Genomic DNA, 57,671 nt, shown 5'->3' on the forward strand with positions numbered 1-57,671 from the left:
GGGGGGGGGGGGGGGGGGGGGGGGGGGGGGGGGGGGGGGGGGGGGGGGGGGGGGGGGGGGGGGGGGGGGGGGGGGGCCCCGCCCCCCCCCCCCCCCCCCCCCCCCCCCCCCCCCCCCGCCCCTCTGCCGTGTGGGGTCGCCGCCTCACTCGTTCAGCGGGACGAGGCGGTGGCCCGTCCTGGTCACGGCCGGTTGCCTGAGGCGGGTGCCGGGCAGGCGGCCAGGACACAGGGTTGAGTAACAGCCTACGTGCTCGATGCCTACTCGCCCGCCGTTGGACGGATGAGGAGGAGGCCCGCGCTGTAGGAGCGGGCACGGCCGATGCCGGTGGTGAGGGCGTCGGTGAAGGCGGGTGGGTCGGTGATGGTGAGGGTGCCCTTGATCTCGGCGCGGCCGATCTTGGCGTCCCGGTGTTTGGCAGTCAGGCCGAGTTTGGGGAGCATACGGATCGCCATGGTGTCAGGGTCGCCGTAGGCGCCGATTCGGCGGACGCCGGCCGGGCCGGTGCGGTCGGCGCCGGTGGGTTGGAGGCGGGCGGCGAACCAGTCCTTGACGTGGCGGGGGGTGGTGTCGGAGAGGCGTTTGCGGATGAGGACGCCATCGCCGGTGCGGGTCTGGCGATCACGGGTCGGGTTGACGACAATACGGAAGCCGTAGGTGTCGCCAGTGCGGACGGTGGTGTCGACCTGGAGGAGAGCGATCCGGTCGGCCAGCGCGGTCCGGGGGATCGAGGACCAGTCGGGCTGGACGCGCGACTGGACGATGACCACCAGGCTGTTGTTCCGGAGGTCGAGCGTCCAGGTGTTGAGGATGCCCATCTGGGCGCGCGGGTCCGCTTCGCCGGGCTCGGTCCAGCCATAGAAACCGGACATGACCAGCCGGTGCATGACGTGCGGGTCGAGGATCGCCTTCTGCGCCAGGGCGTGAGTGGCGTCCAGGTGCAGGATGCTATGGCAGGCCACGAAGCGGACGCTGTCGGTGGAGGCAGTGGTCATAGCAGGTGGTCCCATCCGATGGACGCGCCGGGTTCGATGCGTACGCGCTGTTCCCAGCGGGGTGCGTAGGAGCGGTGCACGGTGTGGAAGCTGATCGGGTGGTCGGTGACGGAGGAGGCTCCGGTGGTGCCAGCGGGGACCTCGATCCACGCCCAGGGGCGGGGCGTGCAGTCCTGCGTGAGGAGTCTGGTGGCGGCGAGGACGTTTTCGAGGGTCCCGGGGTGGACGCCGCCGGAGATCTCGCCGGCGGGCGGGCAGTTCTTGCGGCCGAGCCAGAGCAGGCGTCGGGGTTGTTCGAGGGCAGCGGCCAGATCCTCCAGCAGGCCCTTGTCCGGGTGTTCGACGGCGGCGACGAACTTGGCGTCGGCGAGGTAGCTGCGGCTGGTGATCATTGGGGCGCGGCCGACCTTGCGGGACAGCAGCGGGCCGCCGTCCGGGTCGGGGGCGATCCCCTTGGGTGCCCCGTACCAGTCGATGACGGCCCGGGCGGGCGGGGTGCCGAACACCGGCCCGGTGGCCGCGTCGAGGGCTGTGGCGGCCTGCTGGGCGCGGCGGTGGTCGGTGATCAGGTCGCGCGGGCGTAGCGGGTACCGACCGCCGCCGACGGTGTGGTAGTCGCGGACGGGGGTGCCGGGGCGGTCGGCGCGGACGGCGAAGCGGAGTTCGTCGAGCGGTTCCAGCGGTTCGTCGCGGGAGTGGCCAGCGGCGGCCGCGAGGAGGCCGAGGAAGCCGGACTTGGTAGGCCTGAGGTGGGTGTCGCGCCGGTCGAAGCGGGAGACCAGGCCCCAGGCCTGGAGCGGGCCGGCGAGCCGGGCCAGGAGGACGTACGGCCGGGTCACGCGGCGGTCAGCTCCTCGGTGGAGTCGGCTTCGGCGGCGGCCAGGGCGCCGCCGGCGGAGAGTTCGTCGAGGAGGTCCTGGATGCCGAGGTCATAGGTGAGGACGTGGCCGCCGGTGATGTCGGAGCGCTTGCGGGTGACCAGCCGGTGGTGCTTGAGGAGTCGCTCGGCGGCAGCGCGGCTGGCGGCGCCGTCGGCCTGCTCGTCGATGGGCTCCTCGAAGACGGCGGAGTAGTTGAAGGGGCGCTTGCCGTCGAAGGCGAGGACCAGCTTGGGCAGGGAGCCGGTGGAGGCGGTGGTGTTCTTCTTGGCGGCGGGCATGGCGTCGATGAACGCCTCCACGAACTGGCGCTCGGCGGCGGTGGCGGCCCGGTCCGCGTCCTCGGCGCTCATGCCGCCGGCCATCAGGTTGACGCGCAGCTGGACGCGGTCGAGGGCGGCGTGCCGGTAGAAGGTGCCGGAGATGAGGGATTGGTAGCCGGTCATGCCGGCACCGGCGCCGTCGGCGGCGTCGAGGTAGTCCAGGGCGTTGGCCTTGCGGCGGATCTTGGAGTCGTCGGCGGCGCTGTAGAAATCGTCGATTTGGGCGGCGGCGTGGACGGTGAAGGCGGGGCCGGTCATCACGGCGCCGTCCACGTTCGGGGAGTCGGCGATCTCGGCGAGGAAGCGGCCGTAGAGGGCGATGTCGATGGCGTCCCGGGGGGCGAGGGCGGCCAGGACGGCTGCGCGGACGGCCCGGGGAAGGGCGGGGACGCCGGTCTCGGCGGCCTCCTCGACCTCGGCGGGCAGGAGGTCCTCGTCGGTCCTCGTCGCGCGTCGCCGGCTCCTGGCCTTGGTGGTCTCGGCGATCCTGCGGGCCTCCTCGAACCCGGCGGCCCAGGAGACGACCTCGTCCCGGTGGGCGTGGAGATACTCGGCGAGCTTGGCCCCGGCGTCCTCGGGGGCGAAGAGCAGCACCTTGGTCAGGTTGCGGGTGCGCTCCTTGTCGCCGAACTTGAGGCCCACGCCCTCCAGTACGGCCTTGGCGACGGGCAGCGCGTCCCGCTCCTCCCAGCCCAGATCGCGCAGCGCCTCCGCGGTGAGCAGCGCCCACTCGCGGGTGCGGACGCCCATGGTGTAGCCGGCCAGGGCGCCTTCGCCCGCGTTGGCCTTCTCTCGGCCGAGGGTGCGCTCGGCGCGGCGGCGGGACTGGGAGGTGATCAGGTTCCTGGTCTCGCCGCCGAACGGGATGGTCTTCGCCATGCCGTTCTCGTCGCGGACGGGCAGGACGGCTACCAGGCTCTCGAGGGCGTGTAGGGAGAGGAACTGGTGGCTGTCCAGCCGCTCGGCGACGGCGCTGGTGCGGAGGATCGTCATGGTGTCAGCCGTTCTTCTTCGCGGGGTACTCGGGGGTGTAGAAGTCACGGGCCCAGCCGTACGGGGTGGCCCGGCCGGGGGCCTTCCACGCGGACAGGTCGGCGGCGAGCCGGGCCCAGGACGGCGGTGCGGTCTCGCAGGCGCGGGCGCGCTCGACGGCGTGCTGCAGGTGGCGTACGGGCAGTTCGCGGGAGGCCACCAGGCGGTCGAGGAGGCGCCTGGCGCCCGGGTCGTCCCTGCCCCGGGCGGCGGGGGAGCCGATGCGGCGCAGAGCGGCGCCCGTCGATCCGTAGCCGGCCTGCGGCACGCTCCGGCCGGCGTGGTAGCGGGCGAAGAGGAAGGCGACCCGTTCGAAGACCGGCCGGTCGTCCTCCTCGGGACTGAAGGAGGCCGCCCGCAGCCTCGGCTCGGAGAGGGCCTCGGGGCGGCGCAGATCGGCGAGGCGGCCGTAGTCGTGGGTCCACACCAGGCTGCACAGCCAGCTGGTGAGGCGCCGACCGGGGGTTCGTTCGGCGGCGGGTTCGTCATGGGGCGCGGCGTCGGAAGCGGCGACCGGCCTGAAGACCTCGCTCAGGTCCACCGACAGCTGTTCGTCAATCACGCGGGGGCTCCTTCAGGTACGGCGGACAGGACGGGCCCGCCAGCATCCTCTTCACCTTCTGTTCGGCCTTGGCCCGGGCGTTCATCCCCCGTCCGCCGGGTGGCAGCGAGGTGAGGCGGGCCCGGAGGACCTGCCGGGTCAGTGCGTGGATCTCCCGGCCGAACTCCGCCAGGGGGCCGTCGCCGGCATCGGTGCCGGCGCTCACCTCCGCGATCAGGTAGGAGAAGTGGTCGGCCGCGCCCGCCCACAGGTCCGGTTCGGCGTGGAAGCGCTTGAACAGGGAGGTCTTGTCGGCCGGTTTCGGGTTCGGGTAGGCCTCGTCGCGGGCCACCGTCGCCGCGGCGTACAGGGCCTTGGCGGCGTACTCGCAGATCTTCGACCCCTCGTCGGCGGCCCAGCTGAGCTGCTCCTCCCGGCCGGGTACGTAGGGGAAGGTGTCCGAGACCCAGGCCGTGGCGGTCGCCTGCCGGGAGATCAGGCCGACGGCGGTCAGGTCCACCCGTCGGTCGTGCAGGCCCGCGAGGCGGTCGTACAGATCGGTGCCCTTGGCCAGGTTCGGATCGGCCCGGTGCGTGGCCGCGTACACCGCGTGGGACTCCCGCCACAGCGCGCGGTCCTCGCTCGGCCGCAGGGGCTCCGGCTCACCGTCCTTCCGGCGCGGGGCCAGGACGGCGTCCTGGAGGTGGACGGGCGCCAGCGGGTCCAGGATCTCGCCGGCGGCGCGCAGGACCCGGTCGACCATGACCTCGCCGTCGACCAGGACGGGCCGCAGCAGGATCGACCGGCCCAGGAAGGAGTGGAGGTCGGCCGGCCCGTCGGGCAGCCGCGACACCTTCCGGCCGTGGAAGGTGCGGCGCCCGGTGCGGCCGTCGGTCCAGGAGTAGTTGAAGGTCCCGATGTCGGCGGGCTTGCACGGCATGATGTTCAGCCGCAGCGTGTCGCCCAGCGTCCGCCCCCGGGCCAGCACACGGATCCGGGCACCGAGCCGTCCCACCGCCTGGTAGGTCAGCTGCGGGCCGAGCCAGTCGGCCTTGGCCATGGCGCGGCCGCCGAGGCCGTACGCGTGCTGGGTCAGCATGGCGCGGAACGCGGCGTCGGAGGGTAGTGGCTCGGGGTCGTGCAGGTGCACCTTGTCGAAGAACTGGTTGTAGTCGCCGGTGCGTTCGATGACGAGCTGCGCCGGACCGACGCCGTTCGCGGCCATGAACGGGGCGAGCAACGCGTTCTGACCCAGGGGGCGTTGGGGGTGGAACAAGTCCCAGTGGTCGGCTGGTTCGTCCCCCAGCCAGTCCGCCGCCTTCTCCAACGAGTGCGCGGTATCCACCCAGTGGTGCCAATCGGTGGGCGTGGGCGGTACGCACTTGGCCGCGTACATGATCGCCATCAGGTACTCGAGGACGGCGACCTCCTCGCCGGGGGTCGAGCTGACCAGCGCGGTGAACTCGTCGGCGCTCCGGAGGAGTTCGGTCAGGCCGACCCGCCGGACCTCGGCGGGACGTACAGTCGGGTCCCCTCCCTCCGCAGGCCGGCCCGGGCCAGGACGTGTCAGTACCGGCTGGCATGCTTCCGTCCGAGGGTCCCAACTCGGCTGTGCATCCTGTGAGTGCGGCAGACCTCGGGACATCCTTGATGTTTGACGGTGCGTCACGGGAGTGGACCCTACTGAGCTCGGGAGCGACCGAACGATGAAACCTCTGGGAATCACCCGTGCGGGTGTCACGGTCTGGGGCAAGACCGACCAGTTCAAGATCAGTGAGAGGCGCGGCGGCCCGTCCTGGAACCCGCTCCTGGCCCACCTGCTCGACACCGCCGCGTGCGCCGGGGAGTTGTGGGACCACTACCTCGCGGTGCCAGTCCGCGACCGCCTCGCCGAGACTCTGGGCGCCGGGGACGTCGCCGTCGCCCGGCGGAACGCGATGTTCTACGCTGGCCTGCACGACCTGGGGAAGGCCTCGGCCGGCTTCCAGGCGCGGTTCCTCGACACGGACCGGGGCCACCTGCGCAGAGCTGCCAGGGAGTGGCTCGCGCAGGCCCGTGCGAACGGGGTGCCGCTCCCCGCCGACCTCCGCGCGGCCCGCAGGCTGCGGCACGAGCTCGTCACCGCGCACTGCCTGCCCCGGCTTCTCGGCTGCGGCTGCGTGGACTGCGGCGGCACGGGCACCCCGCACCTCGGCCTCCACCGGGTGGCCCTCCTCCTCGGTGGGCACCACGGCCACATCCCCGGCCCCGACCTCCTCGGGCGGGCGTCGACGGCGGCCCCGCCGGAGGACTGGGACGCCGTCCAGCGGTTTCTCATCGGGGCCGTGGCGTCGTTCCTGGACGTCGACCTGGACCGGCTGCCGGAGCAGACCACCTTCTCGCGCCCGGCGTCCCGCCCCCTCTTCGCAGGACTGGTCGTGACCGCCGACTGGATCGCCTCCGACGCCAACCGCTTCGAGTACCGCGACGGCGGGAGCGTCCAGCAGTGGTGGCACGACGCGAAGAAGCAGGCGCACATCGCCGTGCACGACCTCCGGCTCCGCGGCTGGGAACCGAAGCCCGGGACTTGGGCGGAGCTCTTCCCCGACACCCCGGAGCCCCGCCCGTTCCAGGCGGCTGCCATGAACGCCGCGCCGGAGGCAGGGCCGGCCCTGGTCATCGTCGAGGCCGGCACCGGGGCGGGCAAGACCTCCCTGGCCCTCTGGTACGCCCACCACCTCGCCCGCACCAACGGCTACCACGGCTTCTACACGGCGATGCCCACCCGGGCCGCCACCGATCAGGCCGCTGTGGAGCACATCGGGTTCCTCGGCCGGGCCTTCGGTCGGCCCGGCGACGCCAACCTCGCCATCGTCCACGGGGCGGCCGAGGCGACGGACACCGCGCACCGGCTCCTCGACGCGGGCGAGGACGCCCGGCCGGACGACCTCACCGACCTCATTCCCTTCGTCGAATCCACCATCTGCGGCCGCCACGACCGGGACGCGACCACCAGCGTGGTCCTCGACCCCTGGTACCTTCGCCGCTGCCTCGGCCTGCTCTCCACCTTCGGCGTCGGCACTGTCGATCAGGTCGCCCTCGCCTCGCAGCGTTCTGCGCACTGGTTCCTGCGCCTCTTCGGCCTCGCCAACAAGACCGTCGTCATCGACGAGGCCCACGCCTACCAGCTGTTCCAGGAACGGTTGTTGGGTGCTGCCGTCGCCTGGCTCGCCGATGCGGGAGCGTCCGTCGTGGTCCTCTCGGCGACCCTCCCGGCCGCCACCCGCGAGGCGCTGGTCGCCGCGTGGTGCCGCGGCCATCGCACCGCCGTAGGAGACGCCGCAGTACGGGGCACTGCCACCCGGCCCGCCGCTGCGAAGGGCCCGGTCACCGTCGTCGACCGGCACGGCCGCATCACCCGCGCGGCCCCCGACGAACCGTCGGCCGAACTCCACACCCGGCTCGACCTGTTGCCCGATCCGGGCTCGGCGGCGCTCGCCGACCGCCTCCTCCGGGAGGCCTCCGCCGGGGGCGTCACCACCGTCATCCGCAACCGGGTCGGCGCCGCCCACGACCTCTACATCCACCTCCTCGATCAGGCCGGGAGCCACGGCTGGCGCCGTGACGAGATCCTGCTCCTGCACGGCAGGCTCGCGCCCCGTGACCGGCTGCCCCGGGAGGCCGGGATCCGTGCGCTGATCGGCCCGGGGGAGGACCGGCGGGCGCCCAACCCCCGGCGCCCGCATCGGCTGCTCGTCGTCTCCACCCAGGTGATCGAACAGTCGCTGGACCTCGACAGCGACCGCCTCTACACCGACCTAGCCCCCGTCGACCTGCTCATCCAGCGGCGCGGACGCCTCCACCGGCACGCCGTCAACGACGGTGCCGGTACCCGCCCGCCCGGCTTTCGGACCCCCCGGATGACCGTCCTGTGGCAGCCGGACCGGGCGCACCTGCCGCTCGTCCAGCCGCCGACCGGCCGCACCGTGGGCAACCGCGACGCCCTCGTGTACGCGCCCTACGCGCTCGCCGCGACCTACCACCAGCTCGCGGAGCGCACCGTTTCGGCGGCCTGTCCGGACTGTGAGGACGCCCGGCGGGCCGGCCCGGCCGCGCGCATCGCCTGCCTGTCCACCCCCCGTGACACCGTGGGCCTGATCGAATCCGTCTACGCGCCGGGCCGCTTCCCCGAGACCCCGATGGGGGCTCTGCTGGCCACGACCTGGGAGAGCTGGAGCGCCGATCTCGCGAGGCACGCGAACGCGGCCAAGGCCTACGCCCTGGAGCCCTACCACCCCGGCGACGGCACTCCCGGTGACATCCACCTCCTGGAGAGCGGGGGTGCGAACGGCCGTGGCGCCGACGGCACTCCGGGCCTGGCGGCGCGGTCACGCCTCGCCGAGCGGTCCGTCGAGGCGATCCTGCTGTTCCACCACCCCTCGGAGGGCGAGCACCCCAGCGGGCACTACAGCTACGACCCGCAGGGCCGGATCAGGGCGGACCTCAAGCAGTATGGCCTCCGGGGAGCGGACCGTGCCGCCCGGCGGGCGCAACAGCAGAACCTGCTTCTCAACACGGTCTCTGTGCAGGCCAGTTGGTTTGCCCACCTGCCGCCCGTCGAGTACTGGGAGAACCCGGGTATCGGGGTCCTCCGGCACCGGCGCGTCATCGTCCTGAAGCCGGACGGCACCGGCCCGGAGGGGGGCGCACTCCAGTGGCTCCGCTACGACTCGGCCCGGGGTTTGCACCTGGCGTTCCGGCGGTGAGGCGGTACTCTGCCCATCCTTGCTCCCGGTGTCAGCGGGGATGGGCCTGATGTTCCGAGCTCTCTGAATCCATGTTCCCCGCGCCGGCGGGGGAGGGGCGGCGCGCGGCGGGGTTGGCGGTGTGCCCGGTCGCCCACGAACCGCGCGGGCGGTAGCGTCACCCTTGGTCGCCAGGGCGTTACGGTGTGCGCCCGGTGGAGGGTGCCGGCCGGGCCCTGGGGCAGGCCCGCCGTCCCTTCCGTCGACCCGACAGGAGTCGCCCCCATGGCCGTCCCCACCGACTTCGACCAGCACGCCACCGGCTACAGCCTCCCGCACGCGTACTGGCTGGCCAAGGCCGCCGAACTCGCCTACCAGGACGAGGCCGCGATCGAGGAGCAGGCCCGCGCCTGGGGCTTCGACACCGTGCGCCACCACCAGACGCGCTTCACCCCGCCGTTCCCGCTGCAGGACACCCAGGCCTACACCATGGCCGGCGACAACATGATCGTCACCGCGTTCCGCGGCACCGAGCCCGCGCAGATCCGCGACTGGCTCTCCGACTCCACCACCCCGCCCTGGCCGGGCCCCGCCCGGACGGGCTACGTCCACTACGGCTTCGCCGAGGCCCTCGAATCCGTCTACCCGGACGTCGCCAAGGCCGTCTCCGACCTGCGGACCGGCGACCAGACCGTGTGGTTCACCGGCCACAGCCTCGGCGGCGCCCTCGCCATGCTCGCCGCCGCCCGGCTCGACCTGGAGGAGCCGAGCCTGGCGGCCGACGGCGTCTACACCTACGGCCAGCCCCGGACCTGCGACCGGCTGCTCGCCGCCGCGTACGACAAGGGCCTGCGCGGGCGCACCTACCGCTTCGTGCACGGCAACGACATCGTCCCCGAGCTGCCCCCGGAGCCCGCCTTCACCCACGTCGAGGCGCTGCGCCACATCGACTCCGCGGGCCGCGTCCAGGAGAAGGTCCCGCTGGTCTCCGCGCTGACCGACCGGGCCAAGGGCCTGGGCGCCGCGGCGTTCTCCCCGGACGGCGAGGGCATCCGCGACCACCTGATGCGCAGTTACCTCGCCGCGCTGGAGAAGGCCCTGGCCTGACCGGCGCGGGCTGGGGGGCTTGCGCCGGGGCGGGGGCGCACGGGACGGGCGCGGGCCCGGTGATCTTGGACGGATAGGCTGCCGTGAACTCAGGTCCTCGCGGTGAGGACGGAACTGATGAGGATCGGTGGTGTACGGACATGATGGGACCGGCGCATTCGCTGTCGGGTGCGGCCGCTTGGCTGGGGGTGGGCGCGGCGGCGGCCGGGATGGGGGAGCCGATGCCCTGGCCGGTCCTGCTCGCGGGGGCGCTGATCTGTGCGGGCGCGGCCCTGGCGCCGGACCTGGACCACAAGGCGGCGACGATATCCAGGGCGTTCGGGCCGGTGTCCCGGGCGCTCTGCGAGGTGATCGACAACCTCTCGTACGCGGTGTACAAGGCCACCCGCGGCAAGGGCGACCCGCGGCGCTCGGGCGGCCACCGGACGCTGACGCACACCTGGCTCTGGGCGGTGCTGTGCGGGGCGGGCGCGGCGGCGGTGGCCGTGTACGGCGGCCGCTGGGGCGTGCTGGTGGTGCTGTTCGTGCACATGGTGCTGGCGATCGAGGGACTGCTGTGGCGGCACGCCCGGGTCTCCAGCGACGTCCTGGTGTGGCTGCTGGGGGCGACCAGCGCGTGGATGCTCGCGGAGGTCCTCGACAAGCCCGGCAACGGCTCGCAGTGGCTGTTCGAGGAGCCCGGGCAGCAGTACCTCTGGATCGGCCTGCCGATCGCGCTCGGCGCGCTGGTGCACTGCCTGGGCGACGCGCTGACCGTCTCGGGCTGCCCGGTGCTGTGGCCGATCCCGATCGGGCGCCGGCGCTGGTACCCGATCGGGCCGCCGAAGGGCATGCGGTTCCGGGCCGGCAGCTGGGTGGAGATCAAGGTGCTGACCCCGGTGTTCATGGGGGTCGGCGGGGTGTGCGGGGCGGGGGCGCTCGGCTTCTTCGGCAACGGCTGAGGTCGATGGCCGGGGTCGACTGCCGAGGTCAACGGCTGGTGTCAACGGCTGAGGTCGGAGGTCGTCCGGCCGGGTGAGAGTCGGGGTGCCCTCGGCTGGGTAGGCATGGCCGGTGCGGGAGGCTGGGCCTCCGGCGCCGGGGGCGTGTCCGGTACTTCTCGCAGCCGTGGGAGCGTGACAGATGACGTCCGTACCGGGTGAGGTGGCGATCGTCACCGGTGCCGCGAGCGGGATCGGCCGGGCGGCGGCGCTGCGGCTGGCCCGGGCGGGCTGGGCGGTCGCGGCGGTCGACGTCGACGCGGCCGGTCTGGACGCGTTGGTGGAGCAGGCCCCGGGGGTGCGCCCGTGCGTCTGCGACGTCACGGACTACGCGGCGGTCTCCGCCGTGGTCCGTGACGTCGGCCGCGAACTTGGCCCGCCCCGCCGCCTGGTGCACTGCGCGGCCGTCGGCGTGATGGGTCGGCTGCTCGATCGGGACCCGGCGGACACCCTGCGCCTGACGGACGTCGTGTACGGCGGCACGCTCCGTACGGTCCGGGCGGTGGTGCCGGTGATGGCGGCGCGGGGCGGGGGTCAGGTCGTGCTCTTCGGGTCCATCGCCGGCTGGGTCCCGGCGCCGATGGGCGGGGCGTACGGTGCGGCCAAGGCGGCGGTCCACTTCCTCGCCGAGACCGTCGCGGCCGAGCACCGGAAGGACCGGATCCAGGTCGTGTGCGTCTGCCCGCCCGCGGTGGAGACGCCGATGCTGGCGCGCCTTCGGACGGATACCCCCGAACTGATCGGTCAGCGCCGGGGGTTGAGCCCGGAGGAGGTGCTGGACTCGATGGACCGCGCCCTCGCGCGGGGGCGACTGTGGGCCTTCCCCGGGCGTGGCACCCACGCGATCTGGACCGCCCGGCGGCTGGCGCCCCGCGTGGTCAGCGGCATCCTGGGCCGGGTCCTGGTCGGGAAGTAGCCGGGGCGCCGGTCAGGGGGTGACCGGGTAGCGGCCGCTCAGCGGGCCGCGAGCAGGCCGTCCACCAGGGCGTCGAGGCCGTCCCGGTAGGTGTCCTGGGCGGTGAGCGGCGCCCAGCGGTCCGCGAGCCCGGCCAGGCGGGGGAGTTGCTCCGGGTCGAGGTCGGCGAAGACCTGCTGACGGTGGGTCGGGCGGTCGTCGGCGGGCCGGCGGCGGGCCGTCGACGTGCGGACCATGATCTCGCCGGCCGTGTAGTACCAGATGGCGCGGTAGCCCTGGACGGCCCGTTCCGGCGACAGGCCGCAGGCCACCAGGCCGTCGACGATCTGCTCAACGAACCAGAGCGAGTGGGCGGACATCAGGCTGTCCCCGGTCAGCACCTCCACGATCCACGGGCAGGCGGCGAGTGCCTCGTGGATGGCGGCCGCCGCGGCGACGACCCGTGCGCGCGGCTCGGCCGGGAGCGCCGTCGGTCGCAGTGTCCGCGCGGCGTAGTCGTCCAGCAGCAGGACGAGCAGCTCCTCCTTGTCGCGGACGTGGTGGTAGAGCGCCATCGGTGTGCTGCCGACCTCGGCGGCCAGGCGGCGCATGGTCAGCCGCTCGACGCCCTCCTCGTCCACGATCCGGCGGGCCGCCGTGACGACCTCCTCCCGGGAGATCCGGGGAGGCCGACCGGTGGCCTTGCGCCGCGCGGCGGGCTGCGCCGCGGCGGGCCGCGCTCCGGCCGACTGGGGGGTGGCGGACGGCGGGGTGGAGGGCTGCTGCATGCCCCCATCATCACCCGGGACTCGACAGTGGGGATCGCCCGGGGTTACTTTCTATACATGTACAAAAACTCACGAGGGCGCCCCGGCCGGGTGCTGGCGGCGGTGGCCGTCGCCCAGTTCGTCTTCGCCCTGGACATGTCGGTGGTCAACGTCGCCCTGCCCGCGATCCGGACCGACCTGGGATTCGCCCCGCTCGACCTCTCCTGGGTCGTGCACGTCTACGCGCTCACCTTCGGCGGGCTCCTGCTGCTCGGCGGCCGCGCGAGCGACCTGTACGGACGGCGCCGGCTGCTCCTGCTCGGCCTGGCCGTCTTCGGCCTCTGCTCGCTCGGCGGCGGGCTGGCCCAGGAGCCCTGGCAGCTGGTCGCCGCCCGCGCCGGGCAGGGTGTGGGCGCCGCGGCGGCCGCCCCGGCCGCGCTCGCGATGCTCACCACCACGTTCACCGAAGGGCCCGGGCGGGTGCGCGCGCTCGGCGTGTGGAGCGCGACGAACGCCGCCGGCGGAGCCCTGGGGGTGCTGGCGGGCGGGCTGCTGACCGAGTACGCGAGCTGGCGCTGGGTCATGCTGGTCAACCTGCCCGTCGTGGCGACGGCGCTCGCCCTGCTGCCCGCCGAGGCGCGGCCCGCGCGGTCCGTACGGCCGGTGAGGCGGGAGCGGCCGGACGTGCTCGGCGCCGTCCTCGCGACCGCCGGCATCGGGCTGCTGGTGTTCGGCGTGGTCCGCACCGACGTCCGGGGGTGGGGCTCCCCGGCCACCCTGGGGACGCTCGCCGCCGCCGGCGCCCTGCTGGCCGCCTTCGCTGTCACCGAGGCCAGGACCGCCGCGCCGCTGCTCCGCCTCGGCCTGCTGCGCAGCCGCTGGGTGGCCGGTGCCAACGTGCTGGTGTTCCTGGCCGCCGCCGGGCAGTTCACCGCCTTCTACTTCGTCTCGCTCTACCTCCAGCAGGTCCTGGGCCTGGGCGCCGCCGCCACCGGCCTCGCCTTCCTGCCCTTCTCGGCCGGACTGGTCGCGGGCACCGTGTTCGCCACGCGCGTCGTCGCGCGCCGCACTCCGCGGGCCGCCCTGGTGCCCGGGGCCGTGCTGGCCGCCGTAGGCCTGGCCTGGTTCGCGCTGATCAGCCCGGACGGCGGCTTCCTCACCGACGTCCTCGGCCCGTCGCTGGTCACCAGCATCGGCACCGGACTGGTCCTGGCCCCGGTCGCCGCCGCCGGGACCACCGGTGTGGCCGCCCGCGAGGCCGGAATGGCCTCCGGCCTGCTCAACAGCTCGCGCCAGCTCGGCGGCTGCGTCGGCCTGGCGGCCCTGGCCACCGTCGCCGCGCACCGCACCGGCGGCGCCACCGACCCCGTCGCCCTCAACGACGGCTACGCCACCGGACTGGCCGTCACCGCCGGGCTCTTCGTCCTCGCCGCGGTGGTGGCGGTCGCCGTGCTGCCCCGGCGGCGGCCGGAGGCGCCGGGCCTCCCCGACCCGCTCACCCCCGTAGCGGAGGGCCCGGCAGAAAGCTCCGCGCGGAACCGCGCGGAGAACCGACTGGAAGGAACCCGCTCATGACGACCACGCCGATCGAGGCCGTGGACCTGTTCGCCTCGGCCCTGCACATCCACCCCGACGGCGACGTCCGGGCCACCGGGCGGCGGATGACCGGCGGCGACGCCGGGGCCTGGCAGATCGCGACCTTCCACGTGGAGAGCGACACCGAGGTCCACGCCGACCACTGGGAGATGCACCCCGAGGCCGAGGAGGCGGTCTGCTGCCTGGCCGGCGGCGTCCGGCTCTTCCTCCGCCCGGTCGAGCCAGGTGAGCCCGGCGAGGCCGGCGAGGCCGAGTCGGTGGTACGGCTGACGGCGGGCACCGCCGCGATCGTGCCCCGGGGCCGCTGGCACCGGTTGGAACTCGACGCCCCCAGCGACCTGATGTCGATCACCCTCCGGACGGGTACCCGGCTGGAGCCGCGCACCGAGGCCGGCTGACCGGCGAGGGCCGTGGCGGGGTGGTCCGGCACGCGCCGGACCACCCTGGCGTGTCCGCCAACACCCCTTGTCGACAAGGGGATTGACGTCAGGCCGAGGGTGTGGCGGAGCCGGCGATCCGGGCCAGCAGGGCGGCGAGCTCCCCGGGCATGGACAGGAACGGGGAGTGGCTGCTGGGCAGCCGGTGGACGGTGTCGGCGCGGGCGGCGAGCCGGTGCTGCTGGGACAGGTCGAGGGCCTGGTCCTGGTCGCAGACGACGTAGCTGGAGGGCACTGTGCGCCAGCCCGCCGTGGTCACCGGCTCGGTGAAGGACCGGACGCTCTGCGGGCTCAGTCGGGCCACCGCGCGGTCGGCGACGTCGGCGGGCACGTCGGCGTAGTACTCCTGGCGGGCGTGGGCGACGTCCGGCGGGGTGTGGCCCGTGTCGTCCTCCGGTGAGGGAATCCCCAGGAAGGAGAACGTGCTCTCGCCCACGTCCAGTTGGAAGGCGGAGACGTACACCGCCCGCACCACGTTGGCGGCGCCCGCGACGGCCTCGGTGGCGGGGGCGCCGCCGTAGGAGTGGGCGACCGTCACCACCGGGCCGTCGATCCGCCGCAGGTGGTCGCGGATCACGGCGGCGTCCTCCAGCAGGCCCGCCGACCGGGTGCCCTCGGGGTGGGCGGCGGAGCTCGGCAGGTCCACGGCGTGGGAGCGCCAGCCGTCGGCGGCGAGGGCGGCGCGCAGGGGGTCCCAGCACCAGGCGCCGTGCCAGGCGCCGTGGACCAGCAGGAAGGTGGGGCGGTCGGGGGCGGCGGTCACAGGCGGGTCCTCCGTCGTACGGGGCGCGGGCGGTGGGCCCGTCCGAGTATCCGTGGTGAACGTGACGGCGGTGTGACGCCGGGCGTGTCGCCGTTGCACCCGGGCCGGCCGTCAGCGGCCTCCGGTGGCGACGGCGGCGGCCGCCGGAGTCCCGGTGAGGCCGTGACGCTCCGCCAGCACACCCGCCTGGAAGCGGCTGTCCGCGCCCAGGGAGCTGTAGAGACCGGCGATGTGCCGTCGGCAGTTGCGCAGCGAGAGCCCGAGCCGGCGGGCGATGACCTCGTCCTTCAGGCCGTCGGCGAGCAGCCGCAGGATCGTCGTCCGGAGCTCGTCCGAGACGGCGCGGGCGGCGGCCGGGCCGCTGCGGAAGGCCTCGCCCTGGTGCCAGAGCGTCTCGAAGGAGTCGGCCAGGTGGGCCACCACCGACGGCTGGTCCACCAGGACGAGCCCGTCGGTCCGTCCCCGCTCCGGCAGGAAGGCGCTCTCCCGGTCGACGACCAGCAGCGGGCCGCAGCTCTCCCCGGTGGTCCGCACCTCGGCGCCGGCCCGTTCCGCGGCCCGGGCCTGGCGCTGGGTGGGCAGGTGGAAGCGCGCGGGGTGCTGGTGGACGATCCGGACCCGCAGCGCGGGGTCGGTGCGCGGCAGTTCGGCCACGACCAGGTCGGCCAGCGCCGCCGCCGTCGGGTCGCCGCCGGGGCAGCAGAGGACGACCTCCCGGCGGGCCCGCAGCAGCCGGTCGCCGACGATCGCGTGTACGGCGCCGTGGCCCGGCGGCACCTCCTCCGGCCGTACGGCGGGTGCGCCGGTCTCCGGCCGCCCGTGGACCGCCTGCGCGGCCGTCCACGACGGCTCGGCCCGCCACGACTGCCCGGGCACGGGCCGGACCGGTGCGGGCCGGTCCCGGCGGACGGCCCAGGCGTAGAAGGCGACGGTGCCGTCGCCCGGCCCGGCGGCGGGGGTGGTGGGGGCCGGGACGGAGCCCAGTGGGGCTCCTGGTGCGTGTGGGGTGAACGCGATGTGGACGGTTCCACGTTCTCTCATGACAGCCCTCTTGACAGCTGGTGGCGGCCGACGGTCGACGGTCGCGTCCGGCGGTCGGTCGGCCCCGGAAGCGGTTGTTCGATCGTCGTCAACGTTCGCGGCGGCCGCCAGGGGGCGAGGGGGCCAGGAAGTTGTTGGCCGACTGAGGAGGGGTGGATGAATCCGGTGAAAACGGACGCGGTCCGGTCGTCGGGGCGGGAGGCCCTGCTCGATCGCGAGACGCGGCTGGTCTACGAGTGGGCGGTGCGGCACCGGCGGGTCGAGCCCGCCGACCTGGCGCGGATCTCCGCCGACCTCGGGCTCGGCGAGGCGCGCTGCCGGGCGGCCGTCGACCGGCTGGCGGCGCTGTGCCTGCTGGTGCGGCGGCCGGGAGCCGGGCCGGGCTGCTTCGCGGCAGTCGGCCCGGAGGCGGCCGCCGCGCGGCTGACCGGACGGGAGGAGGCGCGGCTGCGCATCGCGGAGGCCGAGCTGGGCCGCCGTCAGGCCGCGCTGGCCGGGCTGCGCGCCGAGGTGGCCTCGCTGGAGCCGGTGTACCGGGCGCAGGGCGGCGGCGTGGACGGCTCGGTCCGCCTGCTGGAGGACGCCCACGCGGCCGGTTCGGCGCTCGGCTCCGTGGTGGGCGCCGCCAAGGAGGAGGTGCTGACCGTCCAGCCGGGCGGCGGGCACCCGCAGGCGGACCTGACGGAGGCGCTGCCCCGGGACCTGGCCGCGCTGGGGCGGGGCGTCCGGCTGCGGAGCCTGTACCAGCACCCGGCCCGGTTCGACCCGCCCACCCGTTCCTACGCGGAGCTGGTCATCGCCGCGGGGGCGGAGGTCCGGACCCGCGCCGAGGTACCGGCCCGGCTGGTCGTGGTGGACCGGACCACGGCCTTCGTGCCGGCCCGGCTCGCCACCGGAGCGGCGCTGCTGGTCCGGGAGCCGTCCCTGGTGGCGTACTTCGTCGGGCTCTTCGAGCACGAGTGGAGCCAGGCGGTCCCGTACGACACCGCGCCGAGGGCCGCCCGTACGGTGTCCCGCGAGGTCGAGGACGTGATCGCGGTGCTGCTCGCCGCCGGGGAGAAGGACGACACGATCGCCCGGCGGCTGGGCATGTCGACCCGCACCTGCCGGCGCCACATCGCCGAGCTGCTGGCGCGTCTGGGTGCGCAGAGCCGGTTCCAGGCCGGGGCGTTGGCCGAGCGGGCCGGGCTCACCGTCCCGGCGGACGCCACCGGGCCCTGCTGAGGCCGGCCCCAACCCGGCGGGCACGGCCGACGAGGGCCCGGGTACGACGGACGGAGGCCCGCCGGGTGGTCCCGGCGGGCCTCCGTGTCGTCGGTCGGAGGATTACTCCGCAGCCTCGACCGGGGCGCCGAACGGCAGGTGCAGGTCGGTGCTCCAGTGGCTGAACGGGACGGCCGCGTCGTCCTGGGCGGCCTCGAGCGCCTGGAGGGAGAGGATCGTCGACATCAGAGACCGGCCTCCTCGGCGACGGGCGCCTCGGCGCGGAAGTGGGCGAAGCTGCTCCAGTGGCTGTTGGGCTCGACGGCACCGGTGCCGGTCTCGCTCTGGAGCCCCTGGAGGGCCAGGATCTGGGTCATGGTCGTTCCTTTCCGTGGTGGTGCCGGCCACCGGATGGTGGCCGTGGTGGTCCCCCGGGTCCCAGGGGCCTCGAAGCCTCAGGGCCGCGAAGCCTCAGGGCCGGGGAAGTCGGTGATGCCGGGCAGCGGCACCGGGCCGAGGACGGCCTCGTGCAGCGCGACCAGGACTCCGGCGGCGCCGGTGGCCAGGTCCGCCGACAGGCGCATTGAGCGCCGCCCCGGGAAGGCGAGGTGGCCGCGATGGTTCATCACGTGCCACTCCAGCAGCCGCAGGTGGCGGTCGGCCTCGGCCCCGCGTCCGCCGCGCAGCAGGTGCAGTACCAGGCCGGCCCGGCCCTCGAACAGGCCGGCCGCCGCGATCAGGTCGGGGAGGCAGGCGCGGTCGGCGGCGGCGGTCGCCTGGGCGAACCGGCCGGGCAGCCGGCCCGCGCCGTCGGGTCGGTCCGCCCCGCTGTGCCGCGCCAGCTCGGAGATCAGCCGGGCGGTGCCGACGCCGCCCGCGGCCAGGTACGGGAGCTTGCGGCGGTGGCGGTCCTCGACCAGGAAGAGCATCCCGTCGGTGACGTCCGCCTCGTCCAGTTCGCGGCCGAGCGCCGTCTCGGCCGCCGTCAGCCAGCGCCGCTCGCCGGTGTGCCCGTACAGCCGCAGGAACAGTGCGGCCTGCCCGCTCCAGCCGTCCAGCAGGCCGCGCAGCCGGGGTGCGGGTTCGTCCCGGGCCAGCCCGTGGCCGAGAGCCAGGGCCCGGTCGGCGAGCCGCTCGCGGCCGAGCACGTCGGCCAGGTCGAGCAGGCCGAGCGCGATGCCGGCCCGTCCGGAGCCGAGACCCGGATCGGCCGGGGCCTCGGTGGCGAGCAGCCGCTCGACCAGCGTGTCGGCCTCCCGGGTCGCCCCGAGCCGGGCCAGCGTCCAGGCGATGCCGGTCAGCCCGTCGTACAGGCCGGGCGGCAGGTCGGCCGCGGCGTCCGCGCGGGCCACCAGCCAGTCGGTGTGCTCGGGCGGGGCGGGGCGGCCGCAGGCCCGGAGCGCGTACAGGACGCCGGCCGCGCCGTAGGACAGTCCCAGGCCGCCGTGGCCCGGGCCGAACTGTTCGACGTCGCCGGGGAAGAGGCGGTCCGTCCGGTCCGGGGTGGCCATCGCCAGGATGCCCGCGGCCAGCGAGTCCAGCACCGGGCGCCAGGCCGCGGTGTCCGCCGAGGGCTCCTGGGGCCAGGCCGGACGAGCCGGCCCCGCGGCGCCGTCGGCGGCACCCGGAGCGCGTTCGGTGGCGCCCGCCGGCAGCTTCCCGCCGGCCGCCCGGTGCAGCGCCTCGGCCACCCCGGCCCCGAACCCGGCGGGCACGGGGTAGCGGCGGGAGATCTCCCGGCCGGCCAGCTCGGCCTTGCCCGAGTCCAGCCCGAGCTGGATGTTCAGCGGGAGGAAGAGGTAGAGCCGCAGCGCGGCCAGCGCGTACGCGTCCACGGCGGTTCCGCGCCGGGCCTTCGGCGAGACGAAGCCGGGCGCGCCCAGCGGGGGAGCGGCGGGGTCGTCGGCGGGGAAGGCGATCTCGAAGTCGACCAGCGCGCAGCGCCCGTCCGGCCGGACCATCACGTTGTTGGGGTGCAGGTCGCCGAAGACCAGCCCGCGCTCGTGCAGCGCCGCCAGCATGCCGCCGACCTGGTCGAGCACGTCGAGCGCCCAGTCGGTGTACGCGGCCAGCTCGGCCTCGTCCGGGTCGGGGTGGGTGAGCGGGCAGGTCCGGGTGAAGACGTCCTCCAGCCGCTCGCCCTCGATGTACTCCTCGACCAGGTAGTGGTGCTCCCAGACCTGCCGGTACTCGTACAGGGCGGGCACGAAGTCTACCCCGGCCAGCGCCTCCAGCACCCGGCGCTCGCTCAGCAGCCGCTGCACCGCGTCCCGGCCGGCGTAGTCGAGCCCGGCGTGCGGGCGGGCCTCGCGCAGCACCACCTGTCGGCCGTCGCGCCGGTCGGTGGCCTGGTAGATCCCGCCGCCGTTGGAGAAGTGCAGCGCCTTGACGACCTCGAACGGGAAGTCGGCCGGGGCCTCGGCCTCACGCGCGGCGTCGGCGGCGAGCTGGGCGGAGACGAGGTCCGGCACCGGTGCCCAGTCCGGCACGGTGAAGACGGTGCCCCGGGTGTCGGGCACCAGTGCGCCGTCCGGGCCGCGCATCGCCGGGACGCGCCGGCCCCGCTCGTCGGTGCAGTGGCGTTCGACGAAGGAGCCGTAGCGCAGGTAGAGCGGGCCCTCCCGGTAGCGCAGGTCGCTCAGGACGTAGGGGCCGGGGACGCCCTTCAGCAGGGTGGACAGGTCGTCCAGCACCCGGGCCAGCCGGGTGTCGTCCTCCGGGTAGAGCGTGATCAGCTTGCCGCTGGCGCGGCGGTCGGCGTACTTGCTGTTCAGGGCGAGCACGGTGGCCCGGCCGCGCAGGAACTTCCAGGTCAGCCCGTGCTCCAGGCAGTACGCCAGGACCTGGTCGACGACCTGCTCCGCCTCGTCCGGGGTGGCCGAGACGTGCACCTTCCAGCCCTGCTCGGGGAGTCGGGCGTGCGGCGGCCGCAGGCTGATCCAGGGGCCGTGCTCGTGGCGCTCCCAGCCCGGCGGCAGCGGGGCGGTGGCGGCGGCGAACCGGTCGTCGGCGTGCTCGGCGCGGGCGGGGTCGTCGTAGAACAGCGGGTCGGCGAAGCAGTGGCGCTCGTAGCGGTCGTCCATGGTGCCCGCCTCAGCCCGCGGTCCGCGGCCGGCACCCGGACGCGCCCGCTCCGGTGGCCGGCCGGCCGTCGGATGTCGTCGTCATGGGAGCCCCCCGGGTGCAGTCGATCCCGCTGGTTGCGGGCTGCTTCCGACCCTGCCAGCCGGGGTGGGCGGGGTCGACGGGTCCGACCCGCCACCTTCGTGCCTGGCAGTTTGCGGGCGGGTCCTGGAGGCGGCGGCTGTCCGCCCTCGCTCAGCGGTGTCCGCCGACGCCGGTGGCGGCGGCCGCGACCGGTGTGCGGTCGGGCTCCGGGCGCTGTTCGGTGTGCTGTTCGGTGCGCGGCTCGGGGGCGAGGTAGCGGCTGCGGACGGCGGCGACGATCTCGGCGCTCGCCCGCCCGTCGCCGTAGGGCGAGGGGAGCTGCGCCAGTCGTTCGCCGACGGCCTCGTCGGCGAGCAACTCCCGCAGGGCGCGGGCGAGTTCGTGGCCCGGGCGGGCGAGTCGGGCGAAGCCGGCCCGGACGGCCTCGGGACGCTCGGTGGAGTTGCGCACCACCACGAGCGGGCGCTTGAGCACCGTGCACTCCTCCTGGACCCCGCCGGAGTCCGACACCAGCAGCCGGCAGTGCCGGGCCAGGGCGAGGAACCCGGCGTGGTCCAGCGGTTCGATCCGGCGCAGCCGTGCGACCGGGCCGCGCAGGCCGAAGGCCTCGACGGCGGCCCTGGTCCGGGGGTGCAGCGGCAGCAGGACCGGCAGGTCCAGGGCGGCGAGCTGGTCGAGGATCTGGGCGAGCCGCGCGGCGTCGTCGGTGTTCTTGGGGCGGTGGATGGTGGCGAGCACGTAGCCGCCGGGGGTGACGGCGGCGGCGGTGTTGGTGTCGCCCTGGACGAGGACGGCGGCCGGCGGGCGGGCCGCGAGGTGGTCGCTCAACGCGCTGACCATCCGGCCTATTTGGCGTCCGCGCGGTTCGCCGCCGACGCCCTTCAGCAGGTGGTGCGGGCGGGGGAGGCCGTACTGGGCGAAGAACGTGGTGGTGAGGGCCGGGTCCCAGTGCTGGCCGCTCCAGACGATGCGGGCCCGCGGGCCGAGGAGGCGGGCCACTCCGGCGCGCCGTCGCCCGAGTCGACGTACCCGTCCGGCGGCACCCGGACCCTGGTCGGCCTCACCGTCGGGCCGGTCGCCACCACCTCCGTGCTCACCGCGAACACCGCCGGGAACCCGGTCGACGGCACCGCCTCGGCCTCCGCGACGGTCGACAAGCTCGGGCTCGACCTCGGTGTCGCCTCGGTCTCCCTGACCGGCGTCGACTCGACCTGCGCCGCCACCCCCGCCGGGGCCACCGGCAGCGGCCTGATCGCGGGCGGGTCGATCAGCGTGGCCGGCATCCCGACCAACCTCCAGGCCAACGCCCCCGCCAACACCAGGGTCAGCATCCCGCTGGTCGGTTCGATCGTCCTCAACGAGCAGACCACCGACGCCAACGGCGTCCTCACCGTCAACGCCGTCCACCTCACCCTGCTGCCGTCGCTGAACGGCGCCAACCTGGTCATCGGTCACGCCCGGTGCGGGGGCGCCGAGCCCGCCGCCGCCGTGCCGATGATCAACCCGTCCGTCGCGGGGATGAGCGGCGGGGCGGTGCTCGCCGGCGTCCTGGCCACCGTCTACGTCCGCCGCCGCAACGCCCGGTCCGCCGCGTCGGCCGTCTGACGGGAGGCAGGGCGGCCGGCCCGGAGCAGGGGCCGGCCGCCCGCCGCCCGCCGCGGTCAACCCGGCTTCCGGTACCTCGCCCTGACGTGTGAGGCGCCGCCGCCGGGTGACGGGGAGGCCCGTCCCACCACCACCGGACCGCCCCGGCCGGTCCGCCCCGGCCCTTCCGTACCCGGCACCGCGGGGTGCCCGCGGCCGGAGCCGTCGGACCCGGTCCGACCGCTCGCCTACCCTACGAACCGACCGGCCGTACCGGCCGTGGCCGCTCTAGGAGGAGTCCCGTGTCGTCCTGCGACCCCAAGTACGCTCCCGTCGGCGATGTGAGCGCGGCGCTCATGGTGATCGACTCCCGGCTCAAGTCCATCTACGACGGCAAGTCCGGGACGGACCCCGAGCACCAGCGGCTGGTCGACCAGCTCACCGCGTCCTTCGGCCCCGGCGAGGCCGAGGCGCTGGTGGGAGGCGCCTGCACGCTCGTCTACATGTACATGAACTGGCTGCGCACGGCCTTCGAGAAGCAGGAGGAGGACGTGATCGAGCACGCGGTCCCCAGCCTGGTGGCCACCATGCGGATGATGCCGAGGACCTTCAGCCCCGAGGTCATCCCCATCATGGCCGGCCTGCTCATCGCCGCCGGTACGGGCCTGAGCCCCAACCTCTGGCGCGCCCAGTACGGACCGTGGACGAAGGAGGAGATGAACCCGCTGGAGGCCATGGTGGTCCTGCTCGCGGAGTACATCAACCGGATCTCGGGCAACGGCGAGGACTTCGCCACCAGGCTGATCACCGACGTGCTGTCCCAGCTGGACTAGGAGCCCCGGCCCCGAACGCGCCAGTGGCGCCGCCCCGGGTGGGGCGGCGCCACTGGTGTCAGGCGGGGGTCCGAGCGGGCGTCAGCTGTGGCGGCCCGGTCGGCGGTAGGCGACGAAGCAGAGGACGCCGCCGCCGAGGAGGGCGATGGCTCCGAGCGCCGCGACCAGGGTGTCGGAGGAGGAGCCGCCGGTGTGCGGCAGCTCGCCGCTCTCCGACGCGCTCGGGGTGTGGGGGTGGGTGGGGGTCGCGGTGGCCGTCGTGCTCGGCGAGGACGTCGGTGACGGCGACGGGGACGGGGACGGGGAGTTGGACGGGGACGGCGACGGGCTCGGGCTCGGGCTCGGCGACGGGGAGGGGGACGGCGACGGGCTCGGCGAGGGCGAGGGCGAGGGCGACGGCGAGCTGGTCTGGAGGATCACGCCCAGGTCGAGGTCGAGGTCGCGCTGCCCGCCGCTGAGGGTGACGGTCTGGGTGATGCCGGTGGTCGGGTCGCCGTCCGAGTCCTTGCTCGGGTCGGTGCCGGCGTGCTGCTTGGTGACGGTGGCGCCCTTGGGCAGGGTGGTCAGGTCGAACTGCACCGCGTAGCTGCCGTCCGGCAGGTTGTCGAACAGGTAGTGCCCGGTGGCGTCCGTCACCGTGGTGACCGGCTTGCCGTCCTTGTCCCGTACGGGCTGCCCGTTGCCGTCCAGCAGGTGCACGGTGACCCCGGGGATGCCCTCGTCACCGGGCTTCTGGATCCCGGAGCCGTCCCGGTCGTGCCAGACGAAGTCGCCCAGCGCGTTGTTGGAGGGGGCGACGCGCTTGACCGCGACGCCGACCTTGGCGGGCTCGGCCGGCAGCAGCTGGCGGCCGGAGGCGTCGGTGGCGGTGTACGCGAAGCTGTTCCAGGCGTACTCGCCCTCCGGCGCGTCGTAGGAGGCGACCATCGGCCAGGTCAGGGTGAAGGACTCGCCGGAGGCCAGGGCGCCGGGGCGGCTGAGGCGGAACCAGGTGGCCGTTCCCGGCCCGGGGAAGGTGGTGCTCCAGACCGCGGCGCTGTTGCAGCCGGTGCGGTCGACCAGCAGCGGGTTCACGCAGGGGTTGGGGTCGGTGGCGTACTCGATCACCACGGTCGGGTCGTTGCTGGTGATCGGCTGGCTGAGCGACGGGGTCCAGGCGCTGCCGCGCGGGGCGTCCTGGGTGAGCACGTAGTTGTCGCCGGGGGTGGGGAGCTTGTCGTAGGCGAGGAAGTCGGTGACCGGGTCCGGGGAGTCGTTGCGGACGGTCATCCGCCAGGACGTCTGGCCGCCGGGGGTGGCGGTGCCGATGGTCATGTAGTCGGCGTCGAGGTCCCCCTTGACCTCCTTGTACGAGCGCAGCACCGCCGGCACGTCGACCTGGATCTGCGAGGAGGCGTGGCACATCAGCTCGGTGGTGTCGCCGTTGCCGTTGAGGTCGAGCACGTCGGGGGTGCTGCCGCTGTCGGAGCCGGAGTACATGCAGGCGACCGGGGCGGTGGGCTGGTCGACGGTGACGTAGACGTCGTTGGTCAGCGTGCCGGAGCGGATGCTGTCGGCGACCTGGACGTCGAAGAGCATCCGGTAGGCCATGGCGTCGTGCAGGTACGTCGAGTCGGGGGCGCCGGCCGGCCATTCCATCTTGACGAGCTGGCGCCCGTCCGGGCCCGGGGTCACGGTGATCGACGAGGGGGCCTTGGCGTCGGGGTAGTCGGGGTCGGGCCGGGCCGAGCCGTCGATGTAGACGACGCCGGCGGGCAGCAGGTCGTACAGGACGAGCGGGCGGTCCAGGTCGTGGGCGCTGCGGTTGTACGGGATGACCTGGAAGGTGGCCTTGCCGCCGGGGGCGGACAGCTCGCCGGCCACGGTGGTCTTGGCGGCGCCGAGGTTGGTGGCCTGGGTGATGGTGGTCCGGGCGCAGGCGTTGGTGTTGGCGGTGGTGGTGCCGTCGGTGGCGCTGGTGTCCACGCAGTTGGTCAGCGGCTCGGGGGCGGGGCGCCCGTCGTGGCCGGGGGTGGCGACCTGGGTGACCAGCTGCACTGCGTTGCCGGGGCTCCAGCCGGTGGGGATCGGGCCGTTCCAGGTGAGCTTGAGGCCGTCCAGCCACTGCCCGGCGGGGATGCCGAGCACGTCGTTGGCCGGGTCGCCCGCGCCCTGGGCGAAGGTGAGCCGCCGTGCGGTGGAGCCGTTGAACGGCGTGCCCGGGGTGAAGGTGTGCCAGGTGGGGTCGCCGTTGAGGCGGTACTGCAGGGTCAGTTGGATGCTGGTGGGGTTCCACGGCTCCAGCTGGAGGGACTGCGGGAAGATCCAGTTGTAGACGCCGTCGGTGCTGCCGGCCCCGGGGTCGGTGATGGTGAGGCTGGTGGCCGGGCCCGCGGTGTTGGTGGCGGACAGGCTGAAGGAGTTGAGGTCGCCGTTGGTGGTGGTGTCGCGCCAGACCTTGCTGGCGGTCACCACCACGCCGGTCACCGGGGGCTGGAACGTGTTGGTGGTGACGGACGAGGTGTCCAGCTGCCGTTCGGCCTCGGTGAGCGGCGCGCCGAGCAGGTCGACGGTGTTCTCGGAGGTGGTCCCGTCCGGGAAGGAGGCCGCCGGGTAGTTGACCACCAGGACGCCCGGGTTGCGGCAGCCGCCGCGCCCGTTGCCGGAGACGAACGGGCCGATGTCGTAGCCCCAGGTGTTCGGGCCGGGCGGCACCTGCGTCCAGCCCGGCGAGCGGCCGGTGTCCACCACCGCGCCGGGCGGCAGGGTGTCCAGCAGCCGGCTGCTGTCCAGGTCGACGTTGGGCACGTTGTCGGTGGCGCAGGGGGTGAACTGGTAGGTGACGGTGCGGTTGTCGCTGCTGGAGGTCTGGATGCCCTTGGTCACCGTGTACTGCGGCTGCACCTGGGCCGTGGTGTTCGCGGTGGCGGTCTGCGAGGTCTCGCCGGTGGCCGACATGGTGGCCGAGTTGGTCGAGGCGGCGCCGTTCGGGGTGGTGAAGTTCGGGTACTTCATCGTCACCGTGATGGTGGCGGTGGTGCCCGGACTGAGGTCCTTCAGCCTGATGTCCATCGTGCCGCCCGTCGCGCCCGCGGCGGGCACCGTGGAGGCGGCCACGTCGACGGAGGACGGGTCCGGCGTCCAGCCGAGGAACTGCATGTTCGACGGCAGGGTGTCGAGGATGTTCCCGCCCGTGCACTCGGTGATGGAGCAGGTGTAGCGCAGCGTGTAGGTGACGTTCTCCCCCGGGGAGACGGTCGCCTTGTCGACGCTCTTGGTGAAGGAGATCGCGGCCTGGGCCGGTGGGGCCAGCACGCTGCTGCTCAGCAGCGAGCCGGCCACCAGCGCCAGGACCGAGGCGATCCGCCCGGTCCGGAATGGAAGTCGCATAGCGGGCAGTCCAGCCGATCGCCCCGGCGCACCGGTCGGCGACACGAGGGCCGGTCGCGGCGGTTCACCTGCTCGGCGGTCACCCGCCCGGCGGCAGCGCGGCCCGGGGCGGTACGGCGTTCCGGGGCGGTACGGCGTTCCGTGGGGGCTTTGCGGCCGACGGGCCGGGCCGCCCCCGCCGAGCTCCCCCCGGCGGGCGGCGCAACCGGAGCGCCGGGCGGCGCGACCCGGGTGGCTCAGCCGAACATCACACCGGTCTCCCGGGCCAGGGTGTCCAGCCGGTACTGGGTGACGTGCTCGACGTTCGCCGGGTCGATCGTGCGCACGCCCTCGGCGGCGAGCCGCTCGTTGATCTCCTCCAGGAGCTCCCGGACGACCTGCTTCTCCGCCTCGGCGGTGCGGCCCTGGTGCGGCCGTCCGGCGTGCTCCAGGCCGGCGTGGTCGACCCGCTCCCGGCCGGCGGGCGCCGCCCCGCGCACGGTGGTGGGCGCGGCCTCCCGCACGGGGGTGGGCGCCGTCTCGCGCGCGGCCGTCCGGGCGGCCGGGCGGGCGCCGCGCAGCACCTCGGCCATCGGCGCGGCCGAGGCCAGCCGGTCGAAGGTCGCCGCCTCCATCACCACCGTCTGCGGCTCCGCCCGGTCCGGGTGGTGCAGCTCGACGGTGACCAGGTCGAGCGCCAGCTCCCGCACGCCGCCCAACTCCCCGGCCAGCGCGTCGATCTCGACCGGACCGTCCGTCAGGTCGGGGTGCCGGAGCACCACCACCCGCACCAGGTCCGCGTCGCTCTCCGCGTGCTTGCCGGTCAGGTCCGAGAACCGGATGATCTTCTGGCCCATGTCTCCCTCTCCTGTGCCCCTGTGATCAGCCGAGAGCCTACGCCGGGATGATCATCGGCGCGCGCAAGCGGCCGGGCCCGGGGGAGCACCCCCGGGCCCGGCCTCACCTGTCGTGCATCCTGCCTTGCGTCAGTGGAGCGTCAGCGTGGTGCCGTCCTCCCTCTCAGTAGCGCGGGTCCACCCGGTAGGTCGGGTAGTCCGGCACGTACCAGTGGCTGGAGTGCCAGATGCCGAAGGTGAACCGGACCCCGTGGCTGCCCCGCTTGTTGGCGGCCTTGAGGAACTTCTTGCCGATGCTCTTCATCAGGTAGGACAGCGCCCACAGGACCCAGCCGGCGGCCCGGGCGGCGATGTGCGGGAGCTTCTTCAGGATCCCGGAGATGCCCTTGGAGATCTTGCTGGAGACGACCAGCAGACCGCCGATGGTGTTGCCCTCGGCCCGGCTGAAGTTGGCGACCCACTTCTTCTTCCAGGACATGCCCGTCAGGTCGTCCATGGTGATCGGGTCGACCGGGTAGCCGTAGGCGTTCGGCGAGCCCTCCAGGACCGGGTCGGTCTGCAGGAATCGGCCGGTGGTCGGGTCGTACAGGCGCACGCCCATCAGGGTGAGGCCGGAGACGCTGTCGGCCTCGCGCTGCGCCCCGCCGAGCCAGCCGTACGCGGCCGAGCCGGTGGCGTCGACGACGTTGCCGTACTCGTCGTAGTGGTAGACCGCGAGGTCCTCGGTGCCGTCGGGGGACATCTGGACGGACACGTCGCCGTGCAGGTTGGTCAGCAGCAGGACCGCGCCGCCGTCGGTGCCGGTGGCGGCCGTGAGCCGGCCGGTCAGGTCCAGGACGTTGCGGGTCAGCTTGCCGGCCGCGTCCTTGGACCAGGTCGGGCTGTCGTTGCCGCCGTCGAAGTGCCTGGTGTCCTGCGCGGTGACGGTCCAGGTGCCGTCGGTGCCCTTGGTCTCCGTGGTGGAGAGCGCCAGGCGGCCGGCGGCGTCCAGGTCCCAGGTCTTGCGGGTGTCGCCGAGGGTCTCGGTGCGGACCAGGTCGTTGGTGTGGTAGCCGACCTGGGTGCCCTTGGGCAGGGCGGTGGTGCGGCCGAAGGCGTCGTACACGTAGCCGGCGTCGGTGAGGCGGTCGGCGGTGTCGTAGCCGTGGGTCTCGGCCTGGGTGACGGTGTCGGCGGTGGCCGGGTCGCAGTCGTCGGTGACGCTGGTGCGGTTGGTCCGGTTGCTGCTCCTGTCGAACGCGTAGGTCCGGGTGGAGCAGGCCAGGCCGGTGCTGTCGGCGGCCTTGGTGAGGCGGCCGGTGGCGTCGTAGGTGTAGCCGCTGGTGGTGCTGTTGCCGTCGCTCTGGGTACGGCCGGCCTGCTGTCCGTGGACGGTGAAGTCGGCGGTGTCGGCCAGCAGGACGGTGCCCGCCTGGTTGGTGTAGGTCTTGCCGGTCTGGACGCCCTGGCTGTCGTAGCTGCTGGTCAGGGTGTTGCCGCCGGGCATGGTCTGGGAGACCAGCCGGCCCTCGACGTCGTAGGAGGCGGTGAAGGTGCCGGCCACCGAGTCGGTCAGGGAGGTGGGCAGGCCGCGCGGGTCCTTGGCGGTGTCGTAGCCGTAGGTCACGGTGGACGGCACCGAGTCGGACTTCTTCACCGGGCGGTCGAGCTTGTCGTACTCGGTGGTGGTGACGTTGCCGGCGCCGTCGTCGTAGGAGACCTGGCGGCCGAGCCGGTCATAGCCCTGGGTGACGGTGGCCTTGCCGTTGCTGGTGGTGGCCAGCTCGCCGTTGGCGGGGTCGTAGCCGAACACCGTGTCGGCGACCGCGGTGCCGGTGCCGCCGCTGATCGAGGTCTTCACCGCGCGCCCGGCCGCGTCGTAGCCGCGGGTGGTGGTGCGGGTGACGCCGTTGGCGGTCTCGGTCTGGACCGTGACGTTGCCCCAGCGGTCGTACTGGAAGGTCTTCGTCGGCAGCTGCGGCGGGTTGGCGCCGCCGCCGGCGATCTGCGCGGCCGGGGCGATCGAGCAGACCAGGTCGGCCCACTCGGGGTGGCCGGCGCAGGCGCCGGTCCCGGTGCCGGTGTAGTACGTGGTGACGGTGGTGGCCGCGTCGGAGCCGGTGGAGTTCGGGCGGCTCTGCGAGGTCACCCGGCCGCTGGCGTCGTAGCCGGTGCTGGTGGTGATCTTCAGGCCGGCCGGGTCCTGGACGGCCGAGGTGGGCAGGCCCTGGGCCCAGTCGTAGCCGGTGGCGGTGGTGCGGGTGTCGGCGTCGGCGGCGTAGCCGTCGATCCGGGCGCCGACCGTCACCGAGGTGGTCATGTCGCTGACCGCGGCGTTCGCCGGGCGGCCCTCGTCGTAGCCGTTGACGGTGTGGGCGCGGGCCGGGACCTCGTCGCCGGCGGCGAGCGCCGGGGAGCTGCCGGAGGCGGCCACGCCGTGCTCCAGGGTGACCAGCTGCAGCGGGTCGTACTGCTCCAGCAGGCGCTTGCCGTCGGCCGAGTGGACCGAGGTCGAGGAGAGCACCTGGGCGCGGTCGGCCGTCGAGCGGCCGGCGATGCCGAGGGCGCGCAGCTTGTTCAGGTCGTTGCCGGTGGTGGCCAGGGCGAGGACGCGGTTCTCCGCGGAGAGGGTCCGCACCGGGCTGCCGTAGGCGTTGTACTCGGTGGTGGTGATGCCGCCGCCGGGGGTGGCGGTGTTGACCTCGCGGCCGGAGGCGTTGGTGTACGTCACCGAGGCGCGGTTGTAGCCGGCGGTGCCGAGCGCCTTGCCGTCGTGGGTGGCCGGGACGGCGTCGGGCGGCAGGACGGCGGTGGCGTCGGTCGGGGCGTCGCTCTGGCCCCAGGCCGCGACGTCGGACGGCGCCAGCGGGTACGGCGCGTTGGCGCCGCTCAGCGGGACGTCGTAGACGACCGAGGTGGTCGCGGTGCCGTCGGTGACGTCCTTGCTGCCCTGCTTGAGGGTGGGCCGGGAGGCGGCGAGCAGCATGCCGTCGCCGGCGGTGGCGGCGTTGCCGGCCTTGCCGTACTCCAGGGTCCACGGCAGCTCGCCGGGCTCGGTCACGGTGGTGACCCGGCCGGCCGCGTCGTAGCCGTACGCGGTCTTCAGCGCGGGGCTGATCCGCGGGTCCCAGACCTCGCGCAGCCGGCCCTGGGCGTCGTACGCGTACTGCGCGACGGCGACGGGGGTGGCGGTGGCGGCGCCGGGGTCGGTGGACCACAGGCGGATCTGCTTCACCTGGCCGGCCGTGTCGCCCAGGGCGGACGCGGTGGCGGTGGTGGTGTCGGCGTAGACGTACTCCAGCACCCGGCAGCCGGCCGTGGACGGCACGGCGGCGCAGTCGGCGGAGGCGGTCGCCGAGGACGGCGCGACCACGTACTTCGGGCGGGCCAGGGTCTTGCCGCCGGAGACGACCTTCTCCGAGACCACCGAGGTGGTGGAGTTGTCGCTGGGCAGCGAGGAGCCGGAGGCCTGCCAGGTGGTGGCGGCCGGGTCGACCTTGGCGAAGGTGACGGTGGTGCCGTCGGTGTCCTTCAGGGTGAAGGAGCCGGTGAGCGCACCGGTCAGGGTGAGGTTCTCGGCGCCGGGCTCGGGCTTCCAGCCGCCGGCGCCGGTGGCGGTGAAGCCGGTCTCGGAGCCGTCCGCGGAGACCACCGAGAGGGAGGTCGCCGAGGTCTGGCGGACGTAGGAGTAGGCGGCGTCGGTGAGTTCGGCGGTGGTGCCGGAGCTCCACTGCGGGCCGAAGATCGCCGCCTGGCCCTCCTGGGCCGAGCCGTTGGCGGGCCGGCGGGAGGAGAAGGAGCGCTCGGCGTGCAGGCCGAAGGCCTCGGCGTCGCTCTCGGTGAGGGTGAGGTCACCGGTGAGGGTGTTCACCTCGCCCGGGCCGACCTTGGTCTCCGGCGCGGTGCCCGCGTTGCGGTCCACCGTGACGGTGTTCGGCTCGGTGGCGTCGGTGGCGGTGCCGTCGGTGAACACCGCGCGGACGTCGACCGGGCCGTTCTCGGCCAGGGTGTCGGTGATGTTCCAGGTCAGCGCGGCCGGCTTGCCGCCGGGGGCGGTGAACGGCCAGGCCGTCACCGGCTTGCCGTCGGTGGTGGCGACGTTGGCGACCGGGACGTCCTTCCAGGCGTCCGTCTCACCGCGCCGGTACTGGTAGCGCACCCCGGTGTAGGTGCTGTTGCCCTCGGCCTGCAGCGAGGTGCGGCGGGCCGGGCGCTCACCCGCGCCCGGCGCGACCAGGGCGGAGCCCTTGCCGGCGTAGAAGGCGTACGTCCTGTCGGCGGAGACGTTGCCCGCGGCGTCCCGGGTGTGCGCGGTGACGGTGTGGGAGCCCGCCTTGAAGGTGAGCTTGGCGCTGACCGGGGTGCCGGTGGTGGCCGCGGTGACCCAGGCCCCGCCGTCCAGCCGGTACTGGATGTCCTTCACGTCGCTGGTCGGCGGGGTGAAGGTGAAGGTGCCGCTGTAGCTGCCGTTGGCGTCCGGGGTGCCCGCCCACTGGCCGGCCGGGAAGTCCCCGGAGGAGACGGTGGTCGCGCCCGGCGCCGTGGTGTCCACGGTGAAGGAGCGGAAGCCCGACCAGGCGCTGTTGGCGGTGCCGTCCCAGGAGCGCGAGCGCCACTTGTAGGCGCCCGGCGCCAGCTTGGTGCCCGGGGCCCAGGTGAACGTCGAGCCGGAGGCCGCCATGGCGGTGCGCCCGGACTGCAGCGCGGCCGTGCCGTTGGACGCCCAGACCTCGAAGTCCAGGGCGATGTTGCCGCCGTCGGGGTCGGTCGCCTTGGCGGACAGCGTCGGCGTGGCGTCGTTGGTCAGCGCGGCGTCGGCCGGGGAGACCAGCGTGGAGACACCCGGCGGGGTGTTGTACGTGACCGACAGGTACGGCGTGTTGGACGTCGCGTTGCCGGAGTTGAACTTCTTCCAGCCGTACGGGTCGGACTCGTCGGTGGCCCGGATGCCCAGGGTGTTGTTGGTGTTGCCGTTGGCGGCCCAGGCCTTGACCAGCGCGGTGATGTCCTGGTTCACCCAGCCGTCGTTGCAGGAGCTGGAGTAGCCCTTGGTCGCGGTGGACGTCGCCCACTTCTTGTTCCAGCCGGGCTGGGCCGTCCAGCGGGTGGCCGTGGTGGCCGTGCCGGTGTCCCAGACCTCCCAGCTCTTCGCGGTGCAGGACCAGCTGTGGAAGTTCCACAGGTTGAGCTTGCCGCCGGTGATCTGCTTCCCGCTGATCTTCGCCATCGGGAACTGCAGGAACGAACGCGCCACCTGGCCGGAGCCGTTGTTGCCCAGCTTCAGCTCGGTCTGCGAGGAGACGTCGGTGGCGTAGCCCTGCTGGACGAAGGTGTCGAAGCCGACGCCGATGTTGACCGCCGGGTCGACGGTCACCGGGTACTTCGTCTTCGGGTCGTTCAGGAAGGCGGCGTCCGGGGTCAGCGTCAGGTCGATCGCGTTCCCGTTCTGGACGACCTTCAGCGCGACCGGAGCGGTGCGGGTGTGGTCGCCGCTGCGCTCGTCGACCTGCGCGTCCCACATCACCGGGGCGGGCAGCTGGCCCTTCTCCTCGCCGGTCTTCGGGTCGAGGAAGGAGACCGAGTCGTCCGGGTTCTGCCGGGCCTGGAGGCCGGCCGCGTCCAGGGTGAGCGTCACGCTGCCGTTGGCGGCCACCGCCGAGCGGTCCTTGAGCTCCAGGAACTGCTCGAAGCCGGTCCGGGTGGACTCGATGACCAGGTCGGTGGCGGTGAGCGCGTCCGCGTACCGGGCCCTGGCGCCGTCCACGGTGGGAGCGGGCAGGGCGCCGCGCCAGGAGAGCGACATCGCGGTGCCGCTGCCGTTGTCCAGCGAGACCAGCGGCGTGGCCGGGGCCTGCTGGGCGCCGGCCGGGGCACCGGCGGCCTTGAACGCCGACGCGGCGGCGGGCGGGGTGGCGCCGGCCAGCGAGAGGTTGAGCGGGTGCCCCTTGGCCTTGACGCTGCCGTCCGACTGCCGCGCCAGGTCGACGTCGATCGGCTGGAGCCTGCCGGCCTTGTCCTTGTAGCGGACCGGGCCGGAGGCGAGGTCCAGCGTGGTGGTGCCGTCCGGGTTGATCCAGCTGGTGGTCGACTCGGTGCGCTCGTCCACCACCTCGATCCGGCGGTTCTCCAACCGGGCCTTGAGGTGGGCGGTCGCGATGTCCTTGGCCTCGGCCGGGCCCAGGGCCTTGGCGGGCTTCGGGGACTGCTCCGTGGTGACGGCGACGGCCTGACCGGTCGTCATGATGACGGCGGCGGCCTCGACCGAGAGCACCACCGCCAGGGCGACGGCGGTGTGGCGCAGTACGCCGTTGCCGCGGCGCGGTGCGGAGGGGGGCGGCGAGCCGGCTTCGGCCCGCTGCCGCGGTGATCCGCCCGTGGGGCGTGACATGGAACTCCTCGACTGGTCCGTACGGGAAGGAAAGGTGGTCGGAAAACGGGGGGACGGCCGACGTGCTGATGGTGCGTCAGCCATGACGGGGTAAAGCGACAGCAAAGAACCGGCCAATCTCCCGGGCGGGAGGAACCGGTCGAAAGCTGCCTGGAAGGCCGGAAAGCGCCCGGGCGCGACGGCGGGTGGCCGACGCCCTCGGGTACGGCGCGGGCCGCAGCGGGGCCCGGTGCGTTCCAGCGCGTCCCGGCGCGTTCTTCAGCGGCGTCCCGACGGGAGCCGGACGGCCGCCGGCAGGGCCCTGGCCAGCAGGTTCCGCGCCCTCGACCGGGCCGCCGCCTCGTCGGCGGCGCGGACGTAGAGCACCAGGCCGACACCCTCGGGCACGGCGCGGGCGCGCACGTGCTCCAGGCCGTCGTCCGGGGCGGCGCACGCCCACAGCGCGGCCTGGGCCTCCGCGGCCGCCGCCTCTCCCGAGGGGGCGGCGGCACCGGCCGGCACGGTCAGCTGGACTGCGAACACCGCAGGTCAGGCCTGCGTGACGGCGTCGTCGGCGGGCGGGGCGTCCCAGCCGATCGACCGGGCGGAGGGGTTGTCCCAGCCGATCCCGCCACCCGGGCCCTGGGCGGCGGACGGGGCGTCGGTGGCGGTCGTACCGGCGGCGAAGGCCGGCGCGGCGGAGCCGGCGAGGGCGAGGGTCAGGAGGACGGCGGCGAGTGGACGGACGGCCACGGCGGATTCCTGTTCTGTGCGGGAACTTCGTTGGGGGATAACGCAGTTCTGGGTGTCCGGGAATTCGGGGAATGCGCGCACGGCGAATCCTCCCGTTCCGCGGGCCGCCACGGGAAGGGAATTCGGCGGGCAGGAACAGGACAGGCAGCATGCTGCAGAACCGCGAAGGGCGGCGGCGGCGGGGGCCGTTGACCGGATCATGCCCTTGCGAGGGGTTCCGGCCGGGGGAAAGATCGGCCCGGGCCGACCGGGCATACGGAATCGTCCACGGGGATCAGGGGTCGAGAAGTGCTGGAACTGCTGGGGTTGGACGCCACCGCGGAAGCCGTCTACCGAGGAATGCTCGCCGACCCGGAAGGCGGGGTCGCGGAACTCTGCGACCGGCTCGGCCTCCCCGAGGCCGCCGTGCGCGCGGCCCTCGACCGGCTCGCCGACCTCACCCTGCTGCGGACCTCCCGCGAACGGCCCGGCACCCTGCGGCCGGTCAGCCCGGAGCGCGGACTGGAGATCCTGCTGCGCCGCCAGGAGGAGGAACTCGCCCGTCGACAGCAGGAGTTGGCCGCCTCCAAGGCCGCCGTCGCGCGCGCCCTGGGGGAGTACGCCAAGGTGCGGACCGATACCCCGGTGGGCGACCACGAACGGCTGCTCGGCCTCGACGCCATCCAGGACAAGCTGGAGGTGCTGACCGCCCGGCTGACCACCGAGGTCCTGGCGGTGATGCCCGGCGGCGCCCAGTCCGCGGCCAGCCTGGCCGCCTCCCGGCCGCTCGACGAGGACGCCCTGCGACGCGGCGTCAGCCTGCGCACCATCTACCAGGAGAGCATCCACGACGCCCCGGAGACCCTCGACTACGCCCGCTGGATGTCCGGCCTCGGCGGCGAGGTGCGCACCGCACCGGTGCTGCCGCCGCGGATGCTGGTCTTCGACCGCAGCACCGCCGTGCTGCCGATCGACCCGGAGAACACCCGGGCCGGCGCCCTGTGCACCCGGGAGCCGGGCATCGTCGCCTCCCTGGTCGCCCTGTTCGAACAGACCTGGGAGACCGCCGTCCCGATCACCGACGACCCCGACGGCGCGCCGCCGCTGACCCTGACCACCGGCGAGCGCGAACTCCTGCGCCTGCTGTCCACCGGCCTCACGGACGACGCGGCGGCCAAACGGCTCGGCGTCTCGGTACGCACCGTCCGCCGCCAGATGGCCGTCCTGATGGAACGCCTCGACGCGGCCAGCCGCTTCGAAGCCGGCCTCAAGACCGCCCGCCGCGGCTGGCTCTAGCCGCCCGGCGGGGGGTCGGCTGCTGCGGCGGCCGCGGCGGCCAGGCGGTCCACCTCGACCCATTCGTCGAGGTGGAGGCCGTACAGGCGGGCCGGGTGGTCGGCGGCGGGGTGGGTGGGGAGGAAGGCGGGGGAGTGGCCGCGGTGGAGGTACCAGGAGCCGAGGCGGACCAGGGCGGCGCGGCGTTCGGCGGCGCTGGTCTCCACGGAGCAGCGTTCGGCGGCGTAGAGGCGCAGGAGGTCGTTGAGCCGGTAGTGGTCGCGGTCCTCGGGGGTGAGCAGGTGGGCGGCGGCCAGCCGGTCGAGGACGGGTCGGACGGCGGCGGGCGGGGCGCCGGCCAGGGCGGCGGCCGCGTCGGCGCCGATGCCGACGGCCGGGACGAGGGCGAGCAGCCGGAGCAGGTCGCGGGCCTCGCCGGGCAGTGAGCGGTAGGAGAGGTCGAAGGCGGCGCGGACCGCCGAGGTGTCGTCGCCCTCGATCTGGAGGGCGCTCAACCGGTGCTCCGTGTCGAGGAGTTCGGCGGCGTGGTCGGTGAGGCTGCGGTCCGGGCTGGCGGCCAGGCGGCTGGCGGTGACGGCCAGGGCGAGGGGCAGTCGGCCGCAGGCGTCGGCGAGTTCGGCGGCGGCGCGCGGCTCGGCGCGGGTGCGGTGCTCGCCGACCATGCGGGCCAGCAGTTCGAGGGCCTGGTGGGCGGGCAGGACGTCGAGCACCAGCGGCCGGGCGCCGTTGCGGACGGTCAGTCCGTCGAGCCGGGTGCGGCTGGTGACCACCGTGCGGCAGCCCGGGGCGCCGGGCAGCAGCGGGCGGACCTGCTCGGCGTCGCGGGCGTTGTCGAGGATCACGAGCAGCCGCCGGTCGGCCAGCCGGGAGCGGTAGAGCGCGGCCGCCTCGTCCGCCGCCGCGGGGATCCGGTCGCCGGGCACGCCGAGGGCGCGCAGGAAGCGGGCCAGGACGGTGCGCGGGGCGAGCGGCGCGTCGACGGAGTAGCCGTGCAGGTCGGCGTAGAGCTGGCCGTCCGGGAAGCGGTCGCGGACCCGGTGGGCCCAGTCGACGGCGAGGGTGGTCTTGCCGACCCCGGCCGGTCCGGAGACGGCGCAGACCGCGCACGCGGCGGCCGGCCCGGCCTGCTGGTCCGCCGGGTCGGTGAGCAGCGCGTCCAGGGCCCGCAGTTCGGTGTCGCGTCCGACGAAGGTGGCCAGGGCGGGCGGGAGTTGGGCGGGCGGCGCCTGCACCTGCGCCGGCGCGGGTGGCGCCGGCGCGGGTGGTTCCTCGGCCCGGGCCGTGGCGGCGGGCACCGGTTCGGTGGCCAGCAGCTCCAGGTGCAGCGCCCGCAGCTCGGGCCCGGGGTCGAGCCCGAGCTCGTCGGCCAGCCGTTCCGCGAACCGGCGGTAGGCGGCGAGCCCCTCGGGGGTGCGTCCGGAGCCGTGCAGGGCGCGCATCAGCTGTCCGGTGAACCGTTCCCGCAGCGGGTGGTCGGCGACCAGCGCGGTGAGTTCGGGGACGGCCGTTCGGTGCCGGCCGAGTGCGAGTTCCAGGTCGAGGCACTCCTCCCAGGCGGTCAGCCGCAGTTCGTCCAGGGCGACGGCGCCCGGGGCGTCCGCGTCCACGGCGAGTCCGTCGAGGGCCGGTCCGCGCCACAGGGCGAGTGCGGAGCGGAGCCCGTCGACGGCCTCCGGGGTCCGTCCGGCGGCGGCCTCGGCGCGGGCGAGGGCGAGCCGGTCGGTGAAGTCGCGGGCGTCCAGGCGGTGGCCGGTGAGCGTGATGCGGTAGCCGCGGCCGTCGGTGAGCAGGACGGGCGGCGCGTCCGGGTCGGCCTCGGCGAAGCGGCGCCGCAGTACCCCGGCGAGGTTGCGGACCTGGCGGGTGGCGGTGGCCGGCGGCCGCTCGTCCCAGACGGTGTCCACCAGGCGGGCGACCGGTACGGAGGAGTCCGCGTTGAGCAGCAGGGCGGCGAGCAGCCGCTCCTGCCGGGAGCCTTCGGAGGGGATGCGTCGGCCGTCGCCGGTCCACACCTCCAGCGAGCCGAGGATCCTGAACTCCAACGTCCCTCCCTGGGGCCCGCGGGGCCGGACCGGACCGGCCGCCGTGGAGGACGGGCGCGAGTCGTGACGAACTGATGATCAGATCATGCCAGTTGTGTGCGTTCGGTTGAGAAGTTTCTTGTGCACCGGCCGAAACGAGCCGGTCGCCCAGTGAGAACCCCGAACCCAGGAGCAGTCGATGAACCGTCTGAAGAAGGCCGTCGCCACCGCGACCGCCGTCGCCGCCGCCGCCCTGATCCCGCTCACCGCCGCCCCGGCCTCCGCCACCACTGGGCCGGCCACCCACCTCGGGATGACCTGGTCCGTCGTCTCCAACGGCCCCGACGGCACCGTCCAGGTCGGCGGCCCCGGCGGCAGCCCGAGCAACGCCTACAACGGCGACACCGCGCCGTCCGTCTCGCTGCCCGTGCTCTGCCTCAACGTCGACGGCAGCCCGGCCCCGTCCGGGATCAGCCTCGGCTTCTACAACGGCTGGGCGCAGGGCACCGTCGCCCTCAGCCAGCCGGTCAAGGGCTCCCGCCTGAACAGCCGGGCCGCGGCCGACAGCGTCTGCCAGGCCGGTTTCGGCGCCGGCTGGCGCGAGGCCGAGTTCCACGACGGCCACTACGGCACCGACCTGTCGCAGACCGGCGGCTGGACCTTCTGGGCCTACGGCAACATCCCCAGCAACACCCGTTTCTGGACGGCCATCAACGACCAGCCGGCCAACCCCTGGAACTGACCGGACGGCACACCGCCGACGCGCCCGCCCTTCCGGCGGGCGCGCCGCGGTGGCCGGGTTCCGGGATTCGCCGACGGTCCGTCCGGGTACGCCGTACGCTCGGGGCGCAGGCGGTCGGCCGCCGCCCGGGACCCGGAGGAGGACGGCGTGAACACGGCTGCCGCACGGCAGGACACGGCTGCGGAACGCACCTCCCGGGGCGGGCCCCGGATCGACCCGCTGCTCGCCGACCGCGTCACCGAGGCGCTCCTCCTGGCCGGCCTGCCCGTCGGGTACGGCGGACACGGCCCCGGCGTCCAGCTGCGCCCGGCCCGGCCGTTCGACGACTCCGACGACTGCGCCGGCCTGATCGCCCTGCACTGGGAGCCCGGCCCCCGGCTGGCCGCCGCGGCGGCCATGGAGGAGTTCCAGCAGCCGGCCTCCGCCGCCGGCCGGGTCGTCACCAGCAGCATGCAGAACGCCCTGGCGGAGTTCCTGCCGGCCTTCGGCATCGAGGTCGAGGCCGGCCGGCTCGACGGGGAGACCAGGGTCGGCCGTACCAGCGGCCCCGCCCCGGCCACCGGACAGGACGCCGGCCGGGACACCGCCGCTCCGGCCGGGTCCCGCCCGCAGGACCTCGGCATCGGCGCGCACGTCGTCGACGCGGTGCGCCGCACCGCCGCACTGGCCGGACTGCCGGTCGCCGACCACCTGCACGCGCCCGGCATCACCCTCGCCCCGTGCCGGCCCGTCGACGACGGCGACGACACCACCGGCGTCGCCGACCTCCGCTGGAACCCCTCCCGCCGCCTGTCCGCGGCCGCCGGCGGCGACACCCCCGCGGCCGAGCGGGCCGCACGGGCCCGCACCGCCGTCCAGGACGCGATGCGGCACGCCTTCGGCGCCGTCCTCGGCGCCTGCGGCCTCGACCTCCAGTGGTGCCGCCCGTCCGCGCTCCCGTACCAGCTGCGCGCCTACGGCGCCGCCGAGCAGCCGCCGGTACGCCACTGACGCCCGGCCCGCGCGCCCGGGGCGTCCGGGGCGTTCGGGGCGTCGGCTACGGGGCCTCGGCCTCCTCCCGCAGCCCACGGACCGAGGGCCCATGCGGTTGCGGCCGCGGTCGCCAGGGCGTGCGGAGGCGGTGGGCCAGGGCGCTGGCCGCCACGCAGAGGGCCAGCGCGGTCCAGAGCAGCGGGGGGTTCTGCAGGCCCAGGCCGATGACCGCCGGTCCGACCGCGTAGGACACCGTCCAGGTCAGCTGGAACAGGGACATGTACGGTCCCTCGTCGCCCTTGGGCGCCATGGCGACCGCCGTCGCGGCCGCGGTGGGCTTCGAGGCCAGTTCGGCCAGCGCCAGCACCACCGCCACGAGGACGGCGAGCGGGCCCTGGAGGGCGTGCGGGGCGGTGGAGACCGTCGCGGTGAGGGCGATGGCGCCGGCCGCCGCGCCGATCGACAGGCCCAGGACCCGCGAGCGGCTCCAGCCGGACAGCAGCCGGCTGATCCGCATCTGCAGGGTGGTGGCGGTGGCGTAGCGCACGGCGACCACGACAGTCGGCCAGTAGGCGGCCTGGTGGAGGCCCTCCACCAGGTAGAGGGGGAAGGCGACGGTCGGGATCAGCCAGGCCGCCGAGAGCAGCGTCTGGGACGCGACCAGGGACAGGAACGGCCGGTCGCCGAGCGCCGCCCGGGTGTTCGACCTCGCCGCCCGGAGCCCGGGCCGCTCGGCGGCCGGCACGGTCACCCCCAGCAGGAGGGCGGCCGCGAGGAGGGAGCTCGCGCTGTTCAGGGCGAGCGCGACCTCCAGGCCGTGCCCGCCGGCGAGCGCCATCAGGGCGGTCGCCCCCAGGGTGCCGACGCCCAGGGAGGTCGTCTTGAGCACGGTGACCGCGGAGAACCACTCGGTGAGCTCCTCCGGCTTCGCGAACCGCGCGACCAGGGTGGGCCAGGCGGCGCCGTAGAGGCGGTCGGAGGCCGTCACGAGGAAGGTGGCGGCCGCCACGGTGACCAGGTTCCCGGCCGCGAAGAACAGGCCGTACCCGAGCGCGGTCAGGACGTTGCTGACGACCAGGCAGGACTTGGGCCCCACCGCCTGGACGGCCCGTCCGCAGAGCGGCACGACGGCGAAGGACGCGAGCGACCCGACCGTCACGGCGGTGCCCGCGGCGGCCGCCGGGAAGTGCCGGACGGTGACGAAGAACAGCAGCGACAGCGGCAGGAAGACGCCGGAGCCGAACGTGTCGATCGCCACCGAGAGGAACAGCCGCCGCTGCCGACGGAACCGCCCGGCCCCTGTCATGCCACCCCCACCTCGAACCCGCCCCCGACCGCCGCGCGGCTACCGCGTGTCGCGCAGCTTGAGAATGTACGTCGCGGTCAGCGCGACCGCACGGTCCTCGTCCCGCGCGAGCGCCTCGAGGGCGCGGGACGCCGTACCGCCCGGGACGTCCGCGAGCGCCTGGGTCAGCCGCCGGCGCGCGTCCGGGCCGATGTCCTCCTGGGCGAGGCGGTCGACCAGCCCGGCGGCGATCCGGTCCGCCAGCGCGGGGCCGCTCGCCGGCGTGGCGCCGTCCGCCGGAGCGGGATCGTCCACCGGAGCGGAGCCGTTCGCCAGCGCGCCCAGCGCGTCCGCCGCGTCGGCGTCGTTCGTCGCCCCGACGATCATGTCGATGAGCGTCGGGACCGCGTCGGCCACGCCGCGGGCCCCGAGCGCCAGGGCCGCGTACCTGCGGACCACGGCGTCCGGGTGCCCGAGGGCGTCCCGCAGCAGTGCGGTCGCCGTCCCGTCCGGCAACTCGGCGAGGCACCGGACGGCCCGTTCGCGCACCTCGGCCGCGGGCGAGTCCAGCCCCTCCGCGAGCAGGGCCGTCCCGTCCCCGCCCGACTGCGCCAGCGCCCACCGGAGCGCCCCGGCGACGATCGGGTCCGACTCGCCCAGCACGGCCTCGACCAGCGCCTCCACCGGCACCGCCGCGTCCTCGCCCGCGGACAGCGCGGCGCGTTGGCGCGCCCCCGGGCTCTTCGACTCCAGGGCCTGGAGCAGCGCGACGACCCGGAGAACCTCCTCCCACCCGGCGGGCTCCGCGGCGTCGATCCGCCGCAGCCGGGTGAGCAGCTCCGTCTCCGCCGCGATGCGCTCACGGGTCCGGAGGATGAGGTCCTCGACGAGCTCCGCGGGCGCGAAGCCGGGATCGTCCAGGGCCCGTCCGACGTCGCGCAGCGACAGGCCCAGCGACCGCAGGCTCTCGATGTGGAAGATCCGCCGGATGTCCTCGTCCGCGTACCGGCGGTAACCGGAGCCGGTGCGCCCTGTCGGACGCACCAGCCCGAGCGACTCGTAGTGCCTGAGCATGCGGGCGCTGACCCCCGACCGCCGGGCGACGTCGCCGATCAACACTGCCTACCGTCCCTCCTGGCGGCCCTCGCCGAAGACCGCCGTGCGCTTCGCCTCCTCGACGGCGAGCTCGAACCCGGCGTCCGGGTCGTGCCACAGCCGCTCGGTGGCGAGCGCGTGCGCGCGCACCCCGGGGTCGGGGTCCGTCGTCGCGGCGCCCAGCGTCGGCAGCACCGCCTCCCCGAGCGCGACCAGCGCCCGGCTGAGGCTCAGCCGCGTCTCGCGTCCGCCGCGCCCGAGCTGAGCCGCCAACACTACGGCCAGCGCGGGCACCCCGTCCTCGGGTACGAGCACGACCGCGGCCCGCCAGGCGCTGCGGGCCACCTCCTCGTCGGCGTCGGCCAGCAGCGCCGGCGTGATCGCCGGCCACGCCCGCCGGTCCCCGATCTTGGACAGCGTGTGCAGGGCCTGGCTCCGGGCCTGCGCCCGCTCCGCGCGGACCTCGCCGAGCAACAGCGGCACGGTCACCGCCGCCTCGTGGCGGGTGAGCGCCCAGGTGAGCATCTCGCGCACGGAGAACTCGGGCTCGACCGCGCACCGCCCGACGAGCGGGCGGACGAACCCCGCGTCCGGGTTCGTGCCGACGGCCAGCGCCGCCCGCAGGCGCACCGACGGGTTGTCGTGCTCCAGCCCGCGGAGCGCCGCCCGCATCGTGTCCCTGTCCTCTTCCGGCCTGGTCATCAGGACCACCTCCTGGGTCTCAGTGAAGGGCTTGTCACGGTGTCAAGGTCAAGCGGATTCCGTGCGCGGTGCCCGCGACGGCCCGGGTGAGGGCGGGGCGGCGGTCGGGGCGGGCCGGTCGTCCGACGGCGGGATGGAGGGTCCGGTCTTACGGTGAATGTGGGGCTCTGCCGGTGCGGGTGCCCCGCTCCGGGTCGTCCGGAGCCCCTCCACCCGGCTGCTCGTCCCTCCGTCCCCGTCCCCGTCCCCCGTCCGCGAGGCGACCGCGATCGAAGGAGACCGTGTCATGGCCAGCAGTACGTCCGGAGTCGGCCCCACCGCCCGGGGCCGCGAGCAGTACCCCTACGCGTCAGGGTGGACCATCTTCGCCGGGGTCATGCTGATCACCGCCGGCCTCATGGCGATCTTCCAGGGCAGCGCCGCCATCACCCACGACAGCCTGCTCGTCGTCACCCGCAGCTACGTGTACGCGATGAACACCGAGGGCTGGGGATGGATCCACCTCATCCTCGGCGTCTTCGTCGTCGTGGCGGGTGTCGCGGTCTTCAGCGGCGCCGCCTGGGCCCGCATCGTCGGTCTGGTCGTGGCAGGGCTGGGGATGATCGCCAACTTCCTCTGGCTGCCCTACTACCCCCTGTGGGCCATCGTCCTGATCGCGATCGACGCCCTCGTCATCTGGGCCCTGTGCGTCGGAACGATCAAGACGGATCCGATCTGACGGACGGCACGGCCGCCGCTCCACGGGCCGCCCCGGCCCCGGCGGGTCCCCCTCAGCGGCCCGGTGCGGCGCGGCGCCGCCGTCGAACCGTGTGCCGGACCGCCGTCGGTGCCAGCCCCACCCCCACGCTCACGGCGACCGCCGCCGCGGCCAGCAGAGTGGACCGCCAGGGCCAGGACGCGCCGGTCAGCTCCAGATGGGCCGAGGGGTACTCGGAGAACTTCGCGGTGGTCAGTGCCGTCCGGCGGTCGCCGTGCTCGGCGAGGTCCCGCAGGACCGGATCGAAGCCGAACTCCCCGGACCGCCGCCCTCCGCCGGGCAGTTCGGCGGCGAGCCCGTTGCGCAGGGCCCAGTCGCCCAGCGCAGCGTCGAGGCCGGAGGCGTCCCTGACACCGGGCACCACGAAGCGGTCCGCGCCGTGGGCGCCTCCCGTCGCGGGCCGGGTGACGAGGACCAGGCCGTGGCGGGTGGTGACGGTGTCGCCGGCGCCGATCACCAGCGTCCGGGTGGCGAAGGAGACCCCGCCGTACCCCTCGAAGGCGGCGGCCGCGTCGATCTCCTCGACGCCGTCGACCAGGCCGATGGCCGTGGTGGGGCGCAGCCACGGGAACGCGGCGTTGAGGGCGTACGGGAGGTCGCCGAGGGCGAGGTGGTTGGCCGGTATCGCGGTCGGCCCGTCCGGAGTCCAGCCGGGGTAGGCCAGGCCGGTGCCGATACGGGTCGACTCCGCCTCGCCGGCCAGTTCCCCGACCAGTCGCAGCGCGCCCACGGTGCCGGAGGTGACGCCCGCGGTGGTGGTCACCCGCCCGTCCTCGACGTAGCGCCGCCCGCGCTGCCAGTCGACCTTCGGGTAACCGCGCTCCAGGGAGCCGATGTTGGACCAGAACGACGTGGCCTCGCGGCCGTCGAGCAGACCGGAGGCGGCCAGCAGCTCGGAGCCCGCGCACACCCCGAGGATCCGGGCGCCCTTGCGGTGGCGTTCGACGATCCACTGGCGCAGGCGCTCCTCGCCCGCGCCGGCGGGGTCGGTCACGGCGGGCACGACCACCACGTCGGGTTCCGGCAGAGTGCCGTCCGCCACCTCGGCCAGCGTGTGGTCGGGCAGCAGATGGGCACCGCCGGACAGCGGGGAGACACGGCGTTCGGCGGCCACCGTGTAGACGGACATCGTCGGCGACTCGGCGAACACCTGGTAGGGCGCGAGGACGTCGGTGGCCACGGAGCCCTCGTTGCTGACCGCGACCGCCACGGTGACCCTGCCCTCCGGCACCGGCCGGGCGGTCGGCCACTCCCGGGCATCGGATCCGCGGGGCGCGGCGGCGAAGCTGTCCGCCATCGACGCGCTCACCCCCGCGAAGGCGATCCCCGCGAAGGACGCGGCCGCCAGACCCGTGCCCAGCAGCACCCGGCCGGTACGGCGCAGCACCCGGTGCCCCCTGCGGGGCCCGGAACTCATCGCGAACAAGACATACCTCGACAATCCGGGCACGTTCCGGCAGCACGGTGCCGTCGGCCCTCGTGGAAACGGGAAAGGGGAAATCGGAGGAGATCAGGGTGAACCGGTCGCAGAAGAGGCTCTATGCCGAGGAGGCCGGGCCCGTCAGGCGGTCGGCCGCAGTGGCGCCCGCAGCAGCGAGGGCGGGGCCCCGAAGGCGTCGGCGACCACCCGGCGCAGCTGCCGGGCGTCACGGAACCCGCACCGGAGCGCGACCGCCTCCACCGTCAGGTCGGTACCGGACAGCAGGGCACGGGCCCGCTCAAGCCGCAGTTGCCGCTGGTAGGCGAACGGGGTGAGGCCGGCGGCCGCGGTGAAGGCCCGCGTCAGACCGCGAGGGGACAGCCCGGCGATGCCGGCGAGTTCACGCAGGGTGAAGGCGGCGTCCAGATGCTGCGCCAGATGGTCCTGCACCCGGTGCACCGCGGGCTGGACGTGGTCGCGGTGCCGCAGGAACGGACTGATCTGTGCCGCGTCCCCGTCCCGTCGCAGGTACAGCACCAGCTCACGCGCGACCCGCCCGGCCAGCTCCGGGCCGCGCTCCCGCTCGACCAGGGACAACGCGAGATCGATCCCCGACGAGATGCCCGCACTGGTGCTGATCCGCCCGTCGTGCACGTAGAGCGCGGCCTCACGCACCCGGGCCCGCGGATACCGGTCGCGCATCGCCGAGGTGAGCGACCAGTGGGTCGTGCACGCCCTGCCGTCCAGCAGCCCCGCCTCCCCCAGAACGACCGCACCGCTGCACACGGACGCCACCCGGGCACCCGCGTCGTAGGCCTCACGCACCCAGCGCACGACGGCGGGCGCCACCAGCCGGTCGGATCCGGTCAGCCGGGGGCCCGGCACGAGCACCAGGTCACCGGCTGCCGCCCGGCTCGCGTCCAGCGGCGCCAGCCCCGCCAGCCGCAGGCCCTGGGCGGACCGCAGAGCGTCCGCCTCGGCGACGTACTCCAGCCGGTAACCGCCGCCGAGCTGCGCCGCGGCGTCGAACACCTGCACAGGACCGCCGAGGTCCAGCAGATTCACCTCGGGCAGCACCAGGACCAGCACCCGCCCGGTACACCCGTCCGTCTCCTCGCTCACCCCGCCACGGTAGGCCGCGAGGAACCGCCCGCACGAGGTCTCCCGGGGGCGGACGGCGGACGGATCTGGCACTGGACGCGGCGGACGCCGGCCCGGCGCACCGGCCTCAGCACCGGCCGGTCAGGACGGCCGCCCGCCGAACTGCCAGTCGTGCACCTCGACGTCGGCGTACCGCTCCCGGGTCAGGACGGCGCCCGCCACATCCCGGTCCGGCGCCCGGAGCAACGCGGCCGTACCCAGCCAGGCGGTGCCGTCGTCGGACAGCAGCGGACCGTAGGCGATCAGCCCGTCCCGGTCGGCCGGCACGGCGAGGTCGACGGCCGGCCCCGAGCCGAGGCCGAGCACCAGGTACCGGTTGCCGCCGGTCCGGCCGCCGGGGAAGTCCCACATGGTGCGCCCCAGCGTGTTGCTCCACCGCCGCAGCAACACGTCCCGGTAGACGCCCGCCTGGTAGCCCGGCTCGGCGAAGGCGAACGCCCGGGCCGCGGCGGCATCGGGCAGGTCGACGATGTGCACACTGCCGGTGGGGGCGTCGCGGTCCTCGGTGAGGGTCGGACCCCGGGCGATCAACTCCTCCGCGTACCCGTCCATGTAGGACCAGTGCTGTTCCAGCAGTTCGCGGCGCAACGTCCCGGAGCCGGGCCGGTCGCGGTGGTAGCAGAAGAACTCCATGCCCGTAGGGTCCCCTGAAGGAGGCGGCCAGGTCCAGGGCCCGCGTCGACGGCGGATTCCGACCGCATGCCTCCGTGACGGCCGCACAAGGGCGGTGGCCCGGGAGGACTTCCTCCCGGGCCACCGCCCTCGGCCCGTCAGGACCGTTCCGGCCCTGCCAGGCTCACTCGCTCACCCCGCCCACCCGGCGCCTGCGCGCCCGGACCAGGAGGGCCAGCACCGAACCGAGACCGGCCAGCGCCGCACCGGTCGCGGCGTAGGGCCGGACCGACGAGCCGGTGTCCGGCAGCGGCCTACCCTCGTGGTGCTGCTGGTGCCCGCCCTGCGGGTGCTCGCCGGGACCGGTGCTGCCGTGCTCCGGCCCCTGGCCATTCCCGTTCCCATTCCCGTTCCCGTTCCCGTTGCCGTGGCCACTGCCGTTCCCATTGCCGTTCTCATGGCCGGGCTTGTGCTCGTGGCACTCCTCCTTCTCGCACGGCGGCGTGCACCGGGCGAGCGCGGAGGACGGCGGAGTGGTCACCGGCTCGGTCCCGGGCGGCGAGTTCGGCGGCACGTAGGAGGCGGTGACCGTGTTGACGGTGTCCTCACTGATCAGGCTGGAGCAGTAGAACTTCTTCGTCCGCCCCGCGGCCAGATCGAACGTCCCGGCCGCCACCGTGCAGGACACCTCCTGGCGGTCGTTCAGCGTGATCCCGGTCAGGTCCACCGTGCCGGTGTTGGTCACCGTGATCTGCCAGAACGCCTGGCACTTGTCCGGCGCACACGGCTCCTCGGACGCCCCACCCTTGTGCAGCGTCACCTCCTTGCCCCACGGCCCGGCGCCGCCCTCACCGCAGTCGCCGGACTTGTCCGACTGGCAGACCTCCTTGTCGACGCTCAGCGACGGAACGTTGGTGCCGCTCACATCCACGCGCGCCTCGGACGGCGGTGTGGTGATCGGGGTGCCGCCGGGGCCGGGGAAGGACGCCGTCACCGTGTTCGTCGTCGGCTGGGTGACGCCTGTCAGGTTGCAGAAGACCTGCTTGGACGCACCTGCCGCGAGGTCGAATGTCCCCGCAGCCGTCACGCAGGCCGGTGTCACGGAGTCGTTCAGCGTGATGCCGGTCAGGTTCACCGTGCCGTTGTTGGTGACGGTGATGCGCCAGTAGGCGGTGCTGTTCGGCGCGATGGTGGTGGTCTTGGCCCAGGGGCCGGGGCCGCCGTCACCGCAGTCGGCGGCGTTGGCGGAGGTGCAGACCTCCTTGTTGATGGCCAGGGACGGGACGTCGGCACTGGCCTCGGACGGGGGCGTGGTGATCGGGGTGCCGCCGGGGCCGGGGAAGGACGCCGTCACCGTGTTCGTCGTCAACTGAGTGACGCCCGGCAGGTTGCAGAACACCTGATGGGACGCGCCCGCCGCCAGGTCGAAGGTGCCAGCAGCTGTGACGCACGACGGTGTGACCGTGTCGGTGAGGGTGATGCCGGTCAGGTTGACCGTGCCGTTGTTGGTGACGGTGATCCGCCAGTAGGCGGTGCCGTTCGGCGCGACAGTGGTGGTCTTGGCCCACGGTCCCGCGCCGCCCTCACTGCAGTCAGCGGCGTTCGCGGAGGTGCAGACCTCCTTGTTGATCGTCAGCGACGGAACGTCGACGCTCGCTTCGGAGGGCGATGTGGTGATCGGGGTGCCACCGGGCCCTGGGAAGGAGGCCGTCACCGTGTTCGTCGTCAGCTTGGTGATGTCTGGCAGGTTGCAGAACACCTGATGGGACGTGCCTGCGGCGAGGTCGAAGGTGCCGGCGGCTGTGACGCACGAGGGTGTGACGGTGTCGGTGAGGGTGATGCCGGTGATGTTGACCGTGCCGTTGTTGGTGACGGTGATGCGCCAGTAGGCGGTGCCGTTCGGGGTGACGGTGGTGGTCTTCGCCCAGGGGCCGGGTCCGCCGTCACCGCAGTCGGCCGGGTTGGTGCTGGTGCAGACCTCCTTGTTGATGGCCAGGGACGGGACGTCGGCACTGGCTTCGGAGGGCGGTGTGGTGATGGGTGTTCCGCCGGGTCCTGGGAAGGAGGCCGTCACCGTGTTGGTCGTCAGCTTGGTGATGTCTGTCAGGTTGCAGAAGACCTGCTTCGACGCGCCTGCGGCGAGGTCGAAGGAGCCGGCGGCCGTCACGCAGGCCGGTGTGACGGCGTCGGTGAGGGTGATGCCGGTGATGTTGACCGTGCCGTTGTTGGTGACGGTGATCCGCCAGTACGCGGTGCCGTTCGGGGTGACGGTGGTGGTTTTCGCCCAGGGGCCGGGGCCGCCGTCACCGCAGTCGGCCGGGTTGGTGCTGGTGCAGACTTCCTTGTTGATCGTCAACGAGGGGACGTCGACGCTCGCCTCGGAGGGCGGTGTGGTGATCGGGGTGCCACCGGGCCCTGGGAAGGAGGCCGTCACCGTGTTCGTCGTCAGCTTGGTGATGTCTGGCAGGTTGCAGAACACCTGATGGGACGTGCCTGCGGCGAGGTCGAAGGTGCCGGCGGCTGTGACGCACGAGGGTGTGACGGTGTCGGTGAGGGTGATGCCGGTGATGTTGACGGGGCCGTTGTTGGTGACTGTGATGCGCCAGTAGGCGGTGCCGTTCGGGGTGACGGTGGTGGTCTTCGCCCAGGGGCCGGGGCCGCCGTCACCGCAGTCGGCGGCGTTGGCCGAGGTGCAGACCTCCTTGTTGATGACCAGGGACGGAACGTCGGCACTGGCCTCGGAGGGCGGTGTGGTGATGGGTGTTCCGCCAGGGCCGGGGAAGGACGCCGTGACGGTGTTCGTCGTTGACTGCGTGACACCCGGCAGGTTGCAGAACACCTGATGGGAGGCCCCTGCCGCCAGGTCGAACGTGCCAGCAGCTGTGACGCACGACGGCGTGACTGTGTCGGTGAGGGTGATGCCGGTGATGTTGACGGGGCCGTTGTTGGTGACGGTGATGCGCCAGTAGGCGGTGCCGTTCGGGGCGACGGTGGTGGTTTTGGCCCAGGGGCCTGCGCCTCCGGTGCCGCAGTCGGCCGGGTTTGTGCTGGTGCAGACCTCCTTGTTGATGACCAGGGACGGAACGTCGGCACTGGCCTCGGACGGGGGCGTGGTGATGGGTGTGCCGCCGGGTCCCGGGAAGGAGGCCGTGACGGTGTTGGTGGTGGATTGCGTGATGCCTGGCAGGTTGCAGAACACCTGATGGGAGGCCCCTGCCGCCAGGTCGAACGATCCGGCGGCCGTGACGCAGGCCGGCGTGACGGCGTCGGCGAGGGTGATGCCGGTGATGTTGACGGGGCCGTTGTTGGTGACGGTGATGCGCCAGTAGGCGGTGCCGTTCGGGGCGACGGTGGTGGTCTTGGCCCAGGGGCCTGCGCCGCCCTCGCCGCAGTCAGCGGCGTTCGCGGAGGTGCAGACCTCCTTGCTGATCGTCAGCGAGGGGATGTCGACGCTCGCTTCGGAGGGCGGTGTGGTGATGGGTGTTCCGCCGGGGCCGGGGAAGGACGCCGTCACCGTGTTCGTCGTTGACTGCGTGACACCCGGCAGGTTGCAGAACACCTGATGGGAGGCGCCTGCCGCGAGGTCGAACGATCCGGCGGCTGTGACGCACGACGGCGTCACGGTGTCGGTGAGGGTGATGCCGGTGATGTTGACGGGGCCGTTGTTGGTGACTGTGATGCGCCAGTAGGCGGTGCCGTTCGGGGCGACGGTGGTGGTCTTCGCCCAGGGTCCTGCGCCGCCCTCACCGCAGTCGGCGGCGTTGGCCGAGGTGCAGACCTCCTTGTTGATGGCCAGCGAGGGGACGTCGACGCTCGCTTCGGAGGGCGGTGTGGTGATGGGTGTGCCGCCGGGTCCCGGGAACGAGGCCGTCACCGTGTTGGTGGTGGATTGCGTGACGCCTGTCAGGTTGCAGAAGACCTGCTTGGAGGCGCCTGCGGCGAGGTCGAAGGTGCCGGCGGCTGTGACGCAGGCCGGTGTGACGGTGTCGGTGAGGGTGATGCCGGTGATGTTGACGGGGCCGTTGTTGGTGACGGTGATCCGCCAGTAGGCGGTGCCGTTCGGGGCGACGGTGGTGGTCTTCGCCCACGGGCCGGGGCCGCCGTCACCGCAGTCGGCCGGGTTTGTGCTGGTGCAGACCTCCTTGTTGATGACCAGGGACGGAACGTCGGCACTGGCCTCGGACGGCGGTGTGGTGATGGGTGTTCCGCCGGGGCCGGGGAAGGACGCCGTGACCGTGTTCGTCGTTGACTGCGTGACACCCGGCAGGTTGCAGAACACCTGATGGGAGGCGCCTGCCGCGAGGTCGAACGATCCGGCGGCTGTGACGCACGACGGCGTCACGGAGTCGGCGAGGGTGATGCCGGTGATGTTGACAGGGCCGTTGTTGGTCACCGTGACGCGCCAGTAGGCGGTGCCGTTCGGCGCGACGGTGGTGGTCTTCGCCCACGGGCCGGGGCCGCCCTCACCGCAGTCGGCGGCGTTGGCCGAGGTGCAGACCTCCTTGTTGATGGCCAGCGAGGGGACGTCGACGCTCGCTTCGGAGGGCGGTGTGGTGATGGGTGTTCCGCCGGGTCCCGGGAACGAGGCCGTCACTGTGTTGGTGGTGGATTGGGTGACGCCTGTCAGGTTGCAGAAGACCTGCTTGGAGGCGCCTGCGGCGAGGTCGAAGGTGCCGGCGGCTGTGACGCACGAGGGCGTCACGGTGTCGGTGAGGGTGATGCTGGTGATGTTGACGGGGCCGTTGTTGGTGACGGTGATCCGCCAGTAGGCGGTGCCGTTCGGCGCGACGGTGGTGGTCTTCGCCCAGGGGCCGGGGCCGCCGTCACCGCAGTCGGCCGGGTTTGTGCTGGTGCAGACCTCCTTGTTGATGGCCAAGGACGGAACATCGACGCTCGCCTCGGACGGCGGCGTGGTGATCGGGGTGCCACCAGGGCCGGGGAAGGACGCCGTGACGGTGTTCGTCGTTGACTGCGTGACACCCGGCAGGTTGCAGAACACCTGATGGGAGGCCCCTGCCGCGAGGTCGAACGAGCCGGCGGCCGTGACGCAGGCCGGTGTGACGGCGTCGGTGAGGGTGATGCCGGTGATGTTGACGGGGCCGTTGTTGGTGACGGTGATCCGCCAGTACGCGGTGCTGTTCGGGGCGACGGTGGTGGTCTTGGCCCACGGTCCCGCGCCGCCCTCGCCGCAGTCAGCGGCGTTCGCGGAGGTGCAGACCTCCTTGTTGATGGCCAGTGAGGGGACGTCGACGCTCGCCTCGGAGGGCGGTGTGGTGATGGGTGTTCCGCCGGGTCCCGGGAAGGAGGCTGTCACGGTGTTGGTGGTGGATTGCGTGACGCCTGTCAGGTTGCAGAACACCTGATGGGACGCGCCCGCCGCCAGGTCGAAGGTGCCGGCGGCTGTGACGCAGGCCGGTGTGATGGCGTCGGCGAGGGTGATGCCGGTGATGTTGACGGGGCCGTTGTTGGTGACGGTGATCCGCCAGTAGGCGGTGCCGTTCGGCGCGACGGTGGTGGTCTTCGCCCAGGGGCCGGGGCCGCCGTCACCGCAGTCGGCCGGGTTTGTGCTGGTGCAGACCTCCTTGTTGATGGCCAAGGACGGAACGTCAACGCTCGCCTCGGAGGGCGGCGTGGTGATCGGGGTGCCACCAGGCCCCGGGAACGAGGCCGTCACCGTGTTCGTCGTGGATTGGGTGACGTCGGTCAGGTTGCAGAAGACCTGTGTGGAGGCGCCTGCCGCGAGGTCAAAGGTGCCGGCGGCTGTGACGCAGGCCGGTGTGATCGCGTCGGCGAGGGTGATGCCGGTGATGTTGACCGGGCCGTTGTTGGTGACCGTGATGCGCCAGTAGGCGGTGCCGTTCGGGGCGATGGTGGTGGTCTTGGCCCACGGGCCTGCGCCTCCGGTGCCGCAGTCGGCCGGGTTGGTCGAGGTGCAGACCTCCTTGTTGATGACCAGGGACGGAACGTCAACGCTCGCTTCGGTCGGGGGCGTGGTGATCGGGGTGCCACCAGGGCCGGGGAAGGACGCCGTCACGGTGTTGGTGGTGGATTGGGTGACGCTGGTCAGGTTGCAGAAGACCTGTGTGGAGGCGCCTGCCGCGAGGTCAAAGGTGCCGGCGGCTGTGACGCAGGCCGGTGTGATGGCGTCGGCGAGGGTGATGCCGGTGATGTTGACCGGGCCGTTGTTGGTCACCGTGACCCGCCAGTAGGCGGTGCCGTTCGGCGCGACGGTGGTCGTCTTGGCCCACGGTCCCGGACCCCCGGTGCCGCAGTCGGCGGCGTTGGCGGAGGTGCAGACCTCCTTGTTGATGGCCAGCGACGGGACGTCGACGCTCGCCTCGGACGGCGGCGTGGTGATCGGGGTGCCACCAGGCCCCGGGAACGAGGCCGTCACCGTGTTGGTGGTGGACTGGGTGACGCCCGGGAGGTTGCAGAACACCTGCTGGGACGCGCCCGCCGCCAGGTCGAACGTCCCCGCGGCCGTCACGCACGAGGGCGTCACGGTGTCGTTCAGCGTGATGCCGGTGACGTTGACCGTGCCGGTGTTGGTGACGGTGATCCGCCAGTAGGCCGTCCCGTTAGGCGCCACGGTGGTGGTCTTCGCCCACGGTCCCGGTCCCCCGGCGCCGCAGTCGGCGGCGTTGGCCGAGGTGCAGACCTCCTTGTTGATGGCCAGCGACGGGACGACGGCGCTCGCCTCCGACGGCCCTGTCCTGACCGGTGTTCCGCCGGGGCCGGGGAAGGAGGCGGTCACCGTGTTCGTCGTCGACTGGGTGACGCCGGGGAGGTTGCAGAAGATCTGATGGGAGGCGCCCGCTGCGAGGTCGAACGTCCCGGCGGCTGTCACGCAGGACGGTGTGACGGTGTCGTCCAGGGTGATGCCGGTGATGTTGACCAGGCCGGTGTTGGTCGCGGTGATCCGCCAGTAGGCCGTCCCGCCGGGGGCGAGGGTGGTGGTTTTGGCCCATGGTCCGGGGCCGCCGGGCCCGCAGTCGGCGGCGTTGGTGGAGGTGCAGACCTCCTTGAGGATCTCCAGCTTCGGCGCGCACTCGGCGCCGGGGGTGACCTGGAGGGTGACGGTGTTGGAGGTGACGGGCGGCTGGCCGTTGGTGACGGCGGAGGCCTGGTTGGAGACGGCGGTGACGGAGCAGTCGGTGGAGACGGTGGTCTCGAAGCAGATCTGCGGCGCGTCGCCGACGAAGGTCACCTGCATCTGCGGGTGGTTGCCGGGGGTGAAGGACGACCCGTTGACGAGGGTGAGGTTGGCGATCACCTGGATCGGTGAGTCGCTGGTCGGGACGGATGAGATGTCCGCCGTCTCGGTGGTGGGGTTGAACGGGAAGGTGCCGATGGTGGTGCCGTCGGAGGCCAGGACGGTCACCGAGGACTGGGTGAAGTCGACGGTGGTGGGGTCGAGGCCGAGGAGGCTGACCGTGCCGTACGACCTCACGTGCCCGGTGGCCCCGTCGCAGTAGTACGCGGAGGGGTTGAGGCTGCCCTGGGCCTTGGTCTTCAGGCAGGGGGAGGCGCCGGTGATCGGGTCGATGGAGAACAGGTAGCCGGTGTCGCCGAGGCTGTACTTGCACTGGCCGTCGTAGGCGAAGCCGTACGGCCTGGTGTCGCCGCCGTTGACGTTGGGCGGGCCGTTGACGACGCCGTTGGTGCCGTACTGGGCGCAGGGGGCCTGGGTGTTCCAGTCGTAGCAGAACTCGGAGCTGTTGGAGGTGGGGGAGATGCTGAGGTAGATCCAGAACGGGAACTCGGTTTCGAGGTGTCCGTTGGGGGCGGTGATGGTGAGCGGCACCTGGAAGTTGGATTCGCCGGGGGCGACGTTTGTGCTGAGGAGGGTCTGCAGGCCGGGGGGCGCGGCGACGGGGTTGCCGGCGAAGTCGAAGCAGACGACGGTGCCGACGGGCGGGGTGACGGCCAGTTCGACGCCGCCGACCGCCGTGCAGACGCCGGTGACGGTGCCGGCCGTGTCGTACATCTCGAAGACGTTGTCGGCGCGGGCGGCTTCGGTGCCGGTCGGGGTGACGACGGTCTTGGGGGTGGCCCAGCCGGTGCACGCGGCGTTCGTCGACGGGTCGAAGCAGGACATCACCGTGGGCAGCGGGGCCAGTTGGTTGTCGGTGACGTAGATCTTGCCGTTGATGACCCGCATGATGCCGGCGTAGTCGCCGCTGAAGGCGACCTGGCCCTCGTTGGGCGGCAGGCCGATATTGAAGGTGCCGCAGGAGGAGTTGCCGACGGGGTCGTAGCAGAGGATCTCGCCGGTGCCGGAGACCGCGTAGATCAGCTGGTTGGGCGCCTGGACGACGCCTCCGATGACCAGGCCGGTGCCGGTCTGGAGCGGGGTGAGGCCGCAGCTGGTCTGGGCCTGGAGGTCGATGCAGCCGACGCCGATGAGTGCTTGCGTGACCCGGCTGATCGCGGCGTAGTACAGCCGGGAGCCGATCTGCACGTAGGTCGGGGTGCGGGTGCTGCCGATGTCGCCGGTGGTCGTGTCGGCGGCGGAGGAGTTCAGCGCCTGGGGCCAGGTGGCGGGGGCTCCGCTCGGGGTCGGGCAGGGGCCGTTGGTGAGCAGGTCGGTGCAGACCACGCTGGCCGTGTTGGAGAAGCCGTGGTGGTAGATGTTCCAGATCTCGGGGGTGGGGACGCCGTTGATGGTGGCGGTGTAGCGGATGGGGGTGAAGCCGTCGCCGCCGGTGGCGGTGTTGATCGGGGTGAACGGCGGCGGGATCTGGACCACTTGGCCGGTCGCCGGGGAGGAGAGCGTCGGATTGGTGGCCTGGACGACGTTGGTGGCGGCGCCCTGGTCGGTGCCGGAGAAGGTCGTGCCGCCGTCGGTGGACCACTGCTTGGTGAAGCCGGGGGGCACCTGCAGTGAGCCGGGGACGTAGGACTGGGTCTGCGGTGTGCTGCCGGGGCCGCCCTGGATGGCGTCGGTGACGGTGGTGCTGACCGGTGCGCCGTCGGGGTTGGTCGCGGAGACGACCCAGCGGACGGTGTCGCCCTGGGCGGTCTGGGTGGTGCTGCCGGTGGTGGTGTCGGTGCCGGTCTTCGCCAGGGTCACGGGCTGCTGGCGGACGTCGTGGCGGCCGTTCCGCTGGTCGGCGGGGGCGGCCGTCGTGCCGGTGGCGGGGGTGCGGGGGTCACGGCTCGGCGCGTGTGCCACGGCGGGGGCGGCGAAGGAGCCGGAGGCCGTGGCGAACGCGAGGAGGAGGGTGAGCACGGCCCCGATGAGGCGGTCGCGGAGCGTGTCCATCCCGGGTCGGCTTCCGTGTCGGCGGCCGCGTCGACTTCGCTCGTGTCCGCTGGTGGCTGGACAGCGCCTCATGACGATTCCCTTCGGTCGAGCGGTCCGGTGTCACGCGGTGGGCTGCACAGCGGTGGGTTGGACGGCGGTGGGTTGGACGGCGGTGGGTTGGACGGCGCGGGGTGGATGGCGGTGGTGACGGGCACGGGGGTCGGGGAGCGGATGCGGGGTGTTGTTGACCCAATACGGACAGTGACCGTACGGGCGTAGTATGCGTGCCGAAAATCCGATAAACGGCATTAACGTGCCCGAGTGGCACGACGGTTCACCCGGATGCGCCGGGGAGGCCGCCCAGGTGGCGGGCGGGCTGTGAGGCCCGGGTGAAGGTCATGGGTAGGGCCGGTGATCAGCCGTTGATCGGGCGTAGACGACGAGCCTGGAGCATCGGGACCCGGAGGGAACCGGTCCGGAGGCCACAGCCTGATCGCCGGGTCCCCGTACGGCCGGACCACGGGCCGTACGGGCGCCCGTGGCTGACGCCGCCACCGGTCCCGACGCCAGGAGGAGTCCGGACCACGAAGGGCAGACGAGGCATGGACGGCGGGCTGTCGGTGCAAGCGGTGAGAACGGCGGCGGGTTTCGGCGAGCTGCTGCGGCTACGGCGCGAGCGAATCGGGCTGACGCAGCAGTGCCTGGCGGATCACGCGACCCTGAGCGTGCGGGCGATCCGGGACATGGAGAGCGGCCGGGTGCGACGGCCCCGCAACGAGACCGTCCGGCTGCTGGCGGACGCGCTGCGGCTGGAGGGCCGCAGCCGGACGGACTTCGAGGAGGCCGCCCGCCGGCAGCAGGCCGCGGACGAGCCGGGGGACGAGCCGGCCGCCCCGCCGGTGGCGCGCGGGGCGATCGTCGGCCGGGAGGCGGAGGCCGAGGTGCTGGCCGACGCCTTCGCCGTCCACGGGGACCGGCTGGTCTCGCTGGTCGGCCTCGGCGGGGTGGGCAAGACCCGGCTCGCTCTGGAGGTGGCCCGCCGACTGCACCTGGCCGTCCGCTGGTCGGTGCGCTGGGTGGACTGCGGCGGCGGCCCGCACCCGTGGCGCGGGCGGCTGGACGACCTCGTCCGGGACATCGGCGAGCGGCCCGCCCTGCTGGTGCTGGACGGCGCCGACGGCGGGGTGGACGCCGGGCAGCTGGACGGGCTGTTCCGCCACTGCCCCGGGCTGCGGGTGCTGATCACCGCCCGGGAGGCCCGGCCGCTGCCCGGCGGCCAGGTCATCCCGCTCGCGCCGCTGCCCGTACCGGACCCCGAACTCGACGCCGAGCCCGAGGCGTTGGCGCAGGTCGGGGCCGTCCGGCTGCTGCTCTCGCACCTGTGCCGGCTGCGGCCCGGCTACACCCTGGAGCGCTCCGAGGCGCCCGCCGTCGCGGAGCTCTGCCGCCGACTGGACGGCCTGCCGGGCGCGTTGGAGCGGGCGGCGGGCTGGGCGCTGGTGCGGTCCACCGCCCAGCTGGTGGCCGGGCTGGCGGCCGTCCCGTTCACGCTGGCGGCGCCGCCGGTGGTGTTCGGTGCGCGCGGTGACCTGCGGGACGACCTGGAGCCGGCGATCCTCCGCCTGACGGACCGTCAGCGCGCCCTGCTGGAAGTGCTGGTGGACGAGCCCGGGGACTGGTCGGGGGAGGATGCGGTGGTCCGCAGCGGCTGGACGCTGCAGACCTGCCTGGCCACGGTGCACGAGCTGCTGTCGCGGGGGCTGATCCGCAGCGTGCCCTCCCGGGACGGCGTGCGCTTCACCGTCCTCAACCTGTGCCGCCGGCTGGTCCGGGAGGAGCCCGGGCCGCGGCTCGCGCCGGCCGGGGACGTCCCGCTGCTGGCGGCCGCGGGCTGACCGGTTCTGCCGCCGGCCGACCCATTCTGCCGCTTAATGCCGCCGGAGCTGCCGCTTGCCGGGCCCGATCGTTCCTAGCGTTCTCCGTGGGGCCGGGCCGCCGCGCAGAACGCGACGGAACGCCATCGAGGATCACTACCGGTGAGGGCGGAGTCGTGGAGCACGGGAATGCCGAACAGAACGGTCCGGGCGGTCTGGACGTCGTCGTGACGACGACGGCCTCGGACTCGCACACCTGGAACCTGGTGTACCTCCAGTTCCTGCTGGAGGAGATGGGCCACCGGGTGACGAACCTGGGCGCGTGCGTCCCGGACGC

40 protein-coding genes (1 of these 40 running past the window's edge) are annotated in these 57,671 nt (G+C 73.8%); 15 read left to right on the top strand and 25 right to left on the bottom strand.

All coding sequences use genetic code 11. The features are described 5' to 3' along the window. Positions 1-260: 260 nt before the first annotated feature. The 5 genes from cas6e to ACLWS4_RS29040 are packed head-to-tail and all read right to left on the bottom strand — an operon-like array spanning position 261 to position 5,414. The gene (cas6e, locus tag ACLWS4_RS29020; protein ID WP_416875668.1) at positions 261-995 is read right to left on the bottom strand and encodes a type I-E CRISPR-associated protein Cas6/Cse3/CasE; all 735 of its coding nucleotides are present in this window, start codon (positions 993-995) and stop codon (positions 261-263) included. Next, a complete protein-coding gene (gene cas5e, locus ACLWS4_RS29025) occupies positions 992-1,834 on the bottom strand; it encodes a type I-E CRISPR-associated protein Cas5/CasD (protein ID WP_416875669.1) in 843 nt (280 codons plus the stop codon). Before cas5e ends, cas6e begins: the two co-directional genes overlap by 4 nt. After that, positions 1,831-3,189, bottom strand: coding sequence for a type I-E CRISPR-associated protein Cas7/Cse4/CasC (locus ACLWS4_RS29030; RefSeq protein WP_416875670.1), 1,359 nt, complete (start codon positions 3,187-3,189; stop codon positions 1,831-1,833). Before ACLWS4_RS29030 ends, cas5e begins: the two co-directional genes overlap by 4 nt. A 4-nt stretch (positions 3,190-3,193) precedes the next feature. Then, positions 3,194-3,790, bottom strand: coding sequence for a type I-E CRISPR-associated protein Cse2/CasB (casB, locus tag ACLWS4_RS29035; protein ID WP_416875671.1), 597 nt, complete (start codon positions 3,788-3,790; stop codon positions 3,194-3,196). Next, positions 3,783-5,414 (bottom strand): type I-E CRISPR-associated protein Cse1/CasA, encoded by a 1,632-nt coding sequence (locus ACLWS4_RS29040; protein ID WP_416875672.1) that lies wholly within the window; start codon positions 5,412-5,414, stop codon positions 3,783-3,785. The genes casB and ACLWS4_RS29040 overlap by 8 nt, the downstream gene beginning before the upstream one ends. A gap of 61 nt (positions 5,415-5,475) precedes the next feature. On the opposite strand from ACLWS4_RS29040, the gene cas3 reads away from it, so the two are divergent. The 4 genes from cas3 to ACLWS4_RS29060 all read left to right on the top strand — a co-directional run bounded on the left by cas3 (position 5,476) and on the right by ACLWS4_RS29060 (position 11,496). Beyond that, positions 5,476-8,514, top strand: coding sequence for a CRISPR-associated helicase Cas3' (cas3, locus tag ACLWS4_RS29045; RefSeq protein WP_416875673.1), 3,039 nt, complete (start codon positions 5,476-5,478; stop codon positions 8,512-8,514). Positions 8,515-8,778: 264 nt separating this feature from the next. Beyond that, positions 8,779-9,600, top strand: coding sequence for a lipase family protein (locus ACLWS4_RS29050; RefSeq protein ID WP_416875674.1), 822 nt, complete (start codon positions 8,779-8,781; stop codon positions 9,598-9,600). A 140-nt stretch (positions 9,601-9,740) separates the two neighbouring features. Then, positions 9,741-10,541 (top strand): metal-dependent hydrolase, encoded by an 801-nt coding sequence (locus ACLWS4_RS29055; RefSeq protein ID WP_049650939.1) that lies wholly within the window; start codon positions 9,741-9,743, stop codon positions 10,539-10,541. 181 nt (positions 10,542-10,722) lie between these two features. Further along, positions 10,723-11,496: an SDR family NAD(P)-dependent oxidoreductase gene (locus ACLWS4_RS29060; RefSeq protein ID WP_416875675.1), complete on the top strand. Its 774-nt coding sequence runs from the start codon at positions 10,723-10,725 to the stop codon at positions 11,494-11,496. Between the two features lie 38 nt (positions 11,497-11,534). Here the strand turns inward: ACLWS4_RS29060 and ACLWS4_RS29065 are convergent, their stop codons facing one another. Beyond that, positions 11,535-12,263, bottom strand: coding sequence for a TetR/AcrR family transcriptional regulator (locus tag ACLWS4_RS29065; protein WP_082345634.1), 729 nt, complete (start codon positions 12,261-12,263; stop codon positions 11,535-11,537). Positions 12,264-12,320: 57 nt separating this feature from the next. On the opposite strand from ACLWS4_RS29065, the gene ACLWS4_RS29070 reads away from it, so the two are divergent. Together ACLWS4_RS29070 and ACLWS4_RS29075 are read left to right on the top strand one after the other, a co-directional pair. Continuing rightward, a complete protein-coding gene (locus ACLWS4_RS29070) occupies positions 12,321-13,817 on the top strand; it encodes an MFS transporter (RefSeq protein WP_416875676.1) in 1,497 nt (498 codons plus the stop codon). Continuing rightward, positions 13,814-14,236 carry a cupin gene (locus tag ACLWS4_RS29075; protein ID WP_416875677.1) on the top strand — a complete coding sequence of 141 codons (423 nt, stop codon included), beginning with the start codon at positions 13,814-13,816 and terminating at the stop codon, positions 14,234-14,236. The genes ACLWS4_RS29070 and ACLWS4_RS29075 overlap by 4 nt, the downstream gene beginning before the upstream one ends. An 88-nt stretch (positions 14,237-14,324) precedes the next feature. Here the strand turns inward: ACLWS4_RS29075 and ACLWS4_RS29080 are convergent, their stop codons facing one another. Beyond that, positions 14,325-15,038: an alpha/beta fold hydrolase gene (locus ACLWS4_RS29080; protein ID WP_416875678.1), complete on the bottom strand. Its 714-nt coding sequence runs from the start codon at positions 15,036-15,038 to the stop codon at positions 14,325-14,327. A gap of 111 nt (positions 15,039-15,149) precedes the next feature. After that, positions 15,150-16,079, bottom strand: coding sequence for a LuxR C-terminal-related transcriptional regulator (locus ACLWS4_RS29085; protein WP_416875679.1), 930 nt, complete (start codon positions 16,077-16,079; stop codon positions 15,150-15,152). A gap of 156 nt (positions 16,080-16,235) precedes the next feature. Between ACLWS4_RS29085 and ACLWS4_RS29090 the strand changes: the two genes are divergently transcribed. Continuing rightward, a complete protein-coding gene (locus ACLWS4_RS29090) occupies positions 16,236-17,303 on the top strand; it encodes a helix-turn-helix transcriptional regulator (protein WP_388047173.1) in 1,068 nt (355 codons plus the stop codon). A 102-nt stretch (positions 17,304-17,405) separates the two neighbouring features. On the opposite strand, the gene ACLWS4_RS29095 is transcribed toward ACLWS4_RS29090, so the two are convergent. From ACLWS4_RS29095 to ACLWS4_RS29110, 4 genes are all read right to left on the bottom strand, one after another. Next, positions 17,406-17,528: a hypothetical protein gene (locus ACLWS4_RS29095; protein ID WP_255357467.1), complete on the bottom strand. Its 123-nt coding sequence runs from the start codon at positions 17,526-17,528 to the stop codon at positions 17,406-17,408. After that, entirely contained in the window at positions 17,528-17,659 is a 132-nt protein-coding gene (locus tag ACLWS4_RS29100) for a hypothetical protein (RefSeq protein ID WP_416875680.1), read from the bottom strand. Before ACLWS4_RS29100 ends, ACLWS4_RS29095 begins: the two co-directional genes overlap by 1 nt. Positions 17,660-17,737: 78 nt before the next feature. Further along, entirely contained in the window at positions 17,738-20,365 is a 2,628-nt protein-coding gene (gene lanKC / locus ACLWS4_RS29105; protein ID WP_416875681.1) for a class III lanthionine synthetase LanKC, read from the bottom strand. A gap of 235 nt (positions 20,366-20,600) precedes the next feature. Next, positions 20,601-21,449 (bottom strand): UDP-N-acetylglucosamine 2-epimerase, encoded by an 849-nt coding sequence (locus ACLWS4_RS29110; RefSeq protein ID WP_416875682.1) that lies wholly within the window; start codon positions 21,447-21,449, stop codon positions 20,601-20,603. Here ACLWS4_RS29110 and ACLWS4_RS29115 point away from each other — a divergent pair. Together ACLWS4_RS29115 and ACLWS4_RS29120 are read left to right on the top strand one after the other, a co-directional pair. Then, positions 21,399-22,055 carry a choice-of-anchor P family protein gene (locus ACLWS4_RS29115; RefSeq protein ID WP_147409052.1) on the top strand — a complete coding sequence of 219 codons (657 nt, stop codon included), beginning with the start codon at positions 21,399-21,401 and terminating at the stop codon, positions 22,053-22,055. The genes ACLWS4_RS29110 and ACLWS4_RS29115 overlap by 51 nt on opposite strands. A 335-nt stretch (positions 22,056-22,390) precedes the next feature. After that, entirely contained in the window at positions 22,391-22,867 is a 477-nt protein-coding gene (locus tag ACLWS4_RS29120) for a hypothetical protein (RefSeq protein ID WP_416875720.1), read from the top strand. An 81-nt stretch (positions 22,868-22,948) separates the two neighbouring features. Here the strand turns inward: ACLWS4_RS29120 and ACLWS4_RS29125 are convergent, their stop codons facing one another. From ACLWS4_RS29125 to ACLWS4_RS29145, 5 genes are all read right to left on the bottom strand, one after another. Next, complete coding sequence (locus tag ACLWS4_RS29125; protein ID WP_416875683.1) at positions 22,949-26,236, bottom strand: SdrD B-like domain-containing protein; 3,288 nt, start codon at positions 26,234-26,236, stop codon at positions 22,949-22,951. A gap of 236 nt (positions 26,237-26,472) precedes the next feature. Further along, entirely contained in the window at positions 26,473-27,072 is a 600-nt protein-coding gene (locus tag ACLWS4_RS29130; protein ID WP_416875684.1) for a hypothetical protein, read from the bottom strand. Between the two features lie 163 nt (positions 27,073-27,235). Next, complete coding sequence (locus tag ACLWS4_RS29135; protein WP_416875685.1) at positions 27,236-33,439, bottom strand: DNRLRE domain-containing protein; 6,204 nt, start codon at positions 33,437-33,439, stop codon at positions 27,236-27,238. A gap of 258 nt (positions 33,440-33,697) precedes the next feature. Continuing rightward, the gene (locus ACLWS4_RS29140) at positions 33,698-33,961 is read right to left on the bottom strand and encodes a hypothetical protein (RefSeq protein ID WP_074005920.1); all 264 of its coding nucleotides are present in this window, start codon (positions 33,959-33,961) and stop codon (positions 33,698-33,700) included. Positions 33,962-33,967: 6 nt separating this feature from the next. Beyond that, positions 33,968-34,171 (bottom strand): hypothetical protein, encoded by a 204-nt coding sequence (locus ACLWS4_RS29145; RefSeq protein WP_388047195.1) that lies wholly within the window; start codon positions 34,169-34,171, stop codon positions 33,968-33,970. 288 nt (positions 34,172-34,459) lie between these two features. Here ACLWS4_RS29145 and ACLWS4_RS29150 point away from each other — a divergent pair, with 288 nt between their 5' ends. After that, the gene (locus ACLWS4_RS29150) at positions 34,460-35,446 is read left to right on the top strand and encodes a LuxR C-terminal-related transcriptional regulator (RefSeq protein ID WP_117486809.1); all 987 of its coding nucleotides are present in this window, start codon (positions 34,460-34,462) and stop codon (positions 35,444-35,446) included. Here the strand turns inward: ACLWS4_RS29150 and ACLWS4_RS29155 are convergent. Next, positions 35,443-37,488, bottom strand: coding sequence for a BTAD domain-containing putative transcriptional regulator (locus ACLWS4_RS29155; protein WP_416875686.1), 2,046 nt, complete (start codon positions 37,486-37,488; stop codon positions 35,443-35,445). The two genes, ACLWS4_RS29150 and ACLWS4_RS29155, sit on opposite strands and share 4 nt — an antisense overlap. A gap of 178 nt (positions 37,489-37,666) precedes the next feature. Between ACLWS4_RS29155 and ACLWS4_RS29160 the strand changes: the two genes are divergently transcribed. Both ACLWS4_RS29160 and ACLWS4_RS29165 read left to right on the top strand, forming a co-directional pair. Further along, on the top strand, positions 37,667-38,209 hold the full coding sequence (locus ACLWS4_RS29160) for a hypothetical protein (RefSeq protein WP_380743608.1): 543 nt from the start codon (positions 37,667-37,669) through the stop codon (positions 38,207-38,209). A gap of 147 nt (positions 38,210-38,356) precedes the next feature. Further along, positions 38,357-39,199 carry a hypothetical protein gene (locus ACLWS4_RS29165; RefSeq protein WP_416875687.1) on the top strand — a complete coding sequence of 281 codons (843 nt, stop codon included), beginning with the start codon at positions 38,357-38,359 and terminating at the stop codon, positions 39,197-39,199. Between the two features lie 46 nt (positions 39,200-39,245). On the opposite strand, the gene ACLWS4_RS29170 is transcribed toward ACLWS4_RS29165, so the two are convergent. The 3 genes from ACLWS4_RS29170 to ACLWS4_RS29180 are packed head-to-tail and all read right to left on the bottom strand — an operon-like array spanning position 39,246 to position 42,263. Then, complete coding sequence (locus ACLWS4_RS29170) at positions 39,246-40,487, bottom strand: MFS transporter (RefSeq protein ID WP_416875688.1); 1,242 nt, start codon at positions 40,485-40,487, stop codon at positions 39,246-39,248. A gap of 39 nt (positions 40,488-40,526) precedes the next feature. Continuing rightward, positions 40,527-41,585, bottom strand: a complete 1,059-nt coding sequence (locus ACLWS4_RS29175; protein ID WP_416875689.1) for a HEAT repeat domain-containing protein — start codon at positions 41,583-41,585, stop codon at positions 40,527-40,529. A 3-nt stretch (positions 41,586-41,588) separates the two neighbouring features. Next, complete coding sequence (locus ACLWS4_RS29180) at positions 41,589-42,263, bottom strand: HEAT repeat domain-containing protein (RefSeq protein WP_416875690.1); 675 nt, start codon at positions 42,261-42,263, stop codon at positions 41,589-41,591. Positions 42,264-42,549: 286 nt separating this feature from the next. Here ACLWS4_RS29180 and ACLWS4_RS29185 point away from each other — a divergent pair, with 286 nt between their 5' ends. Beyond that, positions 42,550-42,981 carry a DUF7144 family membrane protein gene (locus ACLWS4_RS29185; RefSeq protein WP_049656746.1) on the top strand — a complete coding sequence of 144 codons (432 nt, stop codon included), beginning with the start codon at positions 42,550-42,552 and terminating at the stop codon, positions 42,979-42,981. A 52-nt stretch (positions 42,982-43,033) separates the two neighbouring features. On the opposite strand, the gene ACLWS4_RS29190 is transcribed toward ACLWS4_RS29185, so the two are convergent. The 4 genes from ACLWS4_RS29190 to ACLWS4_RS29205 all read right to left on the bottom strand — a co-directional run bounded on the left by ACLWS4_RS29190 (position 43,034) and on the right by ACLWS4_RS29205 (position 55,478). Beyond that, positions 43,034-44,437 carry a DJ-1/PfpI family protein gene (locus ACLWS4_RS29190; RefSeq protein WP_416875691.1) on the bottom strand — a complete coding sequence of 468 codons (1,404 nt, stop codon included), beginning with the start codon at positions 44,435-44,437 and terminating at the stop codon, positions 43,034-43,036. A gap of 144 nt (positions 44,438-44,581) precedes the next feature. After that, positions 44,582-45,562, bottom strand: a complete 981-nt coding sequence (locus ACLWS4_RS29195; protein WP_416875692.1) for a GlxA family transcriptional regulator — start codon at positions 45,560-45,562, stop codon at positions 44,582-44,584. 120 nt (positions 45,563-45,682) lie between these two features. Beyond that, entirely contained in the window at positions 45,683-46,234 is a 552-nt protein-coding gene (locus tag ACLWS4_RS29200) for a YciI family protein (protein WP_416875693.1), read from the bottom strand. 163 nt (positions 46,235-46,397) lie between these two features. Beyond that, a complete protein-coding gene (locus ACLWS4_RS29205) occupies positions 46,398-55,478 on the bottom strand; it encodes a hypothetical protein (protein ID WP_416875694.1) in 9,081 nt (3,026 codons plus the stop codon). Positions 55,479-56,062: 584 nt separating this feature from the next. On the opposite strand from ACLWS4_RS29205, the gene ACLWS4_RS29210 reads away from it, so the two are divergent. Both ACLWS4_RS29210 and ACLWS4_RS29215 read left to right on the top strand, forming a co-directional pair. Beyond that, on the top strand, positions 56,063-57,355 hold the full coding sequence (locus ACLWS4_RS29210; RefSeq protein WP_416875695.1) for a helix-turn-helix domain-containing protein: 1,293 nt from the start codon (positions 56,063-56,065) through the stop codon (positions 57,353-57,355). Between the two features lie 155 nt (positions 57,356-57,510). Next, positions 57,511-57,671: the start of a cobalamin B12-binding domain-containing protein gene (locus ACLWS4_RS29215; protein ID WP_049658201.1), read on the top strand. Its footprint extends 292 nt past the window's final position; 161 of the gene's 453 nt are visible here — the first part of the coding sequence; it begins with the start codon at positions 57,511-57,513; the stop codon falls past the right edge of the window.

It is taken from the genome of Kitasatospora sp. SC0581 (genome assembly GCF_048159585.1).
In the GTDB taxonomy this organism is placed as follows: Bacteria; Actinomycetota; Actinomycetes; order Streptomycetales; family Streptomycetaceae; genus Kitasatospora.

Bases quoted from the DNA above. Each gene is read 5' to 3' on its own strand.
- cas6e (WP_416875668.1), bottom strand. From the start codon at position 995: ATGACCACTGCCTCCACCGACAGCGTCCGCTTCGTGGCCTGCCATAGC.
- ACLWS4_RS29030 (WP_416875670.1), bottom strand. From the start codon at position 3,189: ATGACGATCCTCCGCACCAGCGCCGTCGCCGAGCGGCTGGACAGCCAC.
- ACLWS4_RS29040 (WP_416875672.1), bottom strand. From the start codon at position 5,414: ATGTCCCGAGGTCTGCCGCACTCACAGGATGCACAGCCGAGTTGGGAC.
- cas3 (WP_416875673.1), top strand. From the start codon at position 5,476: ATGAAACCTCTGGGAATCACCCGTGCGGGTGTCACGGTCTGGGGCAAG.
- ACLWS4_RS29050 (WP_416875674.1), top strand. From the start codon at position 8,779: ATGGCCGTCCCCACCGACTTCGACCAGCACGCCACCGGCTACAGCCTC.
- ACLWS4_RS29055 (WP_049650939.1), top strand. From the start codon at position 9,741: ATGATGGGACCGGCGCATTCGCTGTCGGGTGCGGCCGCTTGGCTGGGG.
- ACLWS4_RS29060 (WP_416875675.1), top strand. From the start codon at position 10,723: ATGACGTCCGTACCGGGTGAGGTGGCGATCGTCACCGGTGCCGCGAGC.
- ACLWS4_RS29065 (WP_082345634.1), bottom strand. From the start codon at position 12,263: ATGCAGCAGCCCTCCACCCCGCCGTCCGCCACCCCCCAGTCGGCCGGA.
- ACLWS4_RS29070 (WP_416875676.1), top strand. From the start codon at position 12,321: ATGTACAAAAACTCACGAGGGCGCCCCGGCCGGGTGCTGGCGGCGGTG.
- ACLWS4_RS29075 (WP_416875677.1), top strand. From the start codon at position 13,814: ATGACGACCACGCCGATCGAGGCCGTGGACCTGTTCGCCTCGGCCCTG.
- ACLWS4_RS29085 (WP_416875679.1), bottom strand. From the start codon at position 16,079: ATGAGAGAACGTGGAACCGTCCACATCGCGTTCACCCCACACGCACCA.
- ACLWS4_RS29090 (WP_388047173.1), top strand. From the start codon at position 16,236: ATGAATCCGGTGAAAACGGACGCGGTCCGGTCGTCGGGGCGGGAGGCC.
- ACLWS4_RS29095 (WP_255357467.1), bottom strand. From the start codon at position 17,528: ATGTCGACGATCCTCTCCCTCCAGGCGCTCGAGGCCGCCCAGGACGAC.
- ACLWS4_RS29100 (WP_416875680.1), bottom strand. From the start codon at position 17,659: ATGACCCAGATCCTGGCCCTCCAGGGGCTCCAGAGCGAGACCGGCACC.
- lanKC (WP_416875681.1), bottom strand. From the start codon at position 20,365: ATGGACGACCGCTACGAGCGCCACTGCTTCGCCGACCCGCTGTTCTAC.
- ACLWS4_RS29120 (WP_416875720.1), top strand. From the start codon at position 22,391: ATGGTGATCGACTCCCGGCTCAAGTCCATCTACGACGGCAAGTCCGGG.
- ACLWS4_RS29125 (WP_416875683.1), bottom strand. From the start codon at position 26,236: ATGCGACTTCCATTCCGGACCGGGCGGATCGCCTCGGTCCTGGCGCTG.
- ACLWS4_RS29130 (WP_416875684.1), bottom strand. From the start codon at position 27,072: ATGGGCCAGAAGATCATCCGGTTCTCGGACCTGACCGGCAAGCACGCG.
- ACLWS4_RS29135 (WP_416875685.1), bottom strand. From the start codon at position 33,439: ATGTCACGCCCCACGGGCGGATCACCGCGGCAGCGGGCCGAAGCCGGC.
- ACLWS4_RS29160 (WP_380743608.1), top strand. From the start codon at position 37,667: ATGAACCGTCTGAAGAAGGCCGTCGCCACCGCGACCGCCGTCGCCGCC.
- ACLWS4_RS29170 (WP_416875688.1), bottom strand. From the start codon at position 40,487: ATGACAGGGGCCGGGCGGTTCCGTCGGCAGCGGCGGCTGTTCCTCTCG.
- ACLWS4_RS29180 (WP_416875690.1), bottom strand. From the start codon at position 42,263: ATGACCAGGCCGGAAGAGGACAGGGACACGATGCGGGCGGCGCTCCGC.
- ACLWS4_RS29185 (WP_049656746.1), top strand. From the start codon at position 42,550: ATGGCCAGCAGTACGTCCGGAGTCGGCCCCACCGCCCGGGGCCGCGAG.
- ACLWS4_RS29190 (WP_416875691.1), bottom strand. From the start codon at position 44,437: ATGAGTTCCGGGCCCCGCAGGGGGCACCGGGTGCTGCGCCGTACCGGC.
- ACLWS4_RS29200 (WP_416875693.1), bottom strand. From the start codon at position 46,234: ATGGAGTTCTTCTGCTACCACCGCGACCGGCCCGGCTCCGGGACGTTG.
- ACLWS4_RS29205 (WP_416875694.1), bottom strand. From the start codon at position 55,478: ATGGACACGCTCCGCGACCGCCTCATCGGGGCCGTGCTCACCCTCCTC.
- ACLWS4_RS29210 (WP_416875695.1), top strand. From the start codon at position 56,063: ATGGACGGCGGGCTGTCGGTGCAAGCGGTGAGAACGGCGGCGGGTTTC.